Raw genomic sequence first — 57,671 nt, forward strand, 5'->3', positions numbered from 1 at the left:
TTTTTTCAAAAGTTTCAAAGTTTTTTTCTGCTTGATGTTATCGATTGTTTCGCGACAACTTCATTAGTTTATCAGGTTGTTTGTTATTTGTCAACAAATTTTTTCCTGATTTCCAAAGATGTTTTAGTTGTTTTTGAATTAACAACTTTGTTATTCTATCATGATTACCTTTCTTTCGTCAAGAGGAAAAAAATATTTTTTTTAAACACTCGAAATGAATAAAATATAATCACGAGAACATGTATAAATATAACAAGACTTATCGTAAAATGCAACTAGAAAATGCCTATTTTCAATTCTTTTTTCACTTAGCGAACAAACATCTCAAACTTCAATTGAGCATTCGTTTTTCCTGTAACATTGATCTCCTACAGAGACAAATTATTCGTGAAAAAAGAGCAGAGGTTTTCACCCTCTACTCTAGTGTCTCTCTCTTATCTACTATTGGAATAAATATTCTAAAAATCGTCCCTTGATGAACAACACTTTCTGCGTCTATTCTTCCCTTGTAGTTCTCTACTAATTGCCTAGCAATTGACAATCCTAATCCATTACCACCCTTATTCCGAGCTCTAGCTTTATCTACTCGGTAAAAACGATTGAAAATCTTATCTAAATCTTCCTCTGGAATTCCTTCTCCAAAATCTTGAATAGCAATTTCAAACTCACTTAAAGTTTTAGATATAGATATATGGACTTCTTTACGTGTCGTCGAATACTTCACTGCATTATCTAAAATAATAATTAAAAGTTGCTCTAAATGATTCCGATAAATACCTAATGTTACTTCCTGGAACAAATCGTCGTCCAGAGTAATAACAAAATCCGGATATAAAATTCTAAAATTGTTAAACACTTGATAAACAACTTGCTTAGCATTCGATGTCCGATTTGAATATTGAACATCCACTTGTTCTGCACGAGATAAGTCTAGCATCTCTTGGACAAGGCTCTTCATTCGAACAATTTCTTGTAGGCTCGCTTCCAAAGATTCATCTAATACTTCTGGATCTTCTTTACCCCAGCGATTCAACAAATTCAAATGTCCTTCAATAATTGCAACAGGCGTTCGTAATTCATGGGAAACATCTTCCACAAATTGTTCTTGTTGTTCGATATATCGCCTCATACGATCCAGCATTTCATTAAAAATCTCAGCAAGGTCCGCCAATTCGTCATTTGAATGGATATCCGGCATGTGAATATCAGATTGGGGATCTTTTCTGATTGTGTCCATAGTATCTCTCAAAACTTTCAATGGTTTTAAGAAATATGAAGATAAAATAAATCCTAATACACTACTTAAGATCAATGAAATGATTTCCAAAACAATCAAGGTGATTAATAATCGATTTCTAATATCATAGAACGAAGATAGTTCATAAAAGGCCTGGATATAACCTGTTTGCTCCCTATTTTCTTTTGAGTAGACTGGTTGAATGATCAAGAAACCTGTTTTATCATCCAATGTTTTGATTTCAGCTTCTTGTTTCTCTTTTTTTTGCAGCTCACTTCGGACTTTTTGAGTTTCAAATACAAGCGTTCCTTGTGAATTATACACCGATAGGAATAACGCTGGTTGACCTAGTTCAGAAAGCATGGTGTCCATTTCCATCAACGAACCCTCTACAGATACTTTTTTGTTGTTCAGTTCATTTTCTTCAACACTAGGTGATTTTAATTTTTCGTATACATCTGATACTGTCAAATTATCTTCAATATTGGATAGTCGATTACCAACTTCAGCCACTGTTCTTTCTACATTTTCACGCTCTTTTTCAACAATAAGATTAACAGAGGACTTATATGTAATCACAGCAAAGATGGTAAATACAACAAATATGAAGAAAGAACTTGCAGAAGCCCACTTGATTGTCAAAGAAGGCCCCTTCAGTTCTTTTTTTGCTGCTCTTTTCATTTTCATCGCTTTCACGAGCGCATCACATATCCTGTTCCACGAACGGTTTGAATATAGCTTTCTTCCCCTGGAACATCAATTTTATTACGCAGATAACGAATATACACATCAACAACATTGGTTTCAACTTCTGTTTCATATCCCCAAACTTTATTTAACAGTACATCACGGGCTAAAACAACATTGACATTTTCCATTAATGTTAACAACAATTCATACTCACGTTTAGTCAATTCGATCATTTCAGAATTACGACGAACCACACGATTTTCTTTTTCAATCGTCAAATCACGATAAGTAATTGTAGTTTGTTTGGCTACGTTCTTATCACCTTCAATGTCAATTCGACGAAGCAAAGCACGTAAACGAGCTAGTAGCTCTTCTATAGCGAATGGTTTTACAATGTAATCATCCGCTCCATGATCCAAACCAGATACTCGATCGATCACAGAATCGCGTGCAGTCATCATGATAATTGGTGTATTTTTCACTTGGCGTATACGTCGACAAACTTCAAGCCCGTTTAATTCAGGCAACATTAAATCTAAAAGGATAGCATCCCAATCATTATTTAAAGCCGCTTCTAAACCTGTACGGCCATTGTAGTGAACTTCTGCAACGTAACCTTCATGTTTCAGCTCTAGTTCTACAAAACGCGCTAAGTTCTTTTCATCTTCAATAATTAGAATATTACTCATTGGTTATTTGTCCTCTCTCTTTAAAAGCTATCTTAAAGCCTACCTATTATACCCACTTTTAACTCAAAAAGCTAGTAACAACCTATTTTTCATATCAATTGGAGAGAAAACCATGAGAAATCTTTAAATCCCATGGTCCTCCAACATATTATTCTTCGTTATACCAACTATAGTGGTATGTTCCTTCTTTATCAACACGCTGATACGTATGAGCACCAAAGTAATCTCTTTGTGCTTGAATGATATTTGCTGGTAAACGTTCTGAACGGTAAGAATCATAGTATGCAATAGCTGAAGCAAATGTTGGAACTGGAACACCCGCTTGAACAGCAATTGACACAACATCACGAACAGATTGTTGGTATTTTTTTGTAATTTCAATAAAGTAGTCATCTAACAACAAATTCTCAATTGTTGGATTTTTATCGTATGCATCTGTGATTTTTTGTAAAAATTGAGCTCGGATAATACAGCCCTCACGCCAAATTTTAGCAATTTGACCAAAAGGTAAGTCCCACTCGTAATCTTCTGAAGCTACACGCAATTGAGCAAAGCCTTGCGCATAACTCATGATTTTACTGAAGTAAAGAGCTTCACGGATTTTCTCAATCAGTTCTTTTTTATCTCCCTGATATTCAACTGCATCGGGTTTAGCCAAAACTTTACTTGCTTTAACACGTTCATCTTTATAAGCAGAAATGAAGCGGGCAAAAACAGATTCTGTAATCAATGGTAGTGGTACACCTAAATCTAACGCACTTTGGCTTGTCCATTTACCTGTTCCTTTATTTCCTGCAGCATCTAAAATCACATCAACGATTGGCTTGCCTGTACCCTCATCGTCTTTACGAGTTAGAATATCGGCTGTGATTTCTACAAGATAGCTATCTAGTTCGCCTTGATTCCATTCTTTGAATATCTCAGCCATTTCATCAACGGAAATGCCAAGAATATTTTTCATTAAATCATATGATTCAGCAATCAATTGCATATCACCGTATTCAATTCCGTTATGCACCATTTTGACATAGTGACCAGCACCATTTGGACCAATATAAGTAACACATGGTTCTCCATCTTCGGCTTTAGCTGAAATTTTTTCTAAAATAGGTGCAACTAATTCATAGGCTTCTTTTTGACCACCAGGCATAATAGAAGGTCCTTTTAATGCCCCTTCCTCACCACCAGAAACACCAGTACCGATGAAGTTAATTCCCGAATTAGCTAATTCTTCATTTCTACGAATCGTATCTTTAAAGAATGTGTTTCCGCCATCGATCAAAATGTCACCTTTATCTAAATGAGGCAGTAACTCTTGAATAGTTGCGTCTGTTGCAAAACCTGCTTGAACCATCAACATAATACGGCGTGGTTTTTCGATAGAGTCTACAAACTCTTCAATTGTGTAAGTCGCTTTAAAGTGTTTATCTGGATGTTCTTCTACGACATCTGTCGTTTTTGAACCTGTACGATTAAATAGAGCAACTGAGTACCCTCTACTTTCGATATTTAAGGCTAAATTTTTCCCCATTACGGCCATTCCGACTACGCCAAATTGTTGTTTTGTCATCTTGTATCCTCCCACTGTCTTTGAAAAGAAGTTCATTAGAATTTTCTTATAATCTACATCATTATAACGTAGAATGCTTGATATGAAAACAAAATAGTTTGATTAATTTGATTTATTCTTTTTTATTTTTTGGAATCTCCATAATTAGACCAATTGATCAAATAGATCTGATATTTTTAGTAAAAATAAATCCCCTAGGCTCCATGGTTAGCCTAGGGGATTTTAACATTTTCAAAAAAATGTTTTATGCTTCTTTAGAGACTACGTCTTTTCCATCGTAATGACCACATGCTGGACATACGTGATGGCTTTTTCTCATTTCACCACAATTTGAACATGCATTCAAACCTTTGATAGTTAATTTGTAATGAGTACGGCGTTTGCCCTTTTTAGCTTTAGAAGTTCTTCTAGCTGGTACTGCCATTGGTGTTCCACCTCCTTGTAAAGATGCGTGCATTAAATGCACGATATATTCCAATCTTACTGATTATCGTCCTCATCAGTTGTTTCACTGAATAATTCAGATAATTTAGCAAGACGAGGATCCATTGTTTCTTGTGCTTCTTCTTGTCTCTTCTGTAAGTAAGCTTCTTCTGATAGAACTTCCCAGTCATTGCCTTTTGGCATATCATGACTCATTTGCTCTTCTTCTGATAATACTTGAATCGGGATAGACAAAAGAATGTTATCTTCGACGGACTCATCTAAATCAATCGTTGGTTTTTCCAACAAGATGATTTCTTCATCAGGCATTCGTTCATCTTTGCTCTGATATTGTTCATGGGTCATAAAGACTTCATCAACGTCGATCGTCATTGCTAGCGGAACAGGTGTTAACGAACGTGAAGATGGAACTGTTACAATAACATCAATTCTATAATGAAGCAAATACTCTTCTTTTCCTACAGTTAGTATCCCGGTTGCTTTAGCAGGACTAACATCTAGAATCAGATCATCTCTTTTCATCAGAGACGCTTTTAAATCAAGTGTTTCTGAAAATTCACATGGTTTGTCTTTGTATTTGTTTAGTTCTAGTAAAGACCATTTCATATTCATCACCTCATAACGCAACAAAAGCAATTATACAGGGGGATGAAAGCTTTGTCAATGAAATTTTCTTGACAGCATTTTCTTCTTTCATTTTTTCCAAAACTTCTTGGTTTTATTCTTCATTTTTAATGGTAAAATAAAGACAAGGAGGAGTTGTATGAACGCATTTGAATTTGAAAATGTCTCTTTTATTCGGGATAAAAAGACACTGTTAAATAACGTCAGCTGGAAAGTTGGATTAGCTGAAAATTGGGCGATCCTTGGATTGAATGGCGCCGGAAAAACATTACTTTTACAATTGATTTGCGGTTATTTATGGCCATCAAAGGGAAAATTGACCGTTTTAAATCAGGTATTTGGTCGCGCTTCTATTCCAGAGCTACAACGAAGAATCGGCTGGGTCAGCACAGCCTTGCAATACCGTATGAAAAATGGAGAAACAGCTGAAAAGATTGTTCTTTCTGGAAAGTTTGCCAGCATCGGTATCTATCAGCACTACACTCCAGAAGAATTAGAGCAAGCAAAAAACATTTTAAAAAATGCTGGTGGCGAATCACTCATAGGGAAAAAATATGAAGTCTTATCTCAAGGCGAACGTCAATTAGTTCTGATTTCCAGAGCATTAATGACCAATCCAGAATTATTGATTCTAGATGAGCCTTGTAATGGTTTGGATTTATTTGCTCGAGAAAAGTTATTGTCTCAGATTCAACAGATCGCAGAGCAAAAAGATCATCCCACATTACTCTACGTCACCCATCACACAGAAGAAATTCTCCCATGTTTTAATCATTTAATGCTTCTAAAAGACGGAACGATCTTCGCTGAAGGAACACAAAAAGAACTTTTTAATGAAGAAAAGTTAGCTACCTTTTATGCTGAACCGATCCAAATTATTCCACTAAAAGACAAGCGTTTTGCCGTTTATCCCAAATAAAGTACTAAAAAGTTAGATTTAAAAATCTAACTTTTTTTCCTCTCCTATATTTACATAGTAAATACGAATCATTCTTCTGTTTGTTTAAATGTTTCAATCGCCGTTAAAAACTGCTCTCCATATTTATCCAATTTATTTTGCCCGACACCTTTTACCTGAAGTAATTGAATCGAATTTTTAGGGAGTTTTTCACACATTTCCTTCAATGTACTATCTGAGAAAATTAGATATGGCGGCACTCCTGCTTCTTGCGCTAAATCCATCCGTAATTCTCTTAAAGCTTCAAAGAGACCGTCATTAATAGCGGCAACTTTCCGAACACGTTGATCTTCTTTCCTAAAAACTGTCTGTTGACCTAAAAGTACTTGAACACCAGTTGGTGAAACAGACAACAACGGATATTGACCATCAGACGGATTCAAATATCTTTCAGCTGTAAGATAGTCGATTAATTGATTCACTTCTTTTTGGGTACGATCTTTCATTAATCCATAGGTAGGTAAACGATTGAAATGCCACTGATCGATTTTTTGGTCCTTTGATCCAGTCAACACTTTACCAACCAAGCCTTTCCCAAATTTTTCACCCATTCGTTTCACACAAGACAAAACTTTTTGGACATCCACTGTAATATCAACCAGTTCCCTTTCATCCAAACAATTAGAACAACGACCGCACTCGGTACCCTTCTCTCCAAAATAGCGCAAAATAAACTTCTGCAAACACATTTGTGCGTTTGCATATTGAGACATTTCTCTTAATTTCATATATTCTTTTTGTTTATAATCAATTGTCATTTCAGACTGGTCAATAAAAAATTGTTGAATTTGCAAATCCTGTGGTGCATAAAGTAAAACCGCATCACTTGGCAACCCGTCTCGTCCTGCACGTCCTGCCTCTTGGTAATAAGACTCAATATTTCCAGGGATTTGAGCATGAATTACAAAACGCACATTACTTTTATTGATCCCCATACCAAATGCATTGGTTGCAACCATCACTTGTATCTGATCGAATAAAAACTGTTCCTGATTGTTGTTACGCTCTTTTTCATTCATACCACCATGATACATACCAACCGCTATTTTTTTGCTTTGAAGTAAGTGATAGATACGTTCTACCTCTTTTCTAGTACTGGCGTATACGATACCCGATTGTCCTTGATTCAACTTCAAGTACTCCAAAAGAAACACATCACGATTCTGATCTTTAACAACCTGAAATGACAAATTCTCACGAGCAAACCCCGTTTGAACCTGATTATCTTTTGGGATATGCAATTGCTGAAGAATATCTTCTGCCACTTGAGGCGTTGCTGTAGCAGTCAACGCAATAACTGTTGGTTGTTGCTGAAATTGTTCAATAATCTCGGCTAACCGTAAATAGCTAGGGCGAAAATCATGTCCCCATTGAGAGATACAGTGCGCTTCATCCACCGCCAACAAATCAATCGGAACATGTAGCAATAATTGTTGGAAGTCAAAAGATTCTAAACGTTCCGGTGCTACATACAAAAGTTTCACCTCACGATTCACAGCCATTTGAACACGATTATTCATCTCTTGTTGTGAAATCGTACTATTAATAAATGTCGCTGGGATTCCCATCATATTTAACGCATCTACTTGGTCTTTCATTAAAGAAATCAATGGCGAGATTACTAAAGTTAAATTATCCAACATAAGTGCTGGTAATTGGTAACAAATCGACTTTCCGCCACCCGTAGGCATAATACCCAAAACTTTTTCTTTATGTAAAACATGATTGATGATTTCTTCTTGTCCTTGACGAAATTCGTCATATCCAAATTTTTCTTTTAATAAGGCTTTAATGTCAATCATGAAATTCTCTCCGTTCTTTGTATCTGGTAGTTATTTTAGCATGGGCTATTAGGCAATTCAAGAGAGGGTTCCCTCTGGCGTGAAACATTTTTGATTACGTGAAACAATTCTTCATTTTTTCTAAAAATCAAAACCTTTGTTTTTCAAGCTTTCTATAATAAGATACGCAATTTTATTGACTATTCACTAAAAGTTATCCACAAAAAAGATGGAACAAAACTTAAATCGTTTTGTTCCATCTTGGTAATCTACAAAATTACTTTTTCTTTTTACTTGCTTTTTCACGTTCGTTTTTATTAAGAATTTGTTTTCTTAAACGAATGCTTTCTGGTGTTACTTCACAATATTCATCCTCATTCAAGAACTCTAATGATTCTTCTAATGTAAGGATTTTTGCTTTTTTGATTACTGATGTTTGGTCTTTGTTTGCAGAACGAACGTTAGTCATTTGTTTTGCTCTTGTAATATTTACAGTCAAGTCATTATCACGGTTGTTTTCACCGATGATCATTCCTTCGTAAACATCAGTTGTAGGCTCTACAAAGACTGTTCCACGCTCTTCAATACTCATGATACTGTAAGTAGTTGCTTTACCTGTATCAATAGACACCAACGCACCTTGGTGACGTCCGCCGATTGATCCTTGAATCATAGGTAGGTATTGATCAAACGTGTGGTGCATGATACCGTATCCGCGCGTCATTGACAAGAATTCAGTAGTATATCCAATTAAACCACGAGCTGGAGCTAAGAAGATCAAACGAATTTGACCATTTCCAGTATGGATCATATCTTGCATTTCACCTTTACGTAGGCTTAATGATTCGATAACACTACCCATGTATTCTTCTGGAGTATCAATTTGAACACGTTCAAATGGTTCACATTTCACGCCTTCAATTTCACGTTCAATAACTTCTGGACGAGAAACTTGTAATTCGTATCCTTCACGACGCATGTTCTCAATCAAAATAGATAAATGCAATTCGCCACGACCAGATACTGTCCAAGAATCTGGACCGATTGGTTCTACACGTAATGATACATCTGTTTGTAGTTCTGACATCAAACGCTCTTCAATTTTACGAGAAGTTACGTATTTACCTTCACGACCAGCAAATGGAGAGTTATTTACTAAGAATGTCATTTGTAATGTTGGTTCGTCAATGTGTAAGACTGGCAAAGCTTCTTGGTGTGCTACGTCAGCAACTGTTTCACCAACGAAAATGTCTTCCATACCAGAAACGGCAATCAAATCGCCTGCTTTAGCTTCATTGATTTCAACACGTTGTAACCCAAAGAAACCAAAGATTTTAGTAACACGGAAGTTTTTCACGCTGCCATCTAATTTCATTAAAGCAACTTGGTCTCCAACTTTCATTGTTCCGCGGAAAACACGGCCAATACCAATACGTCCAACATAGTCGTTGTAATCTAACAATGATACTTGGAATTGTAATGGTTCATCTGAATTATCAATTGGTGCTGGTACATGTTTAATAATTTGGTCAAAAATTGGTGCCATTGTTGGTTCTTGATCTTCTGGGTTATCAGAATCACTTGAAGTTCCATTTAAAGCTGATGCATAAATAACTGGGAAATCCAATTGGTCATCATCCGCACCTAATTCGATGAATAATTCTAAGACTTCATCAACAACGTGTTCAGGGCGCGCTGATGGTTTATCAATTTTATTTACAACAACGATTGGTGTTACTTTTTGTTCCAATGCTTTTTTCAACACGAAACGTGTTTGAGGCATTGTTCCTTCGTAGGCATCAACAACTAAAACTACACCATCTACCATTTTCATGATACGCTCTACTTCACCACCGAAGTCAGCATGTCCAGGTGTATCCAAAATGTTAATACGAGTGCCGTTGTAATCAACTGCTGTATTTTTGGCTAAGATCGTGATTCCACGTTCGCTTTCAATAGCGTTTGAGTCCATCGCACGTTCTTGCAATTGTGTGTGTCCATCTAAAGTTTGTGATTGTTTCAATAATTCATCTACTAATGTTGTTTTACCATGATCGACGTGGGCGATAATTGCCACGTTTCTAATATCTTCTCTGTATTTCAATGTAATTGCTCCTTATCCTTTTGCCTTACGTCACTTGTTCATTAAATCCGACTGTTTATTATAGCAAATTTTTTTCATGAAATATAGTCTAAAGCTTTCAAAAGTTATGAAAATTTCATATTTTATTACTATTTTTTGAAAAATTAACATAATTTCTGATAAAAATCAACTGCTTTTTTCGATTGATTAACGTTTTTCTAGTGTCTTTTCAGTCGAACTATTCAAAAGACAAACGCTTTTGAATGTCTTCGTATGCTTTAGGTGTTGCTGCTAAAAAATACTCTCGCTTAGAAAACGATAACTTAGTTCCTTTTATATTAGAATATTTAAAACCAAACTCCTCTAGTAAAACTAAACCTGCAGCATAATCCCAAGGACTTAAATTGGAAATATACCCAATATGATTTCCTTTTAGCATTGCAATCAGTTCAACTCCAGCACAGCCACTTATTCTAATGCCCATACTTGCACGACCGATTTCTTTAGCAGAATAGATGTTTTCGCCATACATATACGCATTCATTCCCAACAAGCCTTCTGATAAAGATAAGTTTTTGGGTGTACTCATTTTCTGATCGTTCAAAAAGACGCCAAAATCCTTACCACCCCAGTATAATTCGTCTCTCATTACATCGTAAATAAATCCCAACTGTCCAATGCCTTCTTCAAAAACAGCAAGCATAATACAGAAATTTTCCTGTTCCATTACAAAATTCATCGTACCGTCGATGGGGTCAATAATCCAAACACGACCAGATAGAGAATCAATCGTATTAAATTCTTTTTCTTCTGCTAAAATTCGATCATCTGGATAATGTTTATTGATTTTTTTTATAAAAAACGCTTGCGTTTCTTCATCAATATTTGTGACCAAATCTGTTCTACCTGATTTTTGTGAAACAGTTAGTTGATTGGTTAGACTGACTTGGATATAACCAGCTGCTTCTTTTAACCACTCTTTGATTTCAATGATCATTCTTTCCTTCGTCATTTTAATCAACTCCTAATTTCAATCTACCTGACTCTTGTTTTTTTGCTTGTTGAACTGTTCGGTATAACGAATAACCAGATGCTTTTTGAAATTCATTGCCTAAACGCTTTTCTTCTCCGATACTTTTGACAACCATTTTAAACTCTTTGTACTTATTCAAAAAAATTCTGGTATCGATTCCTGATTCATTCGCTTCTTCCACCGCTGACCACATATTGGTAACAATCACCATCTCATCTGTGGACCAATCTAAATCTAAAGGGTATTGATAATCTTTCATGTTTTCACCTCTTTATCTAACTTTCATAATATCTAAAAATATATTTCTATGATCGGTTACTCAATTTTCTTCCTTTTTAAGCTCGACAAAATAGGTAAGAATAAAACACCTTTCTCTACTTCAATTTTTTGCGCAGAGTAAATCCCAGCATTTCCTGAACACATGTAACTGATCAAACAAATCATAAATAAAAATAATGCCGCCTCACTACCAAATAGTTCGATTCCCATAATAAAACAGGCAATTGGCGTATTTGTCGCTCCAGAAAAAACACCTATAAAGCCTAATCCTGCCAAAAACGGGATTGAAAGATGAAGAACTATAGCTAAACTACTACCTAAAGTCGCACCAATTTCAAATAAAGGCGTTACTTCTCCCCCTTGAAAACCTGCGCCCAAAGATAACACTGTGAAAAAGAGCTTACCTATAAAATCAAACCAAAAACCATCTCCGTTAAATGCATCTTTCAGCAATGGTAAACTCAACCCCAAATAGCGGTGAGTTTGCAAGATAAAAGCAGCGGCGACTACAACAACTCCACCAATGAAGTTTCGCAAAACAACATGTTTAAACCAGTTCGCATAAACCTTTTTAATAAACACGATTGAACGACTAAATAACCAACCAATCAAACCAAAACAAATACCAGCAATAATGACTTTAATGAACAATATCAGTGACCAATCAGGAATTCGGCCGATGGCATAATGTGTATGTGTTACACCGAAGGATTCTGTCACAAAATTTGCAAAAAAAGCAGCAAAGAAACTCGGGAAAAGTCCATCTGATCGTAAGCGACCGATTACTAAAACTTCTAATCCAAAAATCGTCCCTGCTAAGGGTGTGCCAAAAACAGAACTAAAGCCTGCGCTGATTCCACTAATAATTATAATTTGTCTTTCAACTTTATCTAAACGAAAAAGACGTCCTATAGCATCCGCTACTGTTCCGCCCATTTGAACAGCTGTCCCTTCTCGACCAACCGAGCCGCCAAACAAATGTGTGGTGATTGTACCAAATAAGGTTAAAGGAATTAATCGTAATGGAATATTTTCTTGTTCTCCATTCGCTTGATCGATCACAAGGTTGTTTCCTCGAACCGAATTTCCTCCGAACCTTTTATATAAGAATGCGAAAATAGCACCGCTGAATGGCAACAACAATAAAAGCCAAGGGTTATCCAATCTCATCTTTGTCACTACATCCAAACTTTTTAGAAAAAATGCAGACAACGCCCCCATTACTAAGCCAATTAATGATGAGATCATCAACCACTTAATCATGTAAACACCTATCTTGACTGGTGTATGTAATTTGCCTTCCATTCTGTTCAGCTCCTTAAAGTATATCAACTATTCTATAATAACACTTCTTAAATCACTACTGGTCAATTATAACAATTTTTGATAAAAAAATGAGAAAGAAATGAATACTCTGTCTGCAAATTGATTCCTTCTTGCAAAACCAAAATAGTATGCTACTATAAATAGGAAATTTTTTATTTTTCTATCTATTCACTCTTTAGAAATATTAAATCGTTGTTTCCTGGTAAAGCTGTAGAGAAAGTCTACTGATGGATTATTCTCTCAAAAATGAAAGGATGTTTTCATTGAAAGATTTAACACATGGGAATCCCGCAAAATTAATTTTCTTATTTACCATCCCATTATTGATCGGTAATATTTTTCAACAATTTTATAATATGGCCGATATGATCATCGTTGGACAAACCTTAGGAAAAGATGCACTAGCAGCTGTAGGCTCTACTGGAAGTATTACTTTTTTAATCATTGGTTTTGCTCAAGGGTTAACTGCCGGCTTATCTATTATAACGTCACAACGTTTTGGTGGGCAAGATTATCGCGGTGTAAAAAAAAGCTTTGCAACTGGGATTATAATTAGTGGGATCGTAACAATTGTCTTAACTGCTTTGAGTTTAATCTTTGTCCGTCCCATGCTCTTACTTATGCAAACGCCCCAAGAGATCATTGATGATGCTCAACTATTTATTTCAATTATTTTTCTTGGAATTTTTGCTGCAATGGCTTTTAACCTGCTATCAAATGTGATTCGAGCTTTGGGAGACAGTCGAACACCTCTTCTATTTTTGATTATCGCTAGTATTATTAACGTTGTTTTAGATTTAATTTTAATTATTAATTTTCATATGGGGGTTGCTGGCGCTGGGATAGCTACGGTCACAGCTCAAATCATTTCAAGCGTTTTATGTGTGCTTTATATTCGCTGGAAAATCCCTAATCTTCAATTACGTAAGAAAGACTTTTCTATTGATCGACATGACTTTCGTGTTCATTTAAATATTGCATTACCAATGGCTTTTCAGTCCTCGATCATCGCAATTGGCGCTATTATTTTACAAGCAGCTTTAAATAGTTTAGGAACAGATGTTGTCGCTGCTCAAGCAGCCTCAGGAAAAATTGAACAATTTGCGACACAACCGATGATGTCCTTTGGTATAGCTATGGCAACTTTTACTGCCCAAAACTATGGAGCTAAAAAATATAAGCGGATTTTACAAGGTGTTAATCAAGCCCTTGTAATGAGTATCGGCTTTAGTTTATTGGCAGGTGGAATCGTTATTCTCTTTGGACAAAATCTCGTTACCCTTTTTATCAGCGGAAAAGAAACCGAGGTTCTTCACTTATCTCAAATTTATTTCAATGTAAATGGTAATATGTACTGGCTATTAGCGATCTTATTTATCATCCGCTATGCGTTGCAAGGCCTTGGACAAAGTGTGATACCGACAATTGCAGGGATTATGGAATTAATTATGCGTTCATTTGCAGCCATTATTTTAACAGCTTCTTTGGGATTCGTCGGAGCAGCGTTTGCTTCTCCACTTGCTTGGGCAGGTTCTGTAGTTGTTTTACTTGCTTCTTACTTCAAATCAATCAAACGGTTAAAAAAATTAGAGCATGAACAAGCGACCAAGATAGACTAGTTTTCCAATTATCTAGCTGAAACAAAAAAACGATCGATTCTCAAAAAGAAAATCGATCGTTTTTTTATTATACAGATTGTTTTCTGCCAAAATACTGACGCCACTTATTTTTTACTGAAGTTGTCATCGGCTCAGAAGCTTCTTTAACCGCACAATATTTGTCAACCATTGTAACGATGTAGCTTTCTTTATATTTCGGTGGTGCAATTGTTGCCCCCCACATATGTTTGATGATAATATCACGTTCTAGATCTGAAAGTTCCGTTAGTTTTTCTGCATTTTTCACAGCAATTCTAGGATGCATGTATGCATGAGAACCTTCATCGAACTTAGTTGTACGCCAATCGTAATAAAATAAATCATGCAATAATCCTGCACGAGCAGTTGCTCTAGCATTGCCATTCCATTTTTTAGCTAGTTTATAACTATAATAAGAAACGCTGATTGAATGATCTAAACGAGTTGAGTGAACATGCTGCGTGTAGTTACCTAAACGTTGCACTTCTTCTTTTTCCAACAAATCTTCCACATAAGACATATATTCTTGATCTTCACGCCATTTTTCAGTCATTAATTCTGGTTCCACCTTTTTAGAGACTTATTAAATTTCTATTTTTACAAATTATAAGATACGGTCATTTTTAAACTTGATGAAAGTATAGCACCTTGGTTTTCAAAATACTAGGATTTTTGAATTCCGTAACTAAAGTTTAATATTTGCTTCATGACTATATTGATTTATATCTGTTAATTTGTGATGTTTCTTAGTTTTTCTTGTGCCTCTTTCGCCCATGGGTGAATAACTGCTGGTTCAGAATTAAATAAATAGTCGAGATAGATTAGTGAGGCTTTTTCTAAAGAGATGTCCAAAGCTGTCAATAATTCTTCCAAATAAGGCGGTTCACCTGAGTGATCCCATTTAATTTTATCAGCTAAGAAGACAATCATGTCTAACTGATAAAAATCTCTTTTTAATGTGGTATGACACTCTATAGCTGACAGTATTGATTCATCCTTTATTCTAAATAATTCTTTAGCCATATACTTTGAAAGTTTTTGATGAATAATCATCGGAAGTTTTCGTTCTTCAGAAAGTACGTTGATCTCTAGCAATTCAGCAAGCTCAACTCTTCTTTCATTTGGAATAACTGCACTGATATCGTGAAGTAATCCGCCGATTTCAGCAGCTCGCTGATCGTCATTAAAACGCTTAGCGAGTTGTCTAGCACATATAGCAACTTCAATAGAATGACTAGCAACTGCTTGGTGCATCTCACCCAAATATAATCTAACATCATTATACAGATCTTCTGTAAGTTCAGGCAGGTCTATTGTTACTCGGTTCATTTTATTTCCCTCCTTCATTTTGATGTTTGGCAAATTCTGCCTTAATCTCTATAAAAGATTGAAATACTTGCAACAATTGAAATAACTTAGCCCGATTTTCGAATTCTTCTCTCGTTTTAGGTAGTTCTTTTTTTCGATAGATTTCATAGACTTGCTCAATTTTATCTAAAATCTCTTGTCCATCGTTATTTTCAGCAAATGTTTCAGCCGTATATTGAAGTAGTTCCTGGATATTCCCTGCTTGTTCTGGTTCAACTGTTATTTCATTCAAAATTCGTAACATGTCTTTTAAGCTATTACTTTGCAACCGCCGCATCGTAAAGTACTCAATATAATAATGATTTGAAGAAATCAATTGATTTTCTGCATGTTTTTTCGCCCAGTTTTCTCCTGTTCGGATAAAAGCTTTCAGATCATTACATTTTTCAAATAAGTTTCTCTCTTTACCATGTTGATTTAAATATTCTGCCATGTTGTTTAAGATCTTTCGGAACATGGCTTCAATGACTTCTTGGTCTTCTTTCAAACGCTTTTCAGTATCCGGCATATACAAGTTCATGAGTAAGGCAAAGCCCACACCAATAGTCATTAAGAAAAACTCGTTACCAATAATTCTCCAAGACAGATCATTTTCCACTAGATATTGAGTCACTAAAACTGAACTTACAACAATCCCATCCGACAACTTAAAATAAACCGCTGCTGGAATAAATAAAAGTAAATAAACGCCAAACGCAACTGCATTAAATCCCAAAATAGTAAAACAAAGATAGGCAATAACTGTGGCTAAAGCTAAAGAAAGTAAGCGATAAAGTCCTGTTAATAAGGAAGTTTTCTTCGTATTGGTCACACTCAATACAGAAATAATCCCTGCTGATGCAGGATACAATAACCCAAAACTTCCTGCAACAATCATTGATAACGTTGCGCTCACTGCTGTTTTGATTGTTCGTAATCCAATTTTCATATGACTGCTCCTCACAAAATGATTAATGTTTGGTATTAATACTAGTAATTTTACCTCTATTTCGGTTATCATTAAATAGAAAACTGATTAAATCTTTATTAATAGGAGAGAAAGCTCATGGAAGTCGGTCCTTTTCGTTTAGGCATGCGTACATTGAAAACAGCTTTGGCTGTGATGCTTTGTATTATTTTATTTAAAGTATTTGATCGGGGAGCACCGATGATCGCAGCTTTGGCGGCTGTTTTTTCATTGAGGCAAGATTTAACTACCAGCCTTTCTTTTGGTAAGTCAAGAATTCTTGGCAATACTTTAGGTGGTGGACTGGCAATTGTTTATTTTTTGGTGAAAGATCTTTTTTCCCATGATTTTTTGGTTGAGTTATTTTTACTGCCTTTTTTAGTGATTGTGGTAATCGTTGTTTCTGACGGTATGAACAACAATTCGGGAATTATCTCAGCAATCGCAACATTGCTATTGATTTCTTTGAGTATTCCTCAGGGTGAATCAGTTTATTTTGCTTTATCACGAGTGATCGACACTTTTATTGGAACTTTTATTGGCATTGGCCTTAATTTCTTTTTCAAACCAAAGCCAATTGAAGAACAACGTGAAATTGAAGAGGATTTGGTTGAACTAGAACAGAAAGAAAAAGAATTGGAAGAACTCAAACAAAAGATTCAAACAAAAATAGAAGATCAACAAAAAGAATAAAAAGAGTGAGAGCCACAATGAGATTTACACTATCTCATTATGGCTCTCACTCTTTTATCTGATCTAACATTGGCGACCTTACAAAGGTTATCAGAGTCTTATTTCATTTTTTTCACTATTTTTTCAGCTTCTCTTTCACCTGATCTTACAGCTCCCTCAAAATATCCATTCCACACAGTTGCTGTTTCCGTTCCAGCCCAGTGGATACCGCCTGTCTCTTTTCTAATAAACTCTCCATATTTTATAAAGCCGCATGGCGCAAAGCGCCCTGTAAAACAACCATTGGTAAAGGGTTCTTCATTCCAATCTTGTGTTAAGAAATGTTTTGGTTCACTAGCTTCTTTACCATATATTCTTACTAGTTCTTTTATTAGCAACTGTTTACGTTTTTCTTCTGGCAATTCATTCAACTTTATAGAGTCAATACCATAAATAAAAAATGTAATAATCCCTTCTTCTCTGTTTTCATTGGAATTATCAATGGACTCCATAATCCACCCCTGGCTTAAATTAAATTGACCCGATAGGCCTTTTTCACGCCAGAACGGTTTGTCATACACAGCATGATATTTTGAAGCACTTCCAGGTAAAACATTTTGAAGCATTTTTTTCTTCATTGTAGGTAATTCAGGTACGAAAGTGATTTTAGAATTTATAACGCTTGGTGGTAACGCCATAAGTACAAATTTCGTTTCGTAACAATTTCCATTTTCTGTTTCCACAAAGTACAACTGATCCATTTTTGTAATCGTTCGAACTACTTGATTAAACTTTAATTCTGTTCCGTAATCTTCAGCCATTTTATTTGCCAAGGCTTGCGGACCACCAACAATACGATCTTGCTGCGCTCCTCCTTCTGACCCTAAAAGAATCTCAGTTCCTTGACCTGAAGCAATGTAATATAACATTTGAAAAAGAGAAACTTCTCCGGCATCCGATGCCAATAGTCCTCCAGCTAAGATTCTACCTAAAAATTCTGCAACTTCTTCATCTTTTGTTTGTGTACTCAACCATGCGTCAAGTGTTATTCTATCTTGATAGTTAATATCCGGGCTATTCTGAGGTTCTTCCAGATTAACTTTCTTTGCTAGGTCATCAATCACATCAAACATGCCCATCATTTCATCTGGAGCTTGATCATATAAATCATTATAGTAATAGTATTGTTCTTTTCCAAAAAGTTGTGTTGAGAATGTTTTCATTTTATATTTTTCGACCAATTCGTACATACGATCTTGCGTCGGGCCAATCCATTGTCCGCCTAAATCAATTTGAATGCCTTCATCCAGCCACTTTGTCTCTGCACGTCCCCCAGCTCGATCTCTCGCTTCTAGAATACAGGTTTTCACACCTTTTTCTTTGAGAGCCAATCCTGCAGATAACCCTGCAAATCCTGCACCTACTATTACTACATCGTACTTAGTATTCATATAAAGACCTCCTTAAACGTTTATGAAAAAAGTATAAACGTTAGAACGATTATAAGGTCAAGACTTTTCTACTTTCACTTGAATTTCTGTTAAATACTCTTTTTTGTCATTAGTTTCATGGAAATCAATCAGATAAAACTCATAAAAGGGCGGAATAATGCGGTAGTGTTCTCTTTTCAACTCCGCTTCCATTTTTGCAATATATTTGCTAGTCTGTTCGTAATTTCCTTTATAGAAATATGAAGCATAACTTCCTTCTTCTAAAATAAACTGATTTAACTGATTGCTAACTAGTTTGCTTTCTAAAATAAAGACACCTTTATAAATACTGCTTTCAGGTGGAAGCCAATCAATTATCCCTCCGACATAATGAAACTGATAAAATTCAGCCACATCCAGTAATTCCCCGTATAAGCTTCTCATCTCTTTTTCAAAACCAGCTTCATCAGTAAATTCACTTAGTCTCTGAAAAGCTCTTCGTTCCTCTATTTTTCTAATTATTAGCTGGTTCATTTGATTTTCTCTAGTTTTAAGTTCTTCCATAATTTTTAAACGAGAGGTAATTCCTGTTACTTTCTTTTTCAATAAAGAAATTTCTGCTTCAAGCTTTTTTGAATTTTCTCTCAGTAGATGTGTCGTATTTTCTACTGTTCGATTTTCTAGATAAGACTGAATCGTCTTTAAGGGTACACCTAGTTCTTTTAAATCTCGAATAATATTTAAATTATAAATATCTTTTTCAGAAAATGAACGATAATTATTGTCCGTCCTCTCTGGCTGAATCATCATCAATTTTTCGTAATGGCGAAGCGTATGTGTAGAGATGCCATACATTTTTGCAATTTCTTTTATAGTGAAATCACCTTTTGTCATTTTATCACCCATTCTTTGAGGATTATAAAAACAGCTTCTTGAATTTCTTGTCCCATTATAATGTAACAGAACTCTTTTATACTATCTATTTACTTGCCCAAGAATGCTTGTCTATGTAAAAACGACGTAGAGTCGTCCTACACTTAAAATGTAGTAACTCTACGTCGCTTTTAATGATTATTTACCTTCATCTTCGCTATAGAAATTTACATTACTGTTCGTTCCTTTTTTAGAGAAGTTCTCAATCAATTCTTTTACATCTAGCCCTGTTGTTTCTTTTAACGTTTCTTGTGTTCCAGCTAACAAGTTTGTCGCATAGTTGGTAATACGATTGGCACCAGCATTTTCTCCGCCACCACCTGTGTCAACAACAGAGATTTTATCAATGTTGCTAAGTGGTTGAGCTGCTTCTTTCATTAACTGTGGTAACATTTCCATAACCATGCTTAACACTGCAGCTTCCCCATATTCTTTAAAGGCATCCGCAATTTTTTGTTTTGCTTCGGCTTCGGCAGCACCACGAGCTAAAATAGATTCCGCTTCGGCTTGTCCAGCTAAACGTGTTTGATTCGCTTCAGCTTCCGCTAAAGATTCAACACGGAAACGTTCCGCTTCGGCTTCGGCAACTTCACGAGCTTTTTGAGCTAATGCTTCTTGTTCTTTTGCATAACGATCTGCATCGGCTTTTTTCTTCACTTCTGAATCGTATTGTTTTTCTCGACGAATAATTTCTTTTTCTTCCAACTCGATTTGCTTTTGACGTTCGATGACTTTAACTTCCATCTCTTGTGCAATAACATCTTGTTGAGCTTTGGCTGTCTCCAAGTTGTACGCTTGGTCAGCTTTGGCTTTAGCAATATCTTGTTCTTCTTTGTATGTTGCTAATTTCAGTTCTTTTTCTTTCGATGCTTCTGCGATTTCAGTTTGACGTTGTAATTCAGCTTGTTGTGATTCTTTTTCAGCTTCGGCTTTTTTGATACGTGTTTCTTTCCAAGCTTCCGCTTCTGCAATATCTGCATCACGCTTAACTTGGGCAATTCTTGGCTTACCTAGAGAATCCAAATAACCATTTTTATCGCGAACTTCTTTGATAGTAAACGATACAATGATTAGACCCATTTTAGCTAAGTCCACGCTAGCAACTTCTTGCACACTTTGGCTGAATTTATCACGGTTTTGATAAATTTCTTCCACAGTCATTGAACCTAAAATCGAACGCAAGTGTCCTTCTAATACTTCACGGGCTTCGTTTTCAAGCTCCTCACGTGTTTTACCTAAAAATTGTTCCGCTGCTGTTGCAATTTCTTCCACTGAAGAACCAATTTTAATGATTGATGTTCCATCACACATAACTGGAACACCTTGTTCTGTATACACTTCTGGCGTGGATACATCTAATTTGCTTGAAAGTAGACTGATACGGTTTGATCGTTGGAACACTGGTAATACAAACGCTCCTCCACCACGAACAATTTTGATTTTATTACCGCTTTCATCTGCATGTACATTTTTACTACCTAAATAACTCCCACTAATAATCAACGCTTCATCTGGTTTAGCTGTTTGATATTTTGAAATAAAAACGATCAACAGCATTAATAAAATAAAAACAACCAGAACAATTGGTCCCAAAATTCCTAAATCCATTTTCTTCTACCCCTTCTTTTTTATAATTGTAGACTCCCTTTATAGGGAACTACATAACAAACGCGTTCTCTGACTTCAATGATCAGTACTTGCGCTCCTCGTTCGATTGGTTGATCTTGAGGGGCATAGAAAGCTGCCGGGCGGCTGATTGAACCTGTGACACTTTTAAATTGAATCTCTCCCATTCCACTAACTGGAATTGGGGTAACAACTGTTGCAGTATTGCCTTCTAGATCTTTTTCAGAAATTGAAATGGTTGCTTCCGCATTTTTCATTGGCATCAACACATAAAAATTCAAGAAAAATACGAGTATCGAAGCAATTGCTCCGCTTACCAAAAACAGTATCAAATGATTCCATTCAAAGAAACGCTCGCCTAAATAACCAAATAATGAAGTAAAAGCTAGCCATGGTATAACTAGCATTGGATCAATTGGTCCATCAAAATTAAATACATCCCCAAAAATCACCAATAAAACAGCAATTCCTGCACAAATAATTAAAAGATAAAGATAAATTGTTTCAATCGGAATTCCTTGTATCACGTTCTCACTCCTTTCCCTAGTATACTTTCTAGAATAGAGGTGCTTTTAATCCCATCTAAGCTCCCTTGCCTTTTTCGTCGCACATTTTTGGCAACGTTCTCCCATTCTCTCCCGACTTTTCCCGACGATATCTATATTTTACCAATACTTTAGATAAAAGAACAGCCAATCTTAAAAAATCATACTAAGGATGTATTTCTTAAAAAAAATGAAACGAATACATCTTGGTTAAAAGATGATTCGTTTCATTCTTTGGTTTTTATTCATTTGATTTCAGAGCTTCGATCATATCGACTTTTTTCAACTTCCTATGCATAAAGACCATAACAAGCAGAGTGAAGAACAAAGTAATCAAGGCAGAATACATGTAGCTGAACCAATGAATGGTTGGTGAAAACATCAGCATATCCACTTCCACGGTAGTCAGCACATAGCTATGAACAATCTTTCCAAAGAAGCAACCAAAGAAAATACCAATCAGTGTCAAAATAATATTCTCACGATACACATACATTGTGACTTCTTTATCATAAAAACCCAACACTTTGATCGTTGAAAGTTCTCTGATACGTTCTGAAATATTGATATTCGTTAAATTATACAAAACAATAAATGCCAATAAACCAGAGACAGTAATTAAGACCCAAACAACAATGTTCAAACTATGGATCGTGTCATCTAATGCATCACTAGAAATGGATAGGAAAGAAACATTCAAGACCTTCTGATTTTCCATCAATTCTTTGCCGATCGATGCTTCCACTTTTTCACTTGGCGTTTTGTCAAAAAGTAAAAATTCTGTATTGTCTTGTGGCTCTTTCCCAAAAACCTTTTCATAGTAACTAGGTGTCATATACGCAAAATGTCCAGTATAGTTTTCAGCGATTGCTTTGATTTTAAGCTTATATTCTTGATTATCACTATCTTTCAAGATAAGCGTATCACCTGTTTTGTACTTGAAGAGATTTGCTAATTTTTCATTAATGATCACACCATCATCAGTTAATTGATATTTTTGGCCAGATTGACGATCATTGAATAAAATAAACTTGTCGATCTCTTTTGGCTTTTTAGGAACATAGATAGAAACAGCTTGTTTGGCGTTCGTATCTTTAGTTGTTTTCAACGATTCTACGTACAACGGCATTGTTTCTTTTAAACCATCCACTTTATCTAATACTGCTTGATAGTTTTGAGCTTCTTTTTCAGAAGCATCCTTGTTAAATGTTACGACTGCTTGATAGTGCCAGATTTTGTTAAATTGTACATCCACAATATCAGAGATGGAATCTTTTAATCCAAAACCTGTAATAATCAACGCCATACATCCAGCAATTCCCAAAACAGTCATCAACATTCGCTGTTTATAGCGGAATAAGTTTCGAGCAGTCACTTTTTGTATAAAGCTTAATCGAGTCCAAATCGGTTTTATTCGTTCCAGCCAAATTCTTTGTCCAGCTTTTGGAGCTTTTGGACGTAATAGACTGGCAGGGGTGCTGAATAAATCAATTCGTAAGACGACCATCGCAGCACCTGCAGTACATAAAACAGCTACTAAAATGCCAATCAAACTATAACTTAAATACCACGGAGTAACAAAATCAGGAATATTATATAATTGTCCGTAAGCATCAAATATAATTGTTGGGAATAAGTAGTATCCTACAAACAAACCTAAAACAGAGCCACATAAACTAGCGATTATCGCATAAACTAAAAATTTAAAGGCAATTTCGCCATTTCGGTAACCTAAGGCTTTCAAACTGCCAATTTCCATTCTTTTTTCTTCAACCATTCGTGTCATTGTTGTTAAACTAACTAAAGCTGCAATCAAGAAAAAGAATATTGGAAAAACTGTCGACAAGGAAGCGATCCTATTGGCATTATCTTCATATTCTGAATAACCAGGATTATCATCTCTTGTAAAATAATAATAATCAGCAGCTTTTAAATCAGCTAGTTCCTTTTGTTTCTTTTCTAATTGTTTTTTAGCATCATTCAATTCAGGCAACGTTTCTGTCTTCTTCTTTTGAAATTCTGCTAACCCTTGATCATAGGCAGTCTGCCCTTCATCGATTTTTGCTTGAGCTTCATTTAATTTGTTTTGACCGTCAATTTTTGACTGTTCCAGTTGTTGTTGCCCAACAGCTAATTGTTCTTGACCAGAAGCTATCTGTGATTCAGCTTGAGTAATTTGTGCTTGCGCTGCATTGATTTGTTGCTGACCTTCTGTGAATTGAGCAATGGATTGATTGATTGTTCCAATCGACTGATCAAGTGCTTGTAAGCCTTGATTAGCTTGCGTTTGTTGCGCAGCTAAGGTAGCTAACGCCCCATTAATCGTATCCATCACAACTGCAATATTGTCTCTAATCGGTTGTTGGATCAATTGATTGACCGCACTAGTAATTTCTGATGGTGAGCCTAAGGATTGAACTGCTGACTGTAGTTGAGGAGCAGCATTCGCAATGCTTTCAGCTAAAGACTCATCAGGTACACGATCTAAAACAGCAATGGATGCGGCTAAACTCTGATAACCATTTGTTAGCTGATTCACTGATTCACTCGCTGATAGCAGTTCAGTTCTCTGTTGTTGCAGACCGGGTAATGCATTTTGCCCTTCAGCGACTTTAGTTTGTGCTTGGGCCAATTCATTTTTCTTCGTTTCAAGGACATTTTTTTGTTCTACAAGTTGATTTTCACTTGTTGTAATTGTCGCTTGATTTTCATTAAGTTCATTTTCAGCTGCTGTAATTTGCTGAGTATATGTTTCTTGGGCTTGGACTAACTCTTGTTTACCTGATGCAAGTTCCTGTGCACTCGCTTGTAATTTGGTTTCAGCATCTTTTAGAGCATTTTCACCATCAGTAATGTCTTTTTGCGCTTTTTCAAGCGAATCTTTTGATTCTTCACGAATTTCTTGCACACGCTGTTCAGGGCGATTTTTCATTGCTTGCTTTACTGATGCAACTGCTTTTTCTCGCTTTTCTTTGTATTCTGTTGAATAACTGTCTATATCACTGAGACCTTTAAAGGATACTAGGATTTCTGTATATGCTGAAAGTTTCATATCTTCTTGTGGAACTATTGCAAAAAAATCTAGTGAACCTTTGCCGATCATTGTGTTTCCTCTAGATGTATTCTCAATATATTCAGGTGATTGAACAAATCCAACAATTTTGAACTGCTCTTTTTTTAAAGAGTTATCTTCGTTGTCTTCTTTTGATACTGTTAGTGTCTCCCCTAATTTATAGTGTCCTCGCATTTGAGCCAAGTCGTCTAATGCAATTTCCCCACTTTTTTCTGGTAGTCTTCCTTTAACAACTTGATAGTCTATCAACGGTGGCTTATTTGCTATATCGTAGCTAACAAATTTTACAGCTACATTCCGTTCGCTGATAGCAATATCTTTTGTATACCTGGGAAAAACAGTTTGAACATCTTTCGCTTGCTTTACTGCTTCAATATCTTTATCTACTAAACCAAGTGCCGACACAATTCGAGCATCTGGCAATTTTTGGTTTTGATAGTAATTCGAGGCAGTCTGGGTCATATCTGGGCCAGTTGCTTTTAGCCCTACAAATACCATGACACCGAGAAAAATAATGCCCATTATCGATAAGAAACGTGTTTTTGATTGTTTAATTTCTCGAAAGCTGGTTTTAAGTAACGCTGTTTTTTTCAACACGGTCACCTACCATTCTATCTCAGCTACAGGTTTTGGCTCATCATTGATTGTCATACTTCTTACCTTCGCATCATTAATGCGGATTACACGATCAGCCATTGGTGCGATAGCAGAATTATGAGTAATAATAATTACTGTGGTTCCTGTAGTACGAGCTGTTTCTTGTAAAATTGATAATATTTGTTTCCCTGTTTCATAATCCAGTGCCCCTGTAGGTTCGTCACATAATAATAATTTAGGACGTTTAGCAATAGCTCTGGCGATTGTCACTCGTTGTTGTTCTCCTCCAGATAATTGGGCTGGGAAGTTATCCAATCGGGCACCCAATCCAACTGATTTTAAGACCTCTTGTGAGTCTAATGCATCGGATACAATTTGTGAAGCCAACTCAACATTTTCTTTTGTCGTCAAATTAGGCACTAAATTATAAAACTGAAAAACAAAACCAACATCATTTCGACGATATGTGGTTAATTGTTTTTCGTTAAATTTTGAAATATCGGTTCCATCAATAATAATTTGTCCCTCATCACAAGAATCCATGCCGCCTAAGATATTTAAAACCGTTGATTTTCCTGCTCCGCTGGGACCTAAAATAACTGCAACTTCACCTTTTTCTACTGAAAAAGTGATCCCATCATTTGCAGCAATTGTTGTATCTCCCATATGGTATCTTTTATATTCATTTATTACATCGATGTACGCCATGACTTTTCAATCCCCTCTCAATGAAATTTTATCATAAGAAGCCAGACAAGTCCCTCTAGAAGGTCAAAAGGTTTTTGATTTTTTGTTTTTTTTTCGTATAATAGAAGGATGAAATTAAATCTGAATTGATGGTTAAGTTAAAAACAATTACTTCCTCAGTCTCTGATTTCAGTTAGGAGAAAATATATGGCAAGAAAAAAACAAAAACCGCCGTTTAGTCCAGCAGTTATGCTTATGGCGATTTTAATTATTTTAGTTTTAGGGGTCTTGGGTGTTCAAGTTCCAGACAGTGTTCAAGAACTATTTGGTATTCATCCACAAACACAACAACAAACAAAACCAAGTTCGACAAAACCATCACCATCTAAAAATCCCGGTCCAAAAGAATTGGGTGCTGCAACTTTTTCAAAAACAGAACTGGCAGATAGTAAAAAAGGCTGGATCGATTATCATTCCCTAGATTCACTAGGGCGTGCAACTGGTGCAGATGCTTTATTGAAACCAAATATGGTCAATACAGGAACTTCTGCTAATAAAGACGTGCGTCCTCCAGGTTTTATTTCTGGTACAGACCCGCATAACCATTCCAGAGGTCACCTTATCGGACGCCAATTAGGTGGTTCAGGTGATGATCCTAGAAATCTCACCACCCTTTATCAAACACCAGTTAATACGCCATTTATGACAAAGTATGAAAATCAGATTCGTCAAGCATTAGATAAAGGTGAAACCATTCGTTACCGCGTTACACCAATTTATGAAGGAACTGAACTGCTCTGTAAGCAAATAGAGTTAGAAGCCAAAGGTCTTGACAGAAATACTAAAATTGATTTTCGTGTTACGATTTTAAATGAAAAATAGCCTGTTACACTTTTAATTTAGGAGGTGCTCCATGGATTTCAAAAAAATCAAAGAAGAATACTCAGGTACAAATCCAGAAGAATTTTTGACTACTGTATTGAAAACAGAACAAGGGAACGATGACGCAATTATTTTTAGTCAAACATTGGAAGAACAATTTGAAGTGAACGTGGACTGTCTTGCTACGGATGAAACCATTACATTGGAAGATATCTCACGTTGGAAAGAAGATAGCTTTCTAGTTGTTGCCCAAACGATAGATGGAGATTATATTGCAGGTACACCGAATCAAACATTCGTGATTCCTGTTTCACTTTTTAAAATAGATATAGAAACATATGACTTATTTTTATCCGATTTCTTCATTGAGTATATTAATGGCGCTTTAAATTCTTCAATTTTGCCTCAGATTACTAAATAAAAAAGATTTCAGCAGAATCTGCTGAAATCTTTTTTTTATGCACGGTAACGTTCTACACCGTCTAAATACGTTGCATTTAATTCCATATCAGGGTTTAAAACGATAAAGTCAGCATCACGGCCCTTGGCAATCATCCCGCATTTATCATCAATTTTACAACTAACAGCTGGAACTAACGTTGCCATCATGATCGCTTGTTCTGGTGTTGCGATTTCCCAATCAACAACGTTTTTGATCGCTTCTTTTAATTTCAAAATACTACCAGCTAAATTGCCAGACTCTAAACGGGCTGTTCCATCTTTAACAACAACTGGAAACTCCCCTAAAATATAGTCTCCTTCTGGCATTCCACCTGCCATCATACAGTCAGTAATTAAAGCAACATGATCATGACCTGCTTTTTCCATTAAAATATCGGCTGCATTTGGATGAACATGATGTCCATCACAAATTAATTCAGAGAAAACATGTTTTAATGACATCAATGCGCCAACCATTCCTGGTTCACGATGATTCAATCCTCGCATACCATTATAAGCGTGAACAAAAACACTTGCACCAGACTCTACTGCATCTGTTGCTTGTTCTAGAGTCGCATCGCTATGTCCCAAAGCAACAATTACACCTTCATCCGTCACAGCTTTTACAAATTCTTTCACACCTTTGCGTTCTGGTGCTAACGCAATTTTCTTGATCAAACCACCAGATGCTTCTTGCCATTCATTAAATGTAGCTAAATCGGGATCACTAAAATAACTTGGGTTTTGAGCACCTTTATGTTCTTCCGTGAAGAAAGGACCTTCAAAATAAATTCCTTGTACTTTGGCCCCTGGAACTTCTTGATGAACTTCACCAATTGTTTTGGCAACATCTTTCAAGCGTTCTTTACTTGATGTTAACGTTGTAGGTAAGAATGACGTAACACCACAAGACAATAATCCTTCAGACATAACTTTCAAGCCTTCTGCATCACTGTCCATAACATCATGATTCATGTATCCATGAATGTGAGTATCGACTAAACCAGGTGCGATCCATTTTCCTTCTTCTTTAATCACTTTTACATCGTTTTCAGGAAGTTCTTTATAAAACTCTCCAAATATACCATCTGTAATTTCTAAATATCCAGGTCCTTTTACATCACTTTTTAAAAAGAACTTTTCCGCAAAGATAAACGTTCTCATCTTCATCCTTCTTTCTTTAATATTCTACTTTAAAAGTACTCTTAAAACCAGTTAAAGTCAAGAATGGTGTAGACCTTTTCTAAAAAAAATTCACTTAACATTCGTTATATTTTAATTGTTTCGATACGATGAATTTGTTTAGATAACACTTGATACTCCTCAGCTTTCTCAGCAAGTCCTTTTACAATCAGCAACTGGCTTTTCAACTGAAACAATTCGCTTAAATAGTAGTAACTATTTCTATTTCTTGACCAAACAATTCCTTGATCAATATATATTTGTGCTTCTTCCAAACGCTGTTGATCTGATAAAAACTTTGAATAATTATAAAAAATCTTTGTTAATTCAGCGGTCACACGTTTATTTGGTAACTTATGAAAATAATGAATACTTAACCTTAAGTGTCGCTCCGCTTCACTCGTTTGCCCAATACGGGCATACGTACTGCCGATACAACTAATTACCTGTATTTCAAAATCTGATAAATTGACTTTGTTTGCTTGGTACGTGTATGAAAGTCCTTTTTTCAGATCAAGTATCGCTTGTTCGTAATCATTGCATAAATAAAATTTGCAACTGCCTAAATAATAATAATAACGCTGCCAATCTGTATCTAAATGTAATCGCTCTTCGATTTGAGTATCTTTCATATAGTTCATTATTTTTCCGTACTCTTTATGACGAAAATAATCCGCTATTTTTTCAAATATTTGAGTGACCAGACGAACTTCTTCTGATTTAAATTGCATGATTTGATCAACGGTTACACCTAAACGCTGACAAATTTGTTGCATCACAACCACATTGGGTAATTCTTCATTGTTTTCAATTCTACTCAACACACTTTGTGAACAAATGTCTTCTGACAACATTTTTTGTGTTAATTTTCTATTCTTGCGAATTTCTTTAATAACTGCTCCAAAAGAATCCATAGCTTCACTCCTAAGCTAATTTCAATGATCTACTACGATTATAAAATATTTTTTACTAAAACAGTAAAATATGCGAATTCGCATTATGCATTTATTGTACTTTATTGCATAATATACTGCAAGAACATTACCTAACACTAGACCGAAACGATTTAAAATAATTCACTTTACAAATAAGGGGTGTTATTCATGACACAGGAGAAACGAATTAGCTTTAGCTGGGAAAAAAGTAGTTATATGGGCTATGTCGAAAAAGAATATGAAAATGCTTATTTGGTTGTTGTTTCGGACCCAAGTCCGGATATGGAAGAAAAATATACAAATCGTATGGTTATTAGTAAAAAAGATTGTCAAACTACAGAGTAACTTATTCTCTCATAAGTCACATTGTGTAGACGTTCTTAAAATCAGAGTGACTCAAAACAAAAATGTTTTGAGTCACTCTTTTTTTATTTCTGCTTGTACGTACTTAAAAACTCACGCATTTTTTCAGTCGTAAATTTCAAGTCTTCCATTTTTGGTAGATAGACGATTCTAAAATGATCTGGCTGTGTCCAATTAAACCCACCACCATGAACAAGTAAAATGTGATGTTCATGAAGAAAATCAAGAACAAATTTTTCATCATCATAAATATTAAAACGTGCAGTATCTATTTTCGGGAAAATATAAAAGGCCGCTTTAGGTTTTACCGCTGAAAGTCCAGGAATATCGTTGATTGCATTATAAATGTATTCACGCTGTTCATAGATTCTTCCTCCAGGCAGTAATAGATCGTCAACACTTTGATAACCGCCTAAAGCCGTTTGGATAATTTGTTGAGACAATACATTTGAACATAGACGCATCGAAGCTAGCATGTTTAGCCCTTCAATATAGCCTTTAGCATTTTTTTTATTACCGCTAAGCACCATCCAACCACAACGGAAACCAGCCACTCTGTGTGATTTTGATAAACCATTTAACGTTACAACAAACAAATCAGGTGCTAAAGTAGCAATTGGAATATGTGTTAAGCCATCCATCACCAAACGATCATAAATTTCATCTGAAAAAATAATCAAATCATTCTGTCTAGCGACTTCGACGATCTGTTCAAGTATTTCTTTAGGGTACAGTGCCCCTGTTGGATTATTTGGGTTAATTAAAACGATAGCTTTTGTATTTGCTGTGACTTTGGCCTTGATATCATCAATATCAGGGTACCATTCCGCTTGTTCATCACAAATATAATGAACGGGATTTCCGCCAGCTAATGACACAGACGCTGTCCACAAAGGATAGTCAGGCATTGGTACTAGCACTTCATCACCATTATTCAATAAGCCTTGCATACACATTGAAATCAGTTCACTTACACCATTTCCAGTATAAATATCATTGATTGTCACGTTAGGAAAACCTTTGACTTGGCAATATTGTTCAATTGCTTTTCGTGCCGAAAAAATTCCTTTTGAGTCGGAATATCCTTCTGAATTTCGAACATTCATAATCATATCACGAACCACTTCGTTGGGAGCATCAAAACCAAAAGGGGCGGGATTACCAGTATTAAGTTTCAAAATGCGAATGCCTTCTTCATGCATTCTGTCGGCCTCTTCTAAAACTGGACCGCGTACATCGTAACTCACACCATCAAGTTTGTTGGATTTTTCAAAATTTCTCATACTGTATCCCTCATTTTCAAAATTTATATCTTTAAAGTTACGCCACCTAGAAAAAAAAAGCAATGAAAAATTGGGAATTTTCTAAAAAAATTTGTAATTTTAACAAAAGAAGGATTTTATACATATTAAATCTCCTTTAAAAATCAAGGGTGGAAGTAGAATATTTTTCTTATAGAACAAAAAAAGATCAGTTTTCTTTTATTAAAAAACTGACCCTTTTTTGCTATTGCTTAGCTATTTTATGTTTATAAATCCTTGCTTCATAAGGCGCAAAAATCGTGTGTTGATGAATCGTATGCTCATTCAGATTGCATAATTCTAGCTGCCATTCTTCAATTCGAACATTTTTCGGCAAATCAGCAGAAGCAAAATCTTTTGACAAATTGATTATGACTATAAAACGTTCTTCGCCTAAACTGCGCCCATACACAAACAGTTGTGGATGCTCTGGTAAATATAGTTTATAGGTTCCATAAATCAATGCTTGATTTTCAGTCCTCAAACGAATAACCTTCTTGTAAAAATTCAAAATAGAATCTGGATCAGCCAATTCATCTAACACATTGACTTCTTGCTTATTTGGATTAATCACCATCCATGGCTTCCTTTTTGAAAAACCAGCATATTCTTCTGCAGTCCATTGCATTGGCGTTCTGGAGTTATCTCTTGCTGTTCTACGAATCACTTCCATTGCTTTTACTGGTTCAACTCCTGCATGGATCATTTCATAATAGAAATTCTTAGTATCTACTGCATCGATATCTTCGATTGAAGCAAATGGCATATTCGTCATACCAATTTCTTGTCCTTGATAAATAAATGGCGTTCCTTGAAGTAACAGAAATGTTAGCGCTAAGGCCTTAGCTGATGCCTTCCAAAATACCGTTTCTTCACTACCAAAACTTGATACAGATCTAGGAATATCATGATTTTCCATATACAATGCATTCCAACCTTTGCCGTCAGCTAAAGCTTCTTGCCACCTAGTGATTGCTTGCTTGAAATGAACCACATCCAAGGTTTCTTGTTCTTCTTTATTCCAAAGTGAGATATGATCAAATTCAAATAGCATATTGAAGTAGCCTTCTGTTTCTCCTACCCATTGATGAGCTTGTTCGGCACTAACTCCATTTGCTTCTCCAACCGTCAAAATATCCCTGTTTTTAAAAACATCTCGTAATTCTTCCAAATGCACTTCAATCCCAGGAACGTTTTTAAATGAAGCAAACGGATCATTCTCCGATGACGTTTCCAAAGGTGCTTTCTTTATATGAGAGATTGCATCCACACGAAATCCATCAATCCCTTTATCCAACCACCAGTTGATCATTGAAAACAAGTCTCTTTTTACTCGCGGATTTTCCCAATTGAGGTCTGGTTGCTCTTTAGCAAAAACATGTAGATAATATTGCTTGGTCATTTCATCATACTCCCAAGCAGATCCTCCAAAAATGGAAACCCAGTCATTCGGCGGACCATCAATTGTTCCATCCGCCCAAATATAATAGTCTCTATAATCGTCTTTGACAGAGGACCTTGATTCTAAAAACCAAGAATGCTGATTAGATGTGTGATTGATCACTAAATCCATAATAATCTTGATTCCCACTTTGTGTGCTTCTTTCAATAATAAGTCAAATTCCTCCATCGTACCATAAGTTGAAAGTATTTTTTGATAGTCACTGATATCATACCCATTATCTACATTAGGAGATTCATAAATTGGTGTAATCCAAATAAAACCGATTCCTAGTTCTTTCAGATAATCTAATTTTGAGCGAATACCATTTAAATCACCAATACCATCACCATCTGTATCCATAAAACTGCTTGGATATATCTGATAGCCAACTGCTTCTTTCCACCAAGTCCGCTTGATTGTCATACGTATCACTCCATTTTATCTTCGTCTTTCATTACATTATATAAGATGGAATGAAAAAACGTATCTGAAATGCATACTATTTCTTCATTAAGCAATGGATAATACTTTTGCTCTAAGCATTCAAATGGAAATAGGAAAGCAATTTTGCTATAGTTAATGTGTTTGAATAATAAATCTAGAGGTGGAGAATGAAAAAATTAGTTAGAGTCAGTATGTTTTATATGATTTTCGGATTATTAGCAGGGATTTTTTATCGTGAATTTACAAAATTGAATGATTTTACTGGAGAAACACAACTGGGTGTCTTACACACTCACATATTGATTTTAGGCATGTTCTTTTTCTTAATTGTTTTACTTTTGGAAAAAAACTTCCAATTAACTAAAGAGAAGAATTATAAGAAATTTTATGTTATTTATAATATTGGATTAGGAATAACACTGTTGATGATGATTGTTCGAGGTGTTTTGCAAGTATTATCTTATCCTGAATCAGCAGCTATTTCAGGTATCTCTGGATTAGGTCATATCATTATTACTATCGGGCTGGCTTATTTCTTTCAGGTTTTGTTTAAAGCGGTTAAAGAATAAATCGAATGATTGATACAAAAGACTCGATTTTTTAGAAAGGACGTTTGTTTTTGAGTATTCAAAAACTGCGTTCTTTTTTTAATATCCTCATCAATTGTTCATTCTGTTATTTTAAGCACACCTAAACGCCACCAGATTAGTTTTTAGGGTTTTAAAATTTGATATGTACATTTACTCAAACTTTTAAGGCGCTCCAGAAAACCTATCAGAAGTTAACAAAACATACAAAAAAATGATGAGCTTCTAAGAGGTCATCATTTTCCATCTTTCGTAATAGTTGTTAGTTTTTTAGACGTGTTCTCAAAAGTTGTTTTTGCTTTTGTTACCCAAGCACCTTTTGCCGAAGATTGAAAGTTTGAAATATAGTTAGCACTACTACTTCTTAATCGTTCTACTCGAGCTTGTCCCATGCTTTTAACTAGTTGCTTTTTCGTTTCTGCCGTTTGAACACATGGCGGAGCAACCAGGCTACGTATCAGAGCTTTTTCCAATTCTTTTCGTAATCTTTTTAACTCCAGTTTCATTTTTTCATTACTCATTTTCTTTTTTTCTCTCCTTCTCTTTTAAAAGAGTAAGTTCATCTTCTATTAATTGGGTTTGTTTCTTATAATGAATCGTGTTGTCTTCTTGTTTATTTTCTAATTCTTTCATTGTTTGATTAACAACTCTATCCCCATCATCTTTACATTGTTCTAATAAATGATAGACTCTGCTCATATTTATTGGTTCACTATATTCGGCTTGCTGATAATGATATCGATAATTTTCTGAAAGATTTTCTAACTCACGACCAAATTTTTGTTTTTCATAAAAGGCTTCTTCTAACTCTTCTTCGATCTTTCTTTGATTCTTTTCATACTCGGATTCTAAATCTGCTAATTTATTTAAATATGTTCTCTCCATAAACCTTTATCCCCTTATTTGTCTCGCTAGCTCTTGGTCAGTTTCTACTTGTTTGTTTATTGACGATTGGATTTGCCCAATTAATTCATGATATTCTTGTTGTATCGAAGATAATTCGATTATTTTTTGTTCATATTCTTCTTTTGGTTCTATTCGAACAATTGGCTCTGTTGCTCCACCAGTATTTAAAGAATCCACTACTTCTCCTTGATGTAATGTCGAGCCTATGGAGTCGGCTGTTTTTACTGTGTTTGTCCATAACTTATCGGAATCTTTCTTTGCTTCACGATACATTTTTTTGATATCATCTATTTCTACTTGAAGGGTTTTATTCATTCCTTGTGTTAAAATCAATGCTTCGGACGCATCTAAATAAATTTCTTCTGAAGCAGACAATCCTCCACCACTCTTTAAGAGCTTTGCTCGCAACACATCTAATGCTTTTAATTTACTCTGAGTATCTGTTTGAACTCTTTGTTGAGCCACATAAATTTTATTTAAATCTGGAGTATGCCGGCGAATGAAATCCTGTTCTTTTTTTGTTAAGAAACCAGTGATATCATGCTCTTTTCCATTTTTAATGATAATAATTTTCCCTGGATAGATACTTCCAGGAACTCCACCTGCAGCTTTATTTAATGGATCATTTTCAGATACAAAATAAATGATATTTCCGCTGTATCGTCCAAATAAATCAGATAATTCTTGTTGACTCGACTTCTTTAGATTTCCTAGTAAATTCATTAGTGGGGCTGAATTGTAAAGAATGATATTAGGAATATTGTGTTCCATGCCCATGATTGTCCCATTTCTTCCACCTAGGGAATGACCTGTAACAGTGTCGATGTTATATCCATTTGCTTTTAAATCATTCATGAATTTATTACTAGCATCAAAATATGCAGAAGAAGGGCCATCTCCTTTAAAGGCTATGTTCCCCCATTGGCCTATGTCTTTTGCGCTTTCTAATATACCATTGTCAAGGTTAGTACCAGTAAAACCGACTACAACCTTTCCTGTGTTGTTATCTAGAAATGCTACACCACTTGAACTTGTTTTTGGGTCATAGAACGCATCTACTAGTTGGAGATTAGAAGGAAATTTCCCTTTTTCTTGTAGTGTATCAATTTGTCCTTGAACCTCTTTTAGAGGCACATTATTTACTAGTGCATTTTCTATTTCATAAGAAATTGTTGATACTGCACTAGTTGCTTCACTATCTTTTTTTATACCTTTATCTTTTACTTCATACTTACTCACTTGCTAAATCCTCCTCAGAAAGAGGTTGAAAATCAATAGAATCTGAGAAAAATACGCTTAACTTCTTATCAAATCTAAATTCTAGCTGTTTATAGCCAATTGAATTGCCTTCTAAGTCCCCAGTTCCTTTCAACAATAAAGTAGGAGCTTTATCTGTAACAATATCATACTTACTTCTCAATGCTTGAACATTTGAATCTTCATTCGTTAATTGATATTCTAATTCATACATTGGAACCTCTGAATTATACATTTTTTTTATATTTTTATAGTTATCTAATTTGTCGAAATTTCCATACTGAACAAAGAACTTGAATTTTTCAATCTTATTTTTCATTTCTTCCCCGGGTATATCTTCTGATAAATGAAAACCATTCTCATCATATATAACTGGATATTTTTCTTTCTCAATAGGCTTACTCAAATCATTAGAAGTTTTTCTAATATAATAGAATCCTTTTGCTTTTCTTGTATTTCTATTAATTCTTAGCAACATACCTTCTGTAAGTAAATCTCCTTCTTCTGTTTTACTCATTGAAAAATCAGAATTTAATACCCAAACTCCCTTATCATCCTTATTGAACTCATCATCTCGATAGCCTTCCATATCATAGAAACTCTCCAAATTGGGTGTTGGATACATTGCTAATACTTTATCAAAACTTTGTTCAATTTCTGCTTTTTTTTTTGTGTCACATCCAGTTAATCCACTCATTATCATTAGCCCTCCTAAAAATAAATATATTTTTTTCAAGATATCGTTTCCTCCCAAACAGGATAAAATTTATTTCATATTAAAATTTATTTACACCCTAATTAACATTTATTTTACCAAAAGAATAATGAAATAGATAGTTCGTTATTGGTATCAAATCTTAGATAACTTTTCGTAGAGACGAAATCTATTAAACTTATCTACGAGAAGATGAATTCTTATGACCCAATACGAAGAAGATTTTAAACAAATAATCGTTGAACTCAATCAAACTGAACGCTCTGTCCGAGGCTTATCGAAAGAATATGGCACATCTGAAGCAGCGATTTATAAATAGAAAAATTTATATGTGCCAAACCACTCCACAGGATTGACTGGAAAAGAAGCAGCTGAATTAAGGAAAGAAAACTTGATATCTTAAAAAAATCCGCCATCATATTCTCTCGAAAGACTTAACCTTATTTGTTCAATTCATTGAAAGTTGGTGTGTAATTCACACAGTTTCTTCATTGTGTCGTTTATTAGAAATTTCTAGAAACGTCTACTATTTCCATAAAAACAAACCGTTGATAGTTACAGAAATCAGAAATAATAAGTTGAAAAAGATCATTTCAACGATCTTTTTTAAGACTAAACTGCGATATGGTGCAACAAAAATACATCACGTGTTGTTATAAGATCAATTGTAGTTAAGAAATATAGACTTCAAAAGAGAACATCTTAAATCAGATCTTTTATACGGACATAAAAAAGAACCCTAAACCTATATATACCAAGGTTTAGGTTTGAATGATGCGGCCAAGAAGACTCGAACTTCCACGGGGTTGCCCCCACCAGCCCCTCAAGCTGGCGCGTCTGCCATTCCGCCATGACCGCAATTCGTACGATAATATTAGTTATAATAACTACTTAAATCTATGATAAAATACGGTCTTACTTTTGTCAATCTTTCCTGAAATTTCTAACTATCGTTTCTGTTTATAATCATAAACCTGACACAGTTGCTCATAAGCTAATTGAACAGATTCAGGAATTTCCACAGCACCAATATAATTACGTCCATTTGGCCCATAGCCATTTTCATCATTTCTTAATCGATCAATTTCACCTAAAACCAAAGAGAAAAAATAATCTTTATTCCATAAACCGTTAAGACGATTATCTTCAAACGTAATCCTTTCATCAACTGTTTTAACAAAAGGAACGATTGGCACATAATTAGTGAAATGTGCATGGGTTTCTTGCCATTCTTTGTGAAAAGTTTCTTTGGTTCTTCTTTGTAATATGGGGTCTTGTAGTAACAAAACTTTTCTAGGATTCAAATCACTTTCCTGTACCTTTTCCAATGAGAAACTTGCATTCTCACCAGAATTTGTTGATTCCGTTTCAATTAAGAATTGATCTTTGTCTAAATGATATTTTAACTTGAAATAGTCTAGATACATTTCAGTTTCACAAGAACCGCTAATATTCATTCCTATATTTTTAAAATTTTCTCTTAGGAATGGTGTGGCATGACCAATACCACCTACAAGCATAAATGCAGAAGCTTTTTTTTGTTTATACAAATGAATCAACTCATCTGCAAGATAAGGAAGACTATTTCCAGCTAATATCGCTAAATCATAGTTTTCAGTCACTTCTTCTTTTGCAGCTAAGTAGTCAATCACTTCATTCCATTGCGGAATCATATTCTTATCCCTACCTTATAAATGACGAGAATAAAGCACTAAGTATACTTCATTTCAACCATATCAATTTCTAAAAAATAAAGCATTTGGAAATAAACCGAAATGCACAAAAATTTTTAAAAGTATTTTCGTGCATTCCTTTCTTTCATCCAAATGCTTTTATTTCAGCGTCTTAGGTACATTTATTTATGTGTACTCAACTCGACTAACTTTCCTCGACATTTTCCACAAACAAAGCGCTGCGTATTGATTTTTCGTTTTCTTAATATTAATGTTTGGCATTTTTCACATTGATATTGATGATAAGACTGTGGCTTTTGTTCTACCAACGGACGAACATAGCGACTGCCGCCCGTTTGTTTTAATAGTGTTTTAAAATCGACATCTTTGTGTTGATAGCCTTTACCTTCAATATGAAGATGATAATGACAAAGTTCATGTTTGATCACTTTGATTAATTCATTTTCACCATAGATCTCAAAAACTTTTGGGTTAAAATCAATGTTATGAGAACCTAAATGATAACGCCCTCCAGTTGTTTTCAAGCGTCGATTAAAGTATGCTTTGTGCTGAAATTTTTTTCCGAAAGAAGTTGCTGAAACTGCTTCTACCAATTGTTGTAATTGTTCGTCTGTCAATTCTTGTTTTTCTTCTTTAGAAAAACGATTCAAAATCAATCTTTCCTTTCAGCTTGAGGCAACATCGTTAGACTGATACGCCCTTTCTTTTGATCCACGTCTTCCACCCAAACAGTAACGACATCTCCTACTGCAACAACATCGGTAGGGTGTTTCACAAATTTTGTGCTAAGTTTTGAAATATGCACCAAACCGTCTTGTTTTACACCAATATCTACAAAGGCACCAAAATCAATCACGTTACGGACAGTACCTTGTAGCTCCATGCCTGATTTAAGGTCTTCCATTGATAAAACATCTTTTCTTAAAAGAGGTGCAGGCATTTCATCACGCATGTCTCTTCCAGGTTGTACCAATGCTGCAATGATATCTTTTAATGTTTCAGTCCCAACAGACAATTCTGTTTCTAACTGTGTCAAAGATAATCCTTTGAGATTTTGCGCAGCTTCAGAAGTTCCAAGTTCTGCTAATTTAACGTTGGCCTTTTCTAATATTCCTTTAGCAATATCATAACTTTCTGGGTGGATCCCTGTGTTATCTAATATATTTTTACCATTTGGAATCCGTAAGAATCCAATTGCCTGTTCGTAGGCTTTTGGTCCTAAACGGGGAACTTTTTTCACTTGATTACGAGCTGTAAAAGCGCCATTTTCATCACGATAAGTAACTAAATTTTGAGCGGTTGTTTTATTTAAACCGGAAATATGCTGCAATAATTGTGGGCTAGCGGTATTTACATTGACGCCCACTTGGTTAACTGCTGTTTCTACAACAAAATCCAGTTGCTCTGCTAAACGCTTTTGAGAAACGTCGTGCTGATATTGACCGACACCAACGGCTTTAGGATCGATTTTCACTAGTTCCGCCAATGGATCCTGTAAACGTCTAGCAATGCTGACAGCACTTCTTTCTTCTACTTGAAGATCTGGAAATTCTGTTCGTGCCACTTCACTTGCAGAATACACCGAAGCTCCTGCTTCATTGACGATCACATAAAAAACTTCTCGTTTGATTTGTTTTAATTGTTCCGCTACAAACAATTCTGATTCACGGCTGGCAGTTCCGTTCCCAATAGCTACCATCTCAACTTGATGCTCTTCAATCAGCTTGTTAAATGCTGGACCTGCAGCTGCACGCTTTTCACCTGAGGCTGGTTTGTGAGGATAAATCACTTGGATAGCTAACACTTTCCCAGTAGCATCAACAATAGCGATTTTACATCCTGTACGATAGGCCGGATCAAATCCTAAAACCACTTTGCCTTTCAAAGGCGGTTGCAACAATAGATTACGTAAATTTTCACCAAAGATATTAATTGCTTGTTCATCCGCTTTTTCAGTTAATTCATTGCGAATTTCACGCTCAATTGCTGGGCCAATAAACCGTTTATAACTGTCTAAATAGGCTGTTTCAACATAAGATGCAGTTGGTGATTGCTTGTTATCTCCAATCAACTGACGATTTAAATATGCACTGATTTTGTCTTCTTCAATTAAAAGAGCCACTTTTAAAATGTCTTCTTTTTCGCCGCGATTTGTCGCTAGTACTCTATGAGAAACCATTTTACTCACTGGTTCTGAAAAATCATAGTACATTTCATAAACGGATTTTTCATCTTTTTCTTCATCTTTGACTGAACTCACGTATTGACCATGTTTGAATGTGAAATCACGGATCCATGAACGAAACTTCGGTTCATCAGATACTCGTTCAGCGATAATTTCATGAGCACCTTGCAATGCAGTTTCAGCTGAATCAACTTCTTTTTCTAGGTCAACATATTTTTCAGCTTCTGCTATTACATCCCCTTCTACTGGAAAGCTCATTAACCAGTCCGCTAAAGGTTCTAAGCCTTTTTCTTTGGCAATAGTGGCTTTGGTACGTCGCTTTTGTTTATAAGGACGATATAGATCCTCCACTTGTTGCATTTTTGTAGCTTTTTGAATAGATTTAGCCAATTCTTCTGTCAGTTTGCCTTGTTCTTCAATTAGTCTTAAGACTTCTTCTTTACGTTTTTCTAAATTACCTAAATACGTATAACGCTCTTCGATTTCTCGAATTTGTACTTCATCTAAGCTTCCTGTCATTTCTTTACGATAACGAGCAATAAAAGGAACAGTGTTGCCTTCACTTAACAAAGTCAGCACTGTAATTATTTGTTTGGGACGATATTCCGTCAATTCTTTTTGAAGTAAATCAACTACTTCTTGGTTATAAGATTCTGCCATATTTTCATACCTCTCTTCATTAACATACTGTTCCATTCTAGCATATTTTCCCTTTGAAATATAGGAACAGACAAAAGCTTAAAAATGGCTTTAGGGGATTCTGTTAAAAATCAGGCTGCCATGGTCCGTTTAAATTTTGGTACTCAATATCTTGTACAATTCCTTTTTGGTCGAAAATCACACCATGAACTGATCCACCAAAAACAGCCCCTCCATCAATCCCGATTTTATTATCTGAAAGCCATAAATCAGTTGTCTCCATATCTCCATGAAGCATTGGTGTAATCGTATGACCAAAGACGATTTTCTTCCCAGTCTGATTCTTTCCTTGATGAAAAGCTTCTCTAATCCAGATAAAGTCATGGGCACTCGTTTCATGCCAATCTTTTTTTGTTAAATCAACACCTGCATGAACAAAAATGTAGTCTTTCCATTCAAAATACAATGGAAGCTGCATCAAAAATTCAATTAACTCTTTGTATCTACTGCGGATCATCATAGCAATTTCCGTTGGCGAGTATTCTTCAGTGGCTCCTTTATGAAGCAAACTTTCCATCGTCTCTTTTCCTCCATTACGGACGTAACTTGTAAACCAATCTTCCGGTTTGTTTAAAAACTGCAGGAAATATTCTTCATGATTTCCTCTAAGATAAACTGCGCCATAAGTTTCGGATAATTCTTTTCCAAGTAAAAAACTCTCTTTTGTTTTCGGTCCTCGATCATTTAGATCCCCTATTAGGACTAATTGATGCATAGATTCGTCATAATATTGGACTAAGGCTTTAAATAAATCGTATTCTCCATGTATATCACTGATTGCGTAGACAAAGTCTTTCATTGTTCTATCTCCTTTTCAGCATTCTTTTATTTATTATAACGCAAGAATCAAAAAGAGTTTCTCAAAAAAGATTGTTTTTTGAAATGAGTTATTTTCCCCATAAAATGTGCCGAAAGAAAATGATCACCACGCAACTGCTGAAAAGATTTTCAACTATTTTCTACTTCACAAAAAAATTATTTCAAATAATCGACTTCAATTATCAGAATATTCTTGACAAACACAAACGAACCATTTAATATTAACTTAAAGTAATCTATATCATTCTTTCGAAGTTTTTATTTTATCGTGGTATTTCCATCTACGGATGGTAGAAATAAACATTAAAACTAATCGCTGGAGGTGAAAATCATGTTTGAACTTTTAGGAATTGGAATTATTATTGGAATTACTATTCGTTTTTAGTAATTTTTGCGACAAAGAATAATTTGTAAAAAATACGAAATGAGTACATTCACTACTTATTTCGTGTTTTTTTTTACAAAAGGCATTTATTTTAACACTCATTTTAGCTTATCCATTACTTCATCTAAAGATTTCACACTTCTTACGATCTTTTTTATCTTTCAGAAAATTACCCTCTAAGAACTACTTTTCTTTTAACATTTCAATTTCATCATTACTGATTTTTTAATATTTTTATACGCGAATAAAAAAATTTTCTTCCTCATTTAAATTTATAGTATTTTTCTTCATTTAAAAACATTAATTTAGGAATAGTTAAAAATTATTCTTAGACTTTTATTTAAAAAGAGAGTAAACTTACATAAATGACAGCATGTCATAAAATTAGTAGAAATGAGCTGAAATGTATGAAGAAAAAAACAATTTTCGGTATTCTTGCAGTCATCATCATTGCAGTCGTTATTTTCTTGTTTGTTCAAGGAAATGCTGACAAAAGCAAATCAATTACTGTTCGAACAGGTGAGGTAAAAAAAGAAACGATCGTTGAAAAACTATCAACAACAGGAACATTAATTCCCAACCAAACACAATCACTTATCGGCACAGGTAACGTGATTGATGTTAATGTACAAGTCGGTGATAAAGTAGAAAAAGACAAAGTTTTAGCAACTTATGACAATGGTTTACAATTAGTTGCAGCTTTCAACGGTACAATCACTCAAGTCAACATTAAATCAAAACAACCTGATAACAATGCGCAACAAGGAAAACCATCAATCCAATTAGATGACCTTTCTACATTGAAAGTCCAACTAGAATTGTCTAACTCCGAAGCTTCCGCTGTAGCAATCAATCAAAAAGCAGACATCTCAAGCGACAATCAAACATTTTCAGGTAAAGTTGCTGAAAAAGATCCAGTTGCAGTTAGCGCACAGTCAGCAGCAGGAACAGCAGCAAGTTTAGGGGCAGTTGTACTATTTGACCAAGCTCCTGAAAACCTGTTCGCAGGTTTTGATGTTGACTTGGATATCACAACAAAGACAGTTGAACATGCGATTGCCTTACCAATTGAAGCTTTGACATATAATGATAAAAGTGAACCTATCGTCTACGTTGTCAAAGATGGTAAAGCGAAAGAAACAAAAATCGAGATTGGCAGTCAGTCCGATAAATTGATCGAAGTAAAAAATGGATTAAAAGAAAAGGAAACGGTAATTCTTTCTCCTAACTCTGATGTCAAAAACAATACTGAAGTAACCAAAGAATAGAAGGTGAAACGATGATTGATTTAAAAAATGTAGTAAAAATCTACCGTACTGGCGGAGAAGAATTGGAAGCTTTAAAACATGTTTCTCTGCATATCTCTGAAGGTGAATTTACTTCTATTATGGGGCCTAGCGGTTCTGGTAAATCGACGATGATGAACATTCTTGGATTATTGGATCGATTCGATGAAGGAACGTATCACTTAAATGGACAAGATGTCACAAATCTGACGAGCAATGAAAGCGCCCATGTTAGAAACAAAGAAATCGGTTTTGTTTTTCAATCCTTTAATTTGATGCCTCGGATGTCTATTTTAGATAATGTAGCTTTACCTATGGTTTACTCAGGTATTTCAGCTAAAGAGCGAAAAGAACGAGCCCTAGAAGCTTTAAGAAAAGTCGGATTGGCTGATCGTGTCACCCATAGACCAAATGCCATTTCAGGCGGGCAAAAACAACGAGTGGCAATCGCTCGTGCAATCGTAAATGATCCAGCGGTTTTGATGGCTGATGAACCGACTGGAAATTTAGACTCAAAAACCACACTCGAAATAATGAACATCTTCCAAGACTTAAACGATACCGGTACAACAGTGGTAATGGTCACCCATGAACCTGATGTAGCTCAATACACTAAACGAATCGTATCATTTAGAGATGGAGAAATTATCGGCGATCAACAAGTGAAGGATCGAAAAACACTATAGAAAGGAGCCGCTCTTATGGGAATTATTGAAAGTTTCAAAATGGCGATCGATAGTATTTTAGCTAATAAGATGCGTTCGTTTCTAACCATGTTAGGAATTATTATTGGGATCGCAGCGGTTATTGCTATTTTGGCAGTTGGAAACGGTGCAACCAATCAGATCACTGGTACCTTTAGTGATTTAGGCGCTTCGACGATTTCCGTTTCTACAAGCCGAGATGCCACAGAGAGTCAAAAAATCACCAGCAAAGATATTAAAGCTTTAAAAGACGGTATTCCGCAAATCGATCATGTCTCACCTGTTGTTTCAACCCAAGCGGTCGGGGCTGCAAATGAAAAATCAAAACCAACCTTGATCATGGCTGGAACCCCGGATTTACAATATACTAACCAAACAATGGATAAAGCGATTGTCTATGGTCGTTATTTCAATACAACTGAATATTCAGAAAGCAGCAAAGTAGCTGTAATTAGCGCTGATACGGCTCGTTATTTTTTTAACGGACGTGAGAATGTCGTTGGTGAAAAGATCAACTTACGAGGACAAAAAGGACAGCTCAGTGTCCGAATCATCGGTGTCACTAAGAGTACAGTAGAAAAGATGGTCGGCTCTTTTGATGAAGAAGAGATAATGGGCTATATCTCTATTCCACTAACAACAGCAACTAACCTAAATCCTGATGCAACAAAAATAACTAGCTTAACAGTAATCGTAAACTCTAAAGATGACATAGATGCTGTTTCTAAGCAAATTGTAAATATTCTATCAGTTCGTCATAACACTATAGGAGAAAAAGTATATACAGCAACCAACTTCCTACAAGCACTTGATCAAGTCAATAACGTTTTAGGATTGTTCATCAACTTTATCGCCGCAGTTGCTGCAATTGCTTTACTCGTTGGAGGAATAGGTGTGATGAATATTATGCTGGTTTCTGTCACTGAACGAACCAGAGAAATCGGAACAAGAAAAGCTTTAGGGGCAACTGACAGCAACATCTTATTCCAATTTCTTACAGAATCCGTAATCTTATGTTTAATCGGTGGTTTAATTGGATTGACTTTAGGAGCCATCTTGGCTGTTACTGTTGCTAGTGCTTTAGACATTACTCCTCAGTTCACATTAGGATCAATTGTCGCTGTACTTTTGTTCTCAAGTGCTATCGGTATATTTTTTGGTGTTTATCCTGCAAGAAAAGCAGCAAAACTTGATCCAATCGAAGCATTACGATATGAATAATTTGGGGGATTATCGTTAAAAAAATCAGGATGAGAAGTGTTTCTCTCTCCTGATTTTTTATTTATACTGCTTTTATCATTCCAGAGGAAATAACGTCAAATAACTCCTTAGGAATTTGAAAATGTCCGAATCGTAATCTGGAACGATACTCTTGCCACAATGGATCATCTGCAACTGCTTGTAATGAGATCGCCTCACTATTTTTTACAAAAGCAACATTCTTTCTAAAAGGAACAAAGTCAGGCGCCATTTCAAAAAGATAGGCATCACCTGCCAAAATTTGTCCCAATGCAATAAACTGCTGACAAGGTTCTTTGCTTTTAAATCTTTTCTTTGGCGCATAATAAATCAGCCAGTCCCCTTCTTTCATTCTATTCAAAGGTGCTGATTTCCCATGACATAATTGACAAAAACCGCCTGCTACACCACGATTCACATGATCTTTTGATGCGACACCAATCCAGTAATTCATATCATCTCCTCCTTCCATCTTTATAGTTGAACTATTTCTCTACTGTCCATTCCTAAAATGACGATAGCTTCTGAGAAATGGATTTCATATAGTTCTAACATGGCACCAGCTTGTTTTATATTTTCTTCATAACTAGGTATTTTTTGAGTCCATTTCTCTCTAACATCATAAACAGTTAATTCACTTTTATGCACTTGAGCCTCTTTCACTCGAACATGACTTGTGCTTGTTATAGGAATTGTCGTAAAAGCTATGTTGGGATTTGCCTGAAATTCTACAATTTTCTGATTTCCTTTAAATGTTGAAAAAAACAGACATTTCTTGATCTCATCATAGAAAAAACTGACGATACGTACATTAGGAATTTCTCCTACACTAGTGGCTAAGGCAATCTCGGTTTGCTCATGCATTATTTTTTTAAATGCTTCTATTGTTTCCATAAAATATTTACTCCTTTATTTTTCAACTTGTCTAACTGACAAGTTCATTCTAGCAAACAAACCCTGACAACAGATTGTCAGGGTTTGTTAAAGTAAATATTTTACATTAATTTTTATTTAGCTACGACTATAATTTTTTTAAATCCCAAGTGATTACATCGCCATCTTTTGGAAAATATTCAACAGCCATTACTTCCGCTTGTTTTCCATTTATATCATATAACCAATACTTACTTAATTTTGCATCTTGCTGATGTCCATCAATTCCGCTAATAAACTCTTTATCCATCTCCACTTTATAATTAGTTTCAAGAATTGTTTGAAGGGATTCATTCTTTTTAACTTTTAGTTCTTTTTTATCGAATTCTTTACCTTCTTCTTTTAAGATAATCGTTACATTTACCAAGTCTTCCTTTGCTTTTTTTGACTCTTTTGTATCTGATGTTTTACCACATGCCCCTAACAAAAAAATAATCGTTACGACCATTGCTGCTTTTATAATTTTTTTCATTTTAGTTCCACCTTTTTCTAAATTATTTTATATCGTATTTGATTAAAATACGTTGAAGCTTTGTCCGAATAACTCTATATAACAAACACGAAAAGAATGCATTTGAAAAGCAATAAGAAATCGTATATGGTACAGCTGTAACGAGTAAAGCCAAGTATCTCTGCCAAGAAAAATAGCGATCAATGGAAAATACGGTCCAAGTGTCCATAAAAAATGAAAAGAACATCCCAGCTAAAATACCATAAATAGCTAAATACCAGTAGCTCTTCTCTAAAGTTTTTCTAATCCAGGGAAGACCTGCGATAAATCCAATCATTCCCCATGAAAACATTTGAAACGGCGTCCACGGTCCTTGACCAAATAATATATTTGACGTAACAGCTGACAATGAACCTACTAAAAAACCAACTTCAGCACCCAAACAAATCCCACAAATAATAATGATTGCGGCCATCGGATTAATGGCTGGAATCATATAGAATAAAAACCTGCCTAATACTGCGATTGCCGTTAATACCGCAATCAAAACCAATTCCTTTACATTCAGTTGTTTTTTCTCATAACGATAATAAATCGGAATACAAGCACTTATAACTAACAACATAGAAATAATTTGATAGTGGCTACCTTGAAATAAAGCAATTCCCAAAATAATTAGAATCGTTATAACTAAAATTTTCAGCAATACACTTTTATTCATCAGCAACTCCTTTTGCCTCAATATATGCGGCGATTACTTGATCTGTTGTAACTAACTCTGAAAATGTTTCACGAGAGATTCTGCTAGCTGCAGTTGTGTAAAAAGTCTGATGACTAAAAAATTCATTGGGTATCCCAGTCGTCAATACATCATTCTGGAAAAATAATCCACAGCGATCTGATAATTCAGCCGAAAAATCTAAATCATGTGTCACAACTAAAATCGTCTTTCCTTCCAATGATAATTTTTTTAGTAATCTGATCAACTCTTTTTTCCCATAATTGTCGATTCCTTTAGTTGGTTCATCTAATAGTAGTACTTGGGGATCAGCTAAAAGTAGTTTGCCAAGTGCGGCACGTTGGCATTCTCCTCCACTTAAATCAAGAGGATGTTCCGTTAAGATTTCTTTTATATCAAGGGCATCTGTGATTTTCTCAATTAATTTCTGTTGTTCTTGTTCATCTACCTTTTGATTAAGCAAATAATTTTTGTAATCATCTACTACCGAATCTCTAATAAACATTGTTTGTGGATTCTGAGGTAAGTAGCCAATCAGTTGCTGCATTTTTTTGATTGGCTGATTGAACAGCGTCACTTTGCCGAGATAACATTTTTGAATGCCAGCAATTACTTTTAATAACGTAGTTTTTCCTGTTCCATTCCCTCCGACTAGAGAAAAAATTTCTCCTTCATACAAATCAAAATCTATACCCGCCAAAATATCTCGGCTATTTTTTTCATAGCGAAACCAACAATTTTTCAATTGAACACTCGTATTTTGGTTATTTTTTACTTGTTGAATTTTATTTTTATTTTGTTTATCTCTCCTACTTGAAAAATGTTGTGCTAAAAACCGTTTGCCGTCAATAACGGTAATTGGTGTTTTTCCACTTTGGCCACTTTCAAGATAAATTTGTACCGCACTAGGTAAGCTTAAAATAAAACGAGTCAGATCAAGTTTACTACTCTGGATTCCTTGGGAAATATTGGCGGGTTCTTCTGAAAAGATCACTTGACCTTTATCTAAAAGCACCACCTTACTTACTAATGAAAAAACTGACTCTAAACTATGTTCTGCTAATACTATCGTTAAGCCCATTTCTCGATTTAACCTGACTAAGATATCTACAAAGTTCTGGGCAGCAATCGGATCAAGCTGCGTTGTCGGCTCATCTAAAATCAAGACATCAGGCCTCATCACTAAAACAGAAGCTAAATTCAACAATTGTTTTTGTCCACCAGATAGATCTTTTGTTTGAGCTTCGACTAATTCTGGGATTCCCAAAAAATTAACCATTTCAGCGATTCGATTCTTTATTTCAGAAGGCGTAAGTCCTATATTTTCCAATCCAAAAGCTAGTTCATGCCATCCTTTATCCGTTACGATTTGATTTTCTGGATTTTGCATAACATAACCAATCTTACTAGCGGAGAAAACATCTGGGATAGTAGAGAGATTTTCTTTGTTTAAATAGATCTCTCCAATTTTTGTCCCTGATGGTGTTAGTTGAGGTTTTAACATTTTTAAAAGTGTCGACTTCCCACTTCCAGAAGCTCCACAAATCAAAATAAAGTCTCCTTGGTTTACAGAGAACGAGACATTATTCAAGACCTTTTTTTCACTGCCAGCATATTGAAAACTTAAATCTTCGATTTCAAGATAGCCCAAAAAATCACCTCCCATATTCGTTTAACCATTGGTAAAAACGCTAAAACAACAACGAAAAGATAACTTTCCCAATGTTGCTCTATTAATAAAAAGATATCGTCCTGATAAGGGTAATAATTAAATTGATAGTTTCCAGTCATTATATAAAACAAAAACAAACAACCAGAACCAACTATTGCCAACAGGGACACCGTATCCATTTTCCTCCACGGATACGTTAGTCTGCTACTTCTAGTCGTCACACCATACCCTCTTGCTTTCATTGAATCTGCCGTATCCATCCCATTCTCAAGAGACCAAGAAAATAAATTTCCAAATAAATCTAAACCATAAGAAGCTTTTTCCTTTAAAGTTGCCTTATTTGTTTGCTGAATTTTTTTTTGCACTTGATTTAGTTCTCGATAATACTGCTGAAACAACGGGATAAATCGAAAAACCATTACTAAAATCAATGCTACTTTGGGAAATCGTTCCCCAAATAGATAAAAAAATTCTTCGCTATCTACCGCAGACTGAAAATTTTGAAACAGGTAAATAACCGTTGCAATCATCATTCCCATAAAAAAACCATACACAAAAGCTTCTAGTGTAATTGGTTTATTTAAAAAGAAAAATAAAATTGTACCGCCTCGATGAACAAATAAAGGATTTGTTATAGTGATCATTCCTAAGAAAATCAATGGATACATGATTGAACGCTTCTGTGTCTCTTGCAAATCAATTAAACGTATAATTAAACTTCCCAAAAAGCAACAAGCAATAATCAACGGATTGGTTGTCCACATCACGATTATGAGCATTACTAAATAATAACAGGAAATCACAAGTGGATGTCTTTGTTTAAACAAATATTTGTTCATCACACACTTCCTTCCTCCATTAATTAGTAGATCTATAGTACAGTAAGCAATAAAAAAACAGCCATAACTTTTACCAAAGCACGCTGCATGTAAAATAATTATTTTTTATAACATAAAGATTCATAAAATCTTAAACAACACCACAATTATATAAATTTATTTATCCAAAGTCAACATCTCTTAAACGACAGACCGATTAAAAATAATCTGTAAAACATCACGTATATCTTTTTCCCAAAAACAGCTAATTTTTCGTTATAATAACAGAGTTAACCAAGATAAAAAAGAAGGTGTATCTATGAAAACTGAACGACTACCTGCAATCATTATGATTCTATTAGATAAAAAACAGATCAGTGCTTCTCAATTAGCTGAAATGTTAGAAGTTTCTGTCCGAACCATTTATCGAGATATAAATTCCCTAGGCGAAGCTGGTATCCCTGTAACTTCTTTTCCCGGTGTAAATGGCGGCATACAAATCATGGATAACTACAAGATAGACAAACAATTTTTCACTTCTTCGGATATTACATCTTTGCTAATAGCCCTGGAAAGTTTATCCAATAATGTATCTCCACTACAATTAAATCAAACCTTTGAGAAAATAAAAACACTTGTTCCAACACAATTCTTAGAAGAAATTGAATTCAAAACCAATCAAATCGCTATCGACTTAACACCTTGGACAAGTAATCAAACACTGCAACCATTTTTAGAAATCATCAAAGTAGCAATGGATCAGCATCAGCTTCTTTACTTCAATTATGAAGATAACCAAGGAAAGAAAACAAGCCGAACAGTGGAGCCTTATCGACTTGTATTAAAAGAAATCAGTTGGTATCTTCAAGCGTATTGTAACGAAAAAAATGATTTTAGAACGTTTAAGGTTTCTAGAATGAACGAATTAACCTTACTTTCAACGAAATTTGAGCCACAAAAATTCCAACCAAAGCCCTTAGGAAAAGAACCTTTTTATGGCAAACAGTTTACCATGACTACGTTAGAAATTACTCATAAAATCAAAGACCAACTCGTAGATAAATTCGGACAATTGAATTTTTCTCCTTCCTCTAATTCCGAAAAATTGATTGTTGAATTTCCCTTTATGGAGGATGAATTTGGCTACAATCTACTTTTAGGATTTGGAAATCAGTGTGAGTGTATAGAACCTCAACATGTTAGAACTGAACTAAAACGACGGATTGAACATTTACTTGAACTGTATCAAGAATAATAAAAAAGCCTCATAAGTTGTACCGAGCATGGTACGACTTATGAGGCTTAAAAATACTATTTCTTTTTCTTACCGCCAAAAGCATCTTTCATTTTATCAAAGAAACCTTCTTCTTGCTGTTCACTTACTGTTTGACCGCCCGCTTTAGCAAACGAACGTAACGCTTCTTTTTGTTCTTCGTTCAAGTTTTTAGGTGTAATGATCTTGACCTTCACATGTTGATCACCATTTGCTCCACCACGTAAACGAGGTGCACCTTTCCCTCTTAAACGGAAGTTTGTCTCTGTCTGAGTCCCCGCTGGAATCTTCAGCTTAACATCGCCATGAACAGTTGGTACTTTGACTTCATCGCCAAGTGCAGCTTGAACAAAGCTTAATGGCAAGTCATAATAAATTTCTGAACCTTCACGGTCAAAAATATTACTGTCTTCTACATTAAATACTACATATAGATCACCATATGGTCCTCCATTTGTTCCAGCTTCTCCTTGGTTAGCCAAACGCATTTGTTGTCCGTCTTCAACTCCCGCTGGAACATTGACTTTGACTTTATGCGCTTTTTTCTCATGTCCAGTACCATGACAAGTCGGGCAAGGGTCTTTAATTTCTTTCCCAGTGCCATGACAAACATCACAGGTTTGACGGCTCATTACACGTCCTAGTGGTGTTTGACGTTCAACATTGATTGAACCTGAACCATGACATTTGTGACACGTCTCTGGATGAGTACCAGGTTTTGCTCCGTTACCGCCACATGTTTCACAATTATCTTCTCGATTATACTTGATCTCTTTTTCCACACCAAAAATCGCTTCTTCAAACTTAAGATTAACTGTATACTGCAAATCAGCACCTTGTCTTGGGGCTGTCGGATCTACACTACGAGAACCGCCGCCAAAGAATGAATCGAAAATATCTTCGAAACCACCAAAGCCGCCACCTGAAAAACCGCCGCCGCCAAAGCCTCCGAAACCACCAGCTCCGCCTCCATAATTTGGATCAGTGCCAGCATGACCATACTGGTCGTAAGCTGCTTTTTTCTGTGAATCACTCAATATCTCATAAGCTTCTGAAACTTCTTTAAATTTTTCTTCAGCATTTGCTTCTTTATTGATATCTGGGTGATATTGTTTTGAAAGCTTACGGTAAGCTTTTTTTATCTCATCATCTGAAGCACCTTTTGCCAATCCCAGGACTTCATAATAATCTCTTTTCGTAGCCATTAGTTCCCCTCCAACTATTATTCCATTTATTCTAAAAAAGGACCGACGCCAATTTTTTTGTATAAAAACATCGTTGTAATCATACCATAAATTAAGTAAAAGAAAAACAGCTTCACTTAATTTATCATCCAAATGCTCTTAGAAATAAAGATAGGCAAAGACCAAAGCGATGACTTTGGTCTTTGCCAGCTTGTTAACGATTATTTATCGTCGCCTTCTACTTCTTCAAAGTCAGCATCTACAACATCATCTGCTCCACCTTGTGCAGCTTCAGGATTTTCTTGCGCTTGTTGTTGCGCTGCTTGTTCATAAAGTTTTACTGTTAAGTTTTGAACGATTTCGTTTAATGAATCACGTTTTTCTTTCATTTGTTCAATATCATTCGCTTCAACAGCTGCTTTTAATTCATCACGAGCGTCTTCCGCTTTTTTCACTTCGTCTGCGTCTACTTTGCCTTCAAGTTCTTTCAATGTTTTATCAACAGTGAACAACAAAGCATCCACATCATTACGTAAATCAACTTCTTCTTTACGCGCTTTATCAGCTTCAGCATTAGACTCAGCGTCTTTTACCATACGTTCGATTTCGTCGTCTGATAGACCTGAAGAAGATTTAATTGTAATTGTTTGTTCTTTTTGCGTTCCTAAATCTTTAGCACGAACGTTTACAATACCGTTTTTGTCGATATCAAAACTTACTTCGATTTGAGGCACACCACGAGGCGCTGCTGGAATATCTGTTAATTGGAAACGACCTAATGTTTTGTTGTCTGCTGACATTGGACGTTCACCTTGTAATACGTGAATATCTACTGCTGGTTGATTATCAGCCGCTGTAGAGAAGACTTGTGATTTACTTGTTGGGATCGTTGTATTACGATCAATCAATTTAGTAAACACTCCGCCCATTGTTTCAATCCCTAATGATAATGGTGTAACGTCTAGTAATACAACATCTTTTACATCACCAGTAATAACGCCACCTTGAATCGCAGCACCCATTGCTACTACTTCATCTGGGTTCACTGATTTATTTGGTTCTTTATTTGTTTCTTTACGAACAGCTTCAACTACAGCTGGAATACGTGTTGATCCACCAACTAAAATAACTTCATCGATTTCAGATGGGTTTAAGCCAGCATCTTTCAACGCTTGACGTACAGGAATTTTAGTACGCTCTACTAAGTCGCTTGTTAATTCATCAAATTTCGCACGAGTTAAGTTCATTTCTAAGTGTAATGGACCAGCGTCTCCTGCTGTGATAAATGGTAAGCTGATTTGTGTTGATGTTACACCTGATAAATCTTTTTTCGCTTTTTCAGCGGCATCTTTCAAACGTTGAACAGCCATTTTATCTTTAGATAAGTCAACACCGTTTTCTTTTTTGAATTCTGCTACCATGTGATCGATGATTTTATTATCAAAGTCATCCCCACCAAGTTCGTTATCTCCTGCAGTTGATAATACGTCAAATACGCCATCACCTAATTCAAGGATCGATACGTCAAATGTACCACCACCAAGGTCAAATACTAATACTTTTTCATCTTTGTCTGTTTTGTCTAAACCATATGCTAATGCTGCAGCAGTTGGTTCGTTAACAATACGTTCTACTTCTAAACCAGCGATTTTACCAGCGTCTTTTGTTGCTTGACGTTGTGCATCGTTGAAGTATGCTGGAACTGTGATAACAGCTTTATCAACTTTTTCACCTAGATATTCTTCAGCAAAACCTTTTAAATATTGTAAGATCATTGCTGAAATTTCTTGTGGTGTATAAGATTTGCCATCTGCTTCTACTTTGTAACCAGCTTCGCCCATATGACGTTTGATTGATGAAATTGTGTGTGGGTTTGTCACTGCTTGACGTTTTGCAACTTCACCTACTTGGATTTCACCATTTTTAAATGATACTACTGAAGGTGTTGTACGGTTACCTTCAGGATTTGCAATAATTTTCGCTTCTCCGCCTTCTAATACTGCAACTGCAGAGTTTGTTGTTCCTAAGTCAATACCAATAATTTTACTCATAATTAATGATCTCCTATCTTCATTTTAATTTTTAATTTTTTTCAATTTATATTATGCAAGCAGTTCTTTCTGATGCTTATTGAGCAACAATAACCATGCTTGCTCGTAAAACGCGGTCATGTAATTTATAGCCTTTTTGCAAGACTTCAACGATAGTATCCGCAGGTGTTTCCTCACTTGCTGGAATTGTTTGAACTGCCTGATGTAAATTAGGATCAAAAGTCTCACCCATTGTTGGGATTTCTTCAATTCCTTCTTCTTTCAATGCTGCTTGTAAACTTTCAAGAACCATTGAAATTCCTTTTTTCAAGCTCGCACCTTGTTCATCGGCAACTTCAATTGCCATTGCACGTTCTAAATTATCGATTGAAGGTAATAATTTTTTACCTAAGTCTTGTGATCTGTAACGAACAAGTAATTCACGTTCATTTTTGAAACGATTGCTCATATTGGCAATCTCAGCTCGTGCTCTTAAAAACTTATCTTCCATTTCCGATAGTTCAGCTTGAGCATTTTCTAATTCTGTCATTTCAGCCTCTGTTTCGGACACTCCTGAATCATCAATTGCTTCCATATGTTCCTCTTGTATTTCTTCGTTTGTTTCTTCTTTCTTACTCACTCTGCAACTTCCCTTCTCATTTCCGTAGAATTAATTGGAATTCTATATTTTAACTTTTTACTTATTCATCAAGGTAACGATAATAAGCACCAAGTTTTGAAGCTAATTCATGGCGAAAAACGTCCACTAAACCGAACATTTTCGAGTACGGCATACTGGTAGGTCCTAATAAAGCTATAGTTCCTTTACCGTGTCCTGCTACCTCATATGTTGCCGTAATCATGCTCATATTGTCAAGTAGTTCGTTGCCAATTTCCGAACCGATTCTAATCGCTATCTGTGTATCTGTTCTTTCATCTGTAGTTAACAAATGCGTGATTGCATCTGTATTCTGCATAAAGGAATAAACAGATTTTAGTTGGTTTATGTCACTTTGTACGCCAAAATCTAAAAGATTCATTCGTCCACTAACAAAAACTTTTTCTTCAAACGCATGTCCTAACATGGCATCAAATAAATTCATCATACCATCCGGCGTTTGAAAGTAACGATGTAAAATCATCGGAATTTCTGTCCGTAAACGATGGTAGACTGTCAAAAGTGGTTGTCCAACTAATTTATCGTTAATAATTTGGGTCATTTTTTCTAAGTCTTGGCTTGAAACAGATGCCGGAATCGCAAATACTTGGCTTTCTACATTACCTTTGTCGGTAACAATAATCGCTATGATCTGTCGGTCGTTCAATGGAACAATCCGAAAACCAGTTAATCTTCGTTCCTTCACTTCTGGTCCTAAAGAAAAAGCAGTATAGCTAGTTAAATCTGAAAGGATTTCAGCTGATTGTTCAATGATATCATTGATTTCATGAAACTCTTTTCCTAACGAATGACGGATTGTTTCCAACTCATCACGTTCGATTTCAGCTGGGCTTAATAAATGATCTACGTAATAGCGATAACCATCCATTGATGGAATTCTGCCAGAAGACGAATGCGTCTTTAACAGTAATCCATGTTCTTCTAAGGCCTTCATGTCGTTACGAATCGTTGCAGAACTTGATTGAATGCCATCATCCATCAATTTCTTTGATCCTACAGGAGTCCCTGTATTTGTGTATTCTTGGATGATAAGTCGCAAAATATTCTTTTGTCTTTCCGTTATCATAGTTACCACCCTTCATTAGCACTCATGTCGTTTAAGTGCTAATACAATTATTAATATATCAAGTTCTTTCATAATTGTCAAGAGAAAAACACACCTTTTTAGCACTCTTCAATGATGAGTGCTAAAAAATAAAAAAGCTGAAACAGAGCGACTTAAGCTCCATTTCAGTTCTTTGGTTTAAAAATTTATTCTTTATCTATAAGAAATTCTTCAAACACATCATTCCCGACAAAAAGTCCTTTTTCAGAAAGTTGAACGTGTTCATTCTTTTCTACCAATAAACCTTTTTGTACTAGCATAGGAATTTTTTCTTTGTACACTTCATCTAAAGCTAAACCAAATTTTTCTTTGAACCGTTGTTTAGAAACACCATCTTTTTTTCGTAGTCCTAAAAAAAGCTCTTCTTCCATTTGATTATTTAATGTTAGGATCTCTGTTTCAACTGTCGGCAGCTGATTTTCTCTTAATGGTTTCAAGTAATGTTGGATTGGACCGTGATTGCGATAACGAGTATGTCCCAAATAACCACTAGCTCCTGCTCCAAATCCATAATAGTGATCATTGTTCCAATAAACTAAATTATGCTGACTTTCTTGTCCTTTTAAAGCAAAATTACTCACTTCATATTGATGACGCCCAGCTTTTTCCATGGCAGTAATGGTTTCTTCAAACATTTGCGCTTCAACTTCCTGATCTGGCAACTGCAATCTTCCTTGGCGAACCCAGTTCATAAACATTGTCTTGTTTTCTAAAATCAATGAATATAGAGAATAGTGAGGCAAATCAAGTTCAATCGCTCGTTCTAACGTATCTCGGAATCCATCTAATGTTTGTCCAGGTAAAGCATAAATCAAATCGATACTCACATTCATAAAATCTTCTTTTTCCAAAAATTTCATTGTATCGTAAACATCTTCAGCTGTATGTTTGCGACCGATTTTTTTCAATAACTGATTATCAAACGTCTGTACACCCATCGATAATCGATTTACACCATATTCTTTCATCACATGTAATTTTTCTTGGGTTAAATCCCCAGGATTGGCTTCTACCGTGAACTCATTTTTAGCGTCAAACGGCAATAATTCTCTTACGCCTTTAAGTAACACAGCTAATTGCTTGGCTGAAAG

Annotated in this window: 53 protein-coding genes and 1 tRNA gene (1 of these 54 running past the window's edge); 11 read left to right on the forward strand and 43 right to left on the reverse strand. The window is 35.4% G+C overall.

Features of this window, described 5'->3' with window-relative positions; genetic code table 11:
* Positions 1–415: 415 nt before the first annotated feature.
* The 5 genes from BCR23_RS06350 to BCR23_RS06370 all read right to left on the reverse strand — a co-directional run bounded on the left by BCR23_RS06350 (position 416) and on the right by BCR23_RS06370 (position 5,236).
* On the reverse strand, positions 416–1,918 hold the full coding sequence (locus BCR23_RS06350; protein WP_069634974.1) for a HAMP domain-containing sensor histidine kinase: 1,503 nt from the start codon (positions 1,916–1,918) through the stop codon (positions 416–418).
* A gap of 11 nt (positions 1,919–1,929) precedes the next feature.
* The gene (locus tag BCR23_RS06355; protein WP_069634651.1) at positions 1,930–2,616 is read right to left on the reverse strand and encodes a response regulator transcription factor; all 687 of its coding nucleotides are present in this window, start codon (positions 2,614–2,616) and stop codon (positions 1,930–1,932) included.
* A 148-nt stretch (positions 2,617–2,764) separates the two neighbouring features.
* Entirely contained in the window at positions 2,765–4,186 is a 1,422-nt protein-coding gene (gndA, locus tag BCR23_RS06360) for an NADP-dependent phosphogluconate dehydrogenase (RefSeq protein ID WP_069634652.1), read from the reverse strand.
* Between the two features lie 244 nt (positions 4,187–4,430).
* A complete protein-coding gene (gene rpmF, locus BCR23_RS06365) occupies positions 4,431–4,610 on the reverse strand; it encodes a 50S ribosomal protein L32 (RefSeq protein ID WP_069634653.1) in 180 nt (59 codons plus the stop codon).
* A 56-nt stretch (positions 4,611–4,666) separates the two neighbouring features.
* Positions 4,667–5,236, reverse strand: coding sequence for a YceD family protein (locus tag BCR23_RS06370; protein WP_069634654.1), 570 nt, complete (start codon positions 5,234–5,236; stop codon positions 4,667–4,669).
* A 157-nt stretch (positions 5,237–5,393) separates the two neighbouring features.
* Here BCR23_RS06370 and BCR23_RS06375 point away from each other — a divergent pair, with 157 nt between their 5' ends.
* The gene (locus tag BCR23_RS06375; RefSeq protein WP_069634655.1) at positions 5,394–6,173 is read left to right on the forward strand and encodes an ABC transporter ATP-binding protein; all 780 of its coding nucleotides are present in this window, start codon (positions 5,394–5,396) and stop codon (positions 6,171–6,173) included.
* Positions 6,174–6,241: 68 nt separating this feature from the next.
* Here BCR23_RS06375 and recQ read toward each other — a convergent pair whose 3' ends face one another.
* From recQ to BCR23_RS06400, 5 genes are all read right to left on the reverse strand, one after another.
* Entirely contained in the window at positions 6,242–8,014 is a 1,773-nt protein-coding gene (gene recQ, locus BCR23_RS06380; RefSeq protein WP_069634656.1) for a DNA helicase RecQ, read from the reverse strand.
* A 256-nt stretch (positions 8,015–8,270) separates the two neighbouring features.
* Positions 8,271–10,097, reverse strand: coding sequence for a translational GTPase TypA (gene typA, locus BCR23_RS06385; protein ID WP_069634657.1), 1,827 nt, complete (start codon positions 10,095–10,097; stop codon positions 8,271–8,273).
* 217 nt (positions 10,098–10,314) lie between these two features.
* Entirely contained in the window at positions 10,315–11,088 is a 774-nt protein-coding gene (locus tag BCR23_RS06390; RefSeq protein WP_069634658.1) for an inositol monophosphatase family protein, read from the reverse strand.
* Position 11,089: 1 nt separating this feature from the next.
* Positions 11,090–11,368: a UPF0223 family protein gene (locus BCR23_RS06395; RefSeq protein WP_069634659.1), complete on the reverse strand. Its 279-nt coding sequence runs from the start codon at positions 11,366–11,368 to the stop codon at positions 11,090–11,092.
* Between the two features lie 56 nt (positions 11,369–11,424).
* Positions 11,425–12,693, reverse strand: coding sequence for a voltage-gated chloride channel family protein (locus BCR23_RS06400; protein WP_069634660.1), 1,269 nt, complete (start codon positions 12,691–12,693; stop codon positions 11,425–11,427).
* A gap of 284 nt (positions 12,694–12,977) precedes the next feature.
* Here BCR23_RS06400 and BCR23_RS06405 point away from each other — a divergent pair, with 284 nt between their 5' ends.
* Positions 12,978–14,333, forward strand: a complete 1,356-nt coding sequence (locus BCR23_RS06405; protein WP_069634661.1) for an MATE family efflux transporter — start codon at positions 12,978–12,980, stop codon at positions 14,331–14,333.
* Between the two features lie 67 nt (positions 14,334–14,400).
* Here BCR23_RS06405 and BCR23_RS06410 read toward each other — a convergent pair whose 3' ends face one another.
* The 3 genes from BCR23_RS06410 to BCR23_RS06420 form a co-directional block, all read right to left on the reverse strand.
* The gene (locus tag BCR23_RS06410) at positions 14,401–14,904 is read right to left on the reverse strand and encodes an HD domain-containing protein (RefSeq protein WP_069634662.1); all 504 of its coding nucleotides are present in this window, start codon (positions 14,902–14,904) and stop codon (positions 14,401–14,403) included.
* Positions 14,905–15,080: 176 nt separating this feature from the next.
* Positions 15,081–15,680: a bis(5'-nucleosyl)-tetraphosphatase (symmetrical) YqeK gene (yqeK, locus tag BCR23_RS06415; protein WP_069634663.1), complete on the reverse strand. Its 600-nt coding sequence runs from the start codon at positions 15,678–15,680 to the stop codon at positions 15,081–15,083.
* Between the two features lies 1 nt (position 15,681).
* The gene (locus BCR23_RS06420; protein ID WP_069634664.1) at positions 15,682–16,647 is read right to left on the reverse strand and encodes an aromatic acid exporter family protein; all 966 of its coding nucleotides are present in this window, start codon (positions 16,645–16,647) and stop codon (positions 15,682–15,684) included.
* A gap of 117 nt (positions 16,648–16,764) precedes the next feature.
* Here BCR23_RS06420 and BCR23_RS06425 point away from each other — a divergent pair, with 117 nt between their 5' ends.
* Positions 16,765–17,358 carry an FUSC family protein gene (locus BCR23_RS06425; RefSeq protein ID WP_069634665.1) on the forward strand — a complete coding sequence of 198 codons (594 nt, stop codon included), beginning with the start codon at positions 16,765–16,767 and terminating at the stop codon, positions 17,356–17,358.
* 98 nt (positions 17,359–17,456) lie between these two features.
* On the opposite strand, the gene BCR23_RS06430 is transcribed toward BCR23_RS06425, so the two are convergent.
* The 6 genes from BCR23_RS06430 to BCR23_RS06455 form a co-directional block, all read right to left on the reverse strand.
* On the reverse strand, positions 17,457–18,788 hold the full coding sequence (locus BCR23_RS06430; RefSeq protein WP_069634666.1) for a flavin monoamine oxidase family protein: 1,332 nt from the start codon (positions 18,786–18,788) through the stop codon (positions 17,457–17,459).
* Between the two features lie 57 nt (positions 18,789–18,845).
* Positions 18,846–19,661, reverse strand: coding sequence for a MerR family transcriptional regulator (locus tag BCR23_RS06435; protein WP_167352157.1), 816 nt, complete (start codon positions 19,659–19,661; stop codon positions 18,846–18,848).
* 177 nt (positions 19,662–19,838) lie between these two features.
* Entirely contained in the window at positions 19,839–21,308 is a 1,470-nt protein-coding gene (locus BCR23_RS06440; RefSeq protein WP_069634668.1) for a flotillin family protein, read from the reverse strand.
* Between the two features lie 20 nt (positions 21,309–21,328).
* Positions 21,329–21,853: an NfeD family membrane protein gene (locus tag BCR23_RS06445; RefSeq protein WP_069634669.1), complete on the reverse strand. Its 525-nt coding sequence runs from the start codon at positions 21,851–21,853 to the stop codon at positions 21,329–21,331.
* Positions 21,854–22,112: 259 nt separating this feature from the next.
* Positions 22,113–25,541 (reverse strand): FtsX-like permease family protein, encoded by a 3,429-nt coding sequence (locus BCR23_RS06450; RefSeq protein ID WP_083241903.1) that lies wholly within the window; start codon positions 25,539–25,541, stop codon positions 22,113–22,115.
* 6 nt (positions 25,542–25,547) lie between these two features.
* Positions 25,548–26,249 (reverse strand): ABC transporter ATP-binding protein, encoded by a 702-nt coding sequence (locus tag BCR23_RS06455; RefSeq protein ID WP_069634671.1) that lies wholly within the window; start codon positions 26,247–26,249, stop codon positions 25,548–25,550.
* A gap of 186 nt (positions 26,250–26,435) precedes the next feature.
* Here BCR23_RS06455 and BCR23_RS06460 point away from each other — a divergent pair, with 186 nt between their 5' ends.
* Complete coding sequence (locus tag BCR23_RS06460; RefSeq protein WP_069634672.1) at positions 26,436–27,110, forward strand: DNA/RNA non-specific endonuclease; 675 nt, start codon at positions 26,436–26,438, stop codon at positions 27,108–27,110.
* A gap of 31 nt (positions 27,111–27,141) precedes the next feature.
* A complete protein-coding gene (locus BCR23_RS06465; protein ID WP_069634673.1) occupies positions 27,142–27,531 on the forward strand; it encodes a hypothetical protein in 390 nt (129 codons plus the stop codon).
* A 35-nt stretch (positions 27,532–27,566) separates the two neighbouring features.
* Here BCR23_RS06465 and nagA read toward each other — a convergent pair whose 3' ends face one another.
* Both nagA and BCR23_RS06475 read right to left on the reverse strand, forming a co-directional pair.
* The gene (gene nagA, locus BCR23_RS06470; protein WP_069634674.1) at positions 27,567–28,715 is read right to left on the reverse strand and encodes an N-acetylglucosamine-6-phosphate deacetylase; all 1,149 of its coding nucleotides are present in this window, start codon (positions 28,713–28,715) and stop codon (positions 27,567–27,569) included.
* A 104-nt stretch (positions 28,716–28,819) separates the two neighbouring features.
* Positions 28,820–29,647: a helix-turn-helix domain-containing protein gene (locus tag BCR23_RS06475; protein ID WP_069634675.1), complete on the reverse strand. Its 828-nt coding sequence runs from the start codon at positions 29,645–29,647 to the stop codon at positions 28,820–28,822.
* 189 nt (positions 29,648–29,836) lie between these two features.
* On the opposite strand from BCR23_RS06475, the gene BCR23_RS14725 reads away from it, so the two are divergent.
* Positions 29,837–30,013, forward strand: a complete 177-nt coding sequence (locus BCR23_RS14725) for a hypothetical protein (RefSeq protein ID WP_167352158.1) — start codon at positions 29,837–29,839, stop codon at positions 30,011–30,013.
* Between the two features lie 83 nt (positions 30,014–30,096).
* On the opposite strand, the gene BCR23_RS06480 is transcribed toward BCR23_RS14725, so the two are convergent.
* Both BCR23_RS06480 and BCR23_RS06485 read right to left on the reverse strand, forming a co-directional pair.
* Positions 30,097–31,314 carry a pyridoxal phosphate-dependent aminotransferase gene (locus BCR23_RS06480; RefSeq protein WP_069634676.1) on the reverse strand — a complete coding sequence of 406 codons (1,218 nt, stop codon included), beginning with the start codon at positions 31,312–31,314 and terminating at the stop codon, positions 30,097–30,099.
* Between the two features lie 223 nt (positions 31,315–31,537).
* The gene (locus BCR23_RS06485; protein WP_069634677.1) at positions 31,538–33,199 is read right to left on the reverse strand and encodes a glycoside hydrolase family 13 protein; all 1,662 of its coding nucleotides are present in this window, start codon (positions 33,197–33,199) and stop codon (positions 31,538–31,540) included.
* Between the two features lie 188 nt (positions 33,200–33,387).
* On the opposite strand from BCR23_RS06485, the gene BCR23_RS06490 reads away from it, so the two are divergent.
* On the forward strand, positions 33,388–33,789 hold the full coding sequence (locus BCR23_RS06490; RefSeq protein ID WP_069634678.1) for a DUF2871 domain-containing protein: 402 nt from the start codon (positions 33,388–33,390) through the stop codon (positions 33,787–33,789).
* A 254-nt stretch (positions 33,790–34,043) separates the two neighbouring features.
* On the opposite strand, the gene BCR23_RS06495 is transcribed toward BCR23_RS06490, so the two are convergent.
* From BCR23_RS06495 to BCR23_RS06540, 9 genes are all read right to left on the reverse strand, one after another.
* On the reverse strand, positions 34,044–34,328 hold the full coding sequence (locus BCR23_RS06495; RefSeq protein WP_069634679.1) for a hypothetical protein: 285 nt from the start codon (positions 34,326–34,328) through the stop codon (positions 34,044–34,046).
* Positions 34,321–34,692, reverse strand: a complete 372-nt coding sequence (locus BCR23_RS06500) for a hypothetical protein (RefSeq protein WP_069634680.1) — start codon at positions 34,690–34,692, stop codon at positions 34,321–34,323. The genes BCR23_RS06495 and BCR23_RS06500 overlap by 8 nt, the downstream gene beginning before the upstream one ends.
* Before the next feature lie 6 nt (positions 34,693–34,698).
* The gene (locus tag BCR23_RS06505; protein ID WP_069634681.1) at positions 34,699–35,952 is read right to left on the reverse strand and encodes an alpha/beta hydrolase family protein; all 1,254 of its coding nucleotides are present in this window, start codon (positions 35,950–35,952) and stop codon (positions 34,699–34,701) included.
* Positions 35,945–36,706, reverse strand: a complete 762-nt coding sequence (locus tag BCR23_RS06510) for a tandem-type lipoprotein (protein WP_071870063.1) — start codon at positions 36,704–36,706, stop codon at positions 35,945–35,947. The genes BCR23_RS06505 and BCR23_RS06510 overlap by 8 nt, the downstream gene beginning before the upstream one ends.
* A 754-nt stretch (positions 36,707–37,460) precedes the next feature.
* Positions 37,461–37,543, reverse strand: a tRNA-Leu gene (locus tag BCR23_RS06520).
* Positions 37,544–37,632: 89 nt separating this feature from the next.
* The gene (locus BCR23_RS06525) at positions 37,633–38,358 is read right to left on the reverse strand and encodes a YdcF family protein (RefSeq protein WP_069634683.1); all 726 of its coding nucleotides are present in this window, start codon (positions 38,356–38,358) and stop codon (positions 37,633–37,635) included.
* A gap of 182 nt (positions 38,359–38,540) precedes the next feature.
* Positions 38,541–39,029, reverse strand: a complete 489-nt coding sequence (locus BCR23_RS06530; protein WP_069634684.1) for a SprT family protein — start codon at positions 39,027–39,029, stop codon at positions 38,541–38,543.
* Positions 39,030–39,031: 2 nt separating this feature from the next.
* The gene (locus tag BCR23_RS06535) at positions 39,032–41,224 is read right to left on the reverse strand and encodes a Tex family protein (protein WP_069634685.1); all 2,193 of its coding nucleotides are present in this window, start codon (positions 41,222–41,224) and stop codon (positions 39,032–39,034) included.
* A gap of 103 nt (positions 41,225–41,327) precedes the next feature.
* The gene (locus BCR23_RS06540; RefSeq protein ID WP_069634686.1) at positions 41,328–42,062 is read right to left on the reverse strand and encodes a metallophosphoesterase; all 735 of its coding nucleotides are present in this window, start codon (positions 42,060–42,062) and stop codon (positions 41,328–41,330) included.
* 812 nt (positions 42,063–42,874) lie between these two features.
* Here BCR23_RS06540 and BCR23_RS06545 point away from each other — a divergent pair.
* Genes BCR23_RS06545 through BCR23_RS06555 form a run of 3 tightly spaced genes read left to right on the forward strand, consistent with a single transcriptional unit; the run spans position 42,875 to position 45,678 of the window.
* Positions 42,875–43,735 (forward strand): efflux RND transporter periplasmic adaptor subunit, encoded by an 861-nt coding sequence (locus tag BCR23_RS06545; RefSeq protein WP_069634687.1) that lies wholly within the window; start codon positions 42,875–42,877, stop codon positions 43,733–43,735.
* An 11-nt stretch (positions 43,736–43,746) separates the two neighbouring features.
* Complete coding sequence (locus BCR23_RS06550; RefSeq protein ID WP_069634688.1) at positions 43,747–44,439, forward strand: ABC transporter ATP-binding protein; 693 nt, start codon at positions 43,747–43,749, stop codon at positions 44,437–44,439.
* A 15-nt stretch (positions 44,440–44,454) separates the two neighbouring features.
* Complete coding sequence (locus tag BCR23_RS06555) at positions 44,455–45,678, forward strand: ABC transporter permease (RefSeq protein WP_069634689.1); 1,224 nt, start codon at positions 44,455–44,457, stop codon at positions 45,676–45,678.
* 61 nt (positions 45,679–45,739) lie between these two features.
* Here the strand turns inward: BCR23_RS06555 and BCR23_RS06560 are convergent, their stop codons facing one another.
* The 6 genes from BCR23_RS06560 to BCR23_RS06585 all read right to left on the reverse strand — a co-directional run bounded on the left by BCR23_RS06560 (position 45,740) and on the right by BCR23_RS06585 (position 50,330).
* Positions 45,740–46,150 carry an EVE domain-containing protein gene (locus BCR23_RS06560; protein ID WP_069634690.1) on the reverse strand — a complete coding sequence of 137 codons (411 nt, stop codon included), beginning with the start codon at positions 46,148–46,150 and terminating at the stop codon, positions 45,740–45,742.
* A gap of 20 nt (positions 46,151–46,170) precedes the next feature.
* Complete coding sequence (locus BCR23_RS06565; RefSeq protein ID WP_069634691.1) at positions 46,171–46,590, reverse strand: pyridoxamine 5'-phosphate oxidase family protein; 420 nt, start codon at positions 46,588–46,590, stop codon at positions 46,171–46,173.
* 127 nt (positions 46,591–46,717) lie between these two features.
* Positions 46,718–47,101, reverse strand: coding sequence for a DUF4430 domain-containing protein (locus tag BCR23_RS06570; protein WP_069634692.1), 384 nt, complete (start codon positions 47,099–47,101; stop codon positions 46,718–46,720).
* 22 nt (positions 47,102–47,123) lie between these two features.
* Complete coding sequence (locus BCR23_RS06575; RefSeq protein WP_083241904.1) at positions 47,124–47,801, reverse strand: ECF transporter S component; 678 nt, start codon at positions 47,799–47,801, stop codon at positions 47,124–47,126.
* Entirely contained in the window at positions 47,794–49,470 is a 1,677-nt protein-coding gene (locus tag BCR23_RS06580) for an ABC transporter ATP-binding protein (protein ID WP_083241905.1), read from the reverse strand. The genes BCR23_RS06575 and BCR23_RS06580 overlap by 8 nt, the downstream gene beginning before the upstream one ends.
* Positions 49,443–50,330 (reverse strand): energy-coupling factor transporter transmembrane component T, encoded by an 888-nt coding sequence (locus BCR23_RS06585; RefSeq protein WP_069634694.1) that lies wholly within the window; start codon positions 50,328–50,330, stop codon positions 49,443–49,445. The genes BCR23_RS06580 and BCR23_RS06585 overlap by 28 nt, the downstream gene beginning before the upstream one ends.
* A gap of 298 nt (positions 50,331–50,628) precedes the next feature.
* Here BCR23_RS06585 and BCR23_RS06590 point away from each other — a divergent pair, with 298 nt between their 5' ends.
* Entirely contained in the window at positions 50,629–51,564 is a 936-nt protein-coding gene (locus BCR23_RS06590; RefSeq protein WP_069634695.1) for a helix-turn-helix transcriptional regulator, read from the forward strand.
* Between the two features lie 56 nt (positions 51,565–51,620).
* Here the strand turns inward: BCR23_RS06590 and dnaJ are convergent, their stop codons facing one another.
* The 5 genes from dnaJ to hemW form a co-directional block, all read right to left on the reverse strand.
* A complete protein-coding gene (gene dnaJ, locus BCR23_RS06595) occupies positions 51,621–52,787 on the reverse strand; it encodes a molecular chaperone DnaJ (RefSeq protein ID WP_069634696.1) in 1,167 nt (388 codons plus the stop codon).
* Positions 52,788–52,987: 200 nt separating this feature from the next.
* Complete coding sequence (gene dnaK / locus BCR23_RS06600) at positions 52,988–54,817, reverse strand: molecular chaperone DnaK (protein ID WP_069634697.1); 1,830 nt, start codon at positions 54,815–54,817, stop codon at positions 52,988–52,990.
* A gap of 76 nt (positions 54,818–54,893) precedes the next feature.
* Complete coding sequence (grpE, locus tag BCR23_RS06605; protein WP_069634698.1) at positions 54,894–55,436, reverse strand: nucleotide exchange factor GrpE; 543 nt, start codon at positions 55,434–55,436, stop codon at positions 54,894–54,896.
* Positions 55,437–55,497: 61 nt separating this feature from the next.
* Complete coding sequence (gene hrcA, locus BCR23_RS06610) at positions 55,498–56,541, reverse strand: heat-inducible transcriptional repressor HrcA (protein ID WP_069634699.1); 1,044 nt, start codon at positions 56,539–56,541, stop codon at positions 55,498–55,500.
* 185 nt (positions 56,542–56,726) lie between these two features.
* Positions 56,727–57,671: the 3' portion of a radical SAM family heme chaperone HemW gene (gene hemW / locus BCR23_RS06615; protein WP_069634700.1), read on the reverse strand. It continues 225 nt past the right edge of the window; the window shows 945 of its 1,170 coding nt (coding positions 226–1,170); its start codon lies beyond the right edge, outside the window; its stop codon occupies positions 56,727–56,729.

It is taken from the genome of Enterococcus quebecensis (genome assembly GCF_001730365.1).
GTDB classification, from domain to species: Bacteria; Bacillota; Bacilli; order Lactobacillales; family Enterococcaceae; genus Enterococcus_L; species Enterococcus_L quebecensis.

What these genes read in the sequence shown, in the direction of transcription:
- BCR23_RS06350 (WP_069634974.1), bottom strand. Translation starts at nt 1,918, where the DNA reads ATGAAAAGAGCAGCAAAAAAAGAACTGAAGGGGCCTTCTTTGACAATC.
- BCR23_RS06355 (WP_069634651.1), bottom strand. Translation starts at nt 2,616, where the DNA reads ATGAGTAATATTCTAATTATTGAAGATGAAAAGAACTTAGCGCGTTTT.
- gndA (WP_069634652.1), bottom strand. Translation starts at nt 4,186, where the DNA reads ATGACAAAACAACAATTTGGCGTAGTCGGAATGGCCGTAATGGGGAAA.
- rpmF (WP_069634653.1), bottom strand. Translation starts at nt 4,610, where the DNA reads ATGGCAGTACCAGCTAGAAGAACTTCTAAAGCTAAAAAGGGCAAACGC.
- BCR23_RS06370 (WP_069634654.1), bottom strand. Translation starts at nt 5,236, where the DNA reads ATGAAATGGTCTTTACTAGAACTAAACAAATACAAAGACAAACCATGT.
- BCR23_RS06375 (WP_069634655.1), top strand. Translation starts at nt 5,394, where the DNA reads ATGAACGCATTTGAATTTGAAAATGTCTCTTTTATTCGGGATAAAAAG.
- recQ (WP_069634656.1), bottom strand. Translation starts at nt 8,014, where the DNA reads ATGATTGACATTAAAGCCTTATTAAAAGAAAAATTTGGATATGACGAA.
- BCR23_RS06390 (WP_069634658.1), bottom strand. Translation starts at nt 11,088, where the DNA reads ATGACGAAGGAAAGAATGATCATTGAAATCAAAGAGTGGTTAAAAGAA.
- BCR23_RS06395 (WP_069634659.1), bottom strand. Translation starts at nt 11,368, where the DNA reads ATGAAAGATTATCAATACCCTTTAGATTTAGATTGGTCCACAGATGAG.
- BCR23_RS06400 (WP_069634660.1), bottom strand. Translation starts at nt 12,693, where the DNA reads ATGGAAGGCAAATTACATACACCAGTCAAGATAGGTGTTTACATGATT.
- BCR23_RS06410 (WP_069634662.1), bottom strand. Translation starts at nt 14,904, where the DNA reads ATGACTGAAAAATGGCGTGAAGATCAAGAATATATGTCTTATGTGGAA.
- yqeK (WP_069634663.1), bottom strand. Translation starts at nt 15,680, where the DNA reads ATGAACCGAGTAACAATAGACCTGCCTGAACTTACAGAAGATCTGTAT.
- BCR23_RS06420 (WP_069634664.1), bottom strand. Translation starts at nt 16,647, where the DNA reads ATGAAAATTGGATTACGAACAATCAAAACAGCAGTGAGCGCAACGTTA.
- BCR23_RS06425 (WP_069634665.1), top strand. Translation starts at nt 16,765, where the DNA reads ATGGAAGTCGGTCCTTTTCGTTTAGGCATGCGTACATTGAAAACAGCT.
- BCR23_RS06430 (WP_069634666.1), bottom strand. Translation starts at nt 18,788, where the DNA reads ATGAATACTAAGTACGATGTAGTAATAGTAGGTGCAGGATTTGCAGGG.
- BCR23_RS06435 (WP_167352157.1), bottom strand. Translation starts at nt 19,661, where the DNA reads ATGACAAAAGGTGATTTCACTATAAAAGAAATTGCAAAAATGTATGGC.
- BCR23_RS06440 (WP_069634668.1), bottom strand. Translation starts at nt 21,308, where the DNA reads ATGGATTTAGGAATTTTGGGACCAATTGTTCTGGTTGTTTTTATTTTA.
- BCR23_RS06455 (WP_069634671.1), bottom strand. Translation starts at nt 26,249, where the DNA reads ATGGCGTACATCGATGTAATAAATGAATATAAAAGATACCATATGGGA.
- BCR23_RS06460 (WP_069634672.1), top strand. Translation starts at nt 26,436, where the DNA reads ATGGCAAGAAAAAAACAAAAACCGCCGTTTAGTCCAGCAGTTATGCTT.
- BCR23_RS06465 (WP_069634673.1), top strand. Translation starts at nt 27,142, where the DNA reads ATGGATTTCAAAAAAATCAAAGAAGAATACTCAGGTACAAATCCAGAA.
- nagA (WP_069634674.1), bottom strand. Translation starts at nt 28,715, where the DNA reads ATGAGAACGTTTATCTTTGCGGAAAAGTTCTTTTTAAAAAGTGATGTA.
- BCR23_RS06475 (WP_069634675.1), bottom strand. Translation starts at nt 29,647, where the DNA reads ATGGATTCTTTTGGAGCAGTTATTAAAGAAATTCGCAAGAATAGAAAA.
- BCR23_RS14725 (WP_167352158.1), top strand. Translation starts at nt 29,837, where the DNA reads ATGACACAGGAGAAACGAATTAGCTTTAGCTGGGAAAAAAGTAGTTAT.
- BCR23_RS06480 (WP_069634676.1), bottom strand. Translation starts at nt 31,314, where the DNA reads ATGAGAAATTTTGAAAAATCCAACAAACTTGATGGTGTGAGTTACGAT.
- BCR23_RS06485 (WP_069634677.1), bottom strand. Translation starts at nt 33,199, where the DNA reads ATGACAATCAAGCGGACTTGGTGGAAAGAAGCAGTTGGCTATCAGATA.
- BCR23_RS06490 (WP_069634678.1), top strand. Translation starts at nt 33,388, where the DNA reads ATGAAAAAATTAGTTAGAGTCAGTATGTTTTATATGATTTTCGGATTA.
- BCR23_RS06495 (WP_069634679.1), bottom strand. Translation starts at nt 34,328, where the DNA reads ATGAGTAATGAAAAAATGAAACTGGAGTTAAAAAGATTACGAAAAGAA.
- BCR23_RS06500 (WP_069634680.1), bottom strand. Translation starts at nt 34,692, where the DNA reads ATGGAGAGAACATATTTAAATAAATTAGCAGATTTAGAATCCGAGTAT.
- BCR23_RS06525 (WP_069634683.1), bottom strand. Translation starts at nt 38,358, where the DNA reads ATGATTCCGCAATGGAATGAAGTGATTGACTACTTAGCTGCAAAAGAA.
- BCR23_RS06535 (WP_069634685.1), bottom strand. Translation starts at nt 41,224, where the DNA reads ATGGCAGAATCTTATAACCAAGAAGTAGTTGATTTACTTCAAAAAGAA.
- BCR23_RS06540 (WP_069634686.1), bottom strand. Translation starts at nt 42,062, where the DNA reads ATGAAAGACTTTGTCTACGCAATCAGTGATATACATGGAGAATACGAT.
- BCR23_RS06545 (WP_069634687.1), top strand. Translation starts at nt 42,875, where the DNA reads ATGAAGAAAAAAACAATTTTCGGTATTCTTGCAGTCATCATCATTGCA.
- BCR23_RS06550 (WP_069634688.1), top strand. Translation starts at nt 43,747, where the DNA reads ATGATTGATTTAAAAAATGTAGTAAAAATCTACCGTACTGGCGGAGAA.
- BCR23_RS06555 (WP_069634689.1), top strand. Translation starts at nt 44,455, where the DNA reads ATGGGAATTATTGAAAGTTTCAAAATGGCGATCGATAGTATTTTAGCT.
- BCR23_RS06560 (WP_069634690.1), bottom strand. Translation starts at nt 46,150, where the DNA reads ATGAATTACTGGATTGGTGTCGCATCAAAAGATCATGTGAATCGTGGT.
- BCR23_RS06565 (WP_069634691.1), bottom strand. Translation starts at nt 46,590, where the DNA reads ATGGAAACAATAGAAGCATTTAAAAAAATAATGCATGAGCAAACCGAG.
- BCR23_RS06570 (WP_069634692.1), bottom strand. Translation starts at nt 47,101, where the DNA reads ATGAAAAAAATTATAAAAGCAGCAATGGTCGTAACGATTATTTTTTTG.
- BCR23_RS06575 (WP_083241904.1), bottom strand. Translation starts at nt 47,801, where the DNA reads ATGAATAAAAGTGTATTGCTGAAAATTTTAGTTATAACGATTCTAATT.
- BCR23_RS06585 (WP_069634694.1), bottom strand. Translation starts at nt 50,330, where the DNA reads ATGAACAAATATTTGTTTAAACAAAGACATCCACTTGTGATTTCCTGT.
- BCR23_RS06590 (WP_069634695.1), top strand. Translation starts at nt 50,629, where the DNA reads ATGAAAACTGAACGACTACCTGCAATCATTATGATTCTATTAGATAAA.
- dnaJ (WP_069634696.1), bottom strand. Translation starts at nt 52,787, where the DNA reads ATGGCTACGAAAAGAGATTATTATGAAGTCCTGGGATTGGCAAAAGGT.
- dnaK (WP_069634697.1), bottom strand. Translation starts at nt 54,817, where the DNA reads ATGAGTAAAATTATTGGTATTGACTTAGGAACAACAAACTCTGCAGTT.
- hrcA (WP_069634699.1), bottom strand. Translation starts at nt 56,541, where the DNA reads ATGATAACGGAAAGACAAAAGAATATTTTGCGACTTATCATCCAAGAA.